Genomic DNA, 56,569 nt, shown 5'->3' with positions numbered 1-56,569 from the left:
TGCTGCCGCAGTTCGAGATCTGCCCGACCCTGGACCTGCGCATCGACTACATGCACCCGGCGCAGCCGCACAAGGACGTCTTCGGATTCGCCGAGTGCTATCGGGTCACCCCGAACATCATCTTCACCCGCGGCTACGCCTACCAGGACGACCCCTCGGAGCCCATCGCCCATGTGGTCGGCACCTTCATGCGCATGGGCAAGGCGGTTTCCGCCGGCGCCGTGAAGCGCGACGTCGAAGGGAGCCAAGGATGAGCACGGTGAATATCGAGGCCATGGTGCGCACGGCGCACGAGAGCAAGAACTACGATCCGCTGCTGGACATGATTCCCTACGCCCGCCTGCTCGGCATCCGCTGCCTGCGCCTGGGTGACGACGCGATCTTCCACCTGCCGGCCAACCCGGACAACATCGGCAACCCGACGCTGCCGGCCCTGCATGGCGGCGTGATCGCCGGCTTCATGGAGCAATCGGCCCTGCTGCACCTGCTGATGTTCATGGGCATCCCGCACATGCCCAAGATCATCGACTTTTCCATCGACTACCTGCGCGCCGGCCATTTCCGCGACACCTATGCGCAGTGCCAGGTGTGGCGACAGGGCCGGCGGGTTGCCAACGTCGCCATCACCGCCTGGCAGACCACGCGCACCGAGCCGATTGCCACCGCCCGCGCGCACTTCAAGGTCGACGGCGCCTGAATGGACACGCTGCTCATCCTGCTCGGCCTGCTGCTGATTCTCGCCGGGTACGTCTGGCTGATCGCCCGCGCGTTCGAGCGCAGCCTGTTCTGGGGGCTCGCCAGCCTGCTGCCGCCCCTGGCGCTGTTATTCATGCTGATTCACTGGCGCCACGCCCGCAGCGCCGTTGCCCTCGGTGGCCTGGGCTGCATTCCGCTGGTGGTCGGCCTCACCCTGCTGGCCAGCCAGGATAGCGCGCGCCTGCAGGCCATCCTCAGCCTGGAGTGGCTCAGATCCGAACCGGTCGTGCAGCCTGAACTGGCTATCGACCTGCGTGGCGAACTCAACGGCAAGCCCTTCGTACCCGAGCAGGCCGAATTCATCGATGGCGTGCTCAGTCTGCGCGAAGGGCAGGACTTCTATGCCCACCGCGAAATCCAGGTACGCCTGGCGGCGCCGGTCAGCGGGCCGATCCGGCTCGACGTGCTGCCTGACGACAACGGCCGCCTGCCGGAAATTGAACTCAGCTGGCTCGCGCCGGGCCAGGAGCTGCCCGAGGCGATACGCCTGCAGCGCGGCTACAGCCTGCATCTGGACCTGACGCCGAAGGCCCCCAATCGCATGGAGGGTGCCTTCCACCTGGTGCTGCCGGCGCAAATGCAGACCACGCTTTCGGGCCGTATCGAAGTCTTCACCGACCGCCTGCGCTACCACGACGGCGAGGTGGATACCCGCTTCGACTCCCGCGATACCCTGCGTTACGTGCTGCAGGACTATCTGCAGCGCCGCTTCGCCCGCCGCGATGTCGTCATCGGCAGGATGCCCGTGCTGGATATCCAGCGGGCCGCCCAGGAGGTGCCGTTGACGGTCGAGGTAGGGGGCCAGTCGCAAGCCCTTCAGGTCACGCTGGAGAAGACCCCGACGCGTGGCTGGGGCGTGCGTGGCGACCGCTATCCGCGCCTGAGGGCGGTGAGCGCCGCCGCGCCGCCGGCGCCGTCCACTGTCGCCGCGCAAGCGAGCGCTCCTGTGCCGCAGGCAGTGGAAAGCGGCCGCCTGTCCCTGGAGCGCCTGCTGTCCGCTCCGCAGCGCTACGTCAATCGCGGTATGCGCGTGACCACCGAGCGCGGGCGGATCGCCGAAGGAGTTTTCGTCGGCCTCGATGCCGACGGGCGCATCGTCATCCGCCAGGTCATCGACGGGCCGGGTGAGGCCAGCTACACGCTGCGCCCCAGCGAAATCACCGACATCGAGCTGTCGGCGCGCTGACCCTGCGCCGGCGGCCCTGGCCGAGGACGCGGCGAATTTTCGCCAACCCCTTGAATTGGTTCGGGAAGCCCCCATCTCGCTGACATCGGCCGCAAGACGCGGCATTTGTCACCTCGGAGCGAGAAACGATGAGCGCGGAGACTCAAAAAGAAACACTGGGCTTCCAGACTGAAGTGAAGCAACTGCTTCACCTGATGATTCACTCCCTGTATTCGAACAAGGAAATCTTCCTTCGCGAACTGATTTCCAATGCCTCCGACGCGGCCGACAAGCTGCGTTTCGAGGCGCTGGCCAAGCCTGAATTGCTCGAAGGCGGCGCCGAACTGAAGATCCGTGTGAGCTTCGACAAGGACGCCAAGACCGTCACTCTCGAAGACAACGGCATCGGCATGAGCCGCGAGGAAGTGATCGCGCACCTGGGCACCATCGCCAAGTCCGGCACCGCTGATTTCCTGAAGAATCTTTCGGGCGACCAGAAGAAGGACTCGCACCTGATCGGCCAGTTCGGCGTGGGCTTCTACAGCGCCTTCATCGTCGCCGACAAGGTGGACGTCTTCACCCGCCGTGCCGGCGCACCGGCCAGCGAAGGTGTGCATTGGTCCTCCAGGGGTGAAGGTGAGTTCGAAGTCGCGACCATCGACAAGGCCGAACGCGGCACCCGCATCGTCCTGCACCTGAAGGACGGCGAGGACGAGTTCGCCGACGGCTGGCGCCTGCGCAACATCGTCAAGAAATACTCCGACCACATCGCGCTGCCCATCGAGTTGCCGAAGGAGCACCACGGTGAGGACGCCGACAAGCCGGCGGAAACCGAGTGGGAAGTGGTCAACCGTGCCAGCGCCCTGTGGACCCGTCCGCGCACCGAGGTGAAGGACGAGGAATACCAGGAGTTCTACAAGCACATCGCCCACGACTTCGAGAACCCGCTGACCTGGAGCCACAACAAGGTCGAGGGCAAGCTCGAGTACACCTCGCTGCTGTACGTCCCGGCCCGCGCGCCGTTCGACCTTTACCACCGCGAGGCCCCGCGCGGCCTGAAGCTGTACGTGCAGCGCGTGTTCATCATGGACCAGGCCGACCAGTTCCTGCCGCTGTACCTGCGCTTCATCAAGGGCGTGGTGGACTCCAACGACCTGTCGCTGAACGTCTCCCGGGAGATCCTGCAGTCCGGCCCCATCGTCGATTCGATGAAATCGGCGCTGACCAAGCGCTCGCTGGACATGCTGGAGAAACTCGCGAGCAACGACGCCGAAGCCTACAAGGGCTTCTGGAAGAACTTCGGCCAGGTGCTGAAGGAAGGCCCGGCCGAGGACTTCGCCAACAAGGACAAGATCGCCGGCCTGCTGCGCTTCTCTTCCACCAGCGACGAGAGCGGAGAGCAGAGCGTTTCCCTGGCCGACTACATCGGTCGCCTGAAGGAAGGCCAGGACAAGATCTACTACCTCACCGGCGAGAGCTTCGCCCAGGTGAAGAACAGCCCGCACCTGGAAGTCTTCCGCAAGAAAGGCATCGAAGTGCTGCTGCTCACCGACCGTATCGACGAGTGGCTGATGAGCTACCTGCCCGAGTTCGACGGCAAGCAGTTCGTCGACGTCGCTCGTGGCGACCTGGACCTGGGCAAGCTGGATTCCGAAGAGGACAAGAAGGCCCAGGAAGAGATCGCCAAGGCGAAGGAAGGCCTGGCCGAGCGCCTGAAGGCCGCGCTGGGCGATGAAGTCGCCGAGGTGCGCGTGTCCCACCGCCTGACCGATTCGCCGGCGATCCTCGCCATCGGCGAGCAGGACCTGGGTCTGCAGATGCGTCAGATCCTCGAGGCCAGCGGGCAGAAGGTGCCGGAATCCAAGCCGATCTTCGAGTTCAACCCGGCCCACCCGCTGATCGAGAAGCTCGACGCGGAAGCCGACGAAGACCGCTTCGGCGAGCTGAGCCACATCCTCTTCGACCAGGCCGCGCTGGCCGCGGGGGACAGCCTGAAGGACCCGGCCGCCTACGTGCGCCGCCTGAACAAGCTGCTGGTGGAGCTTTCCGCCTGAGCGCTGTGAAGGCTTGAACAGACGCCACGATTTCAGTGCTGGGATCGTGGCGTTTTTCATTGAGCCTGGCTATGAACGATCCCGTGCAAGGAAGATCCACTGCTCGGAAAGCTGATTCTGTGCGGATGCAAGCATCTGCGCCGTAAAGGGAGAAGGGAATGACACAACCCGTCGGGAGAACCACCGGGGCCTTCGCAGGCTTCGATCTGGAAGGCTTCTGGGACGATGGCGACTACTCGGCCAGCCATTACACCGAGCCAGCCCCCAGCGATGAACTGATTGCGCAGATCGAGGCCGAGTGCGGCTACCGCTTGCCGGACGCCTACGTGGAGCTGGCACGTCTGCGCAATGGTGGCGCTGTCGAGCGCTGCTGCTACCCGATGGATGAGCCGACCGGCTGGGCCGAGGACCACATCGCCATCACCGGCCTCTACGCCATCGGGCGCACGGCAATCTATTCGCTGTGTGGCGACCTCGGGTCGGCCTTCATGTGTGCCGAATGGGGCTATCCGGACATCGGCATCGCCATTGCCAATACCCCCAGCGCCGGGCACGAAATGATCATGCTCGACTACCGCCAGTGCGGGCCGCAGGGGGAGCCACGGGTCGTGCATGTCGACCAGGAAGCCGACTTTGCGATTACCGAGGTCGCGCCGGACTTCGCGACCTTCATCCGCGGGTTGGTCAGCGAGGACGAGTTCAACGACGACGCGAAAACGCTCGAGGCCGACCTCGCCACGGTGCAGCGCGGCACGCTGTCGCCCATTCTGCGCCGCGCGCTGGATGCCGCGGCGGATGAGCTGCCCGATGGCGAGCGGTACATTCGCCGCCTGGCCGAGCGGATCGTACGCGCCAAGGGCTTTTTCGCCCTGCATGCCGACGCGGATTCGCAACTGATGTACGACGCCATGTTCTGGCTGTTCTCCCAGCTCAAGCTCGCCGAATCTTATGAAGACTTCCATGACTGCTCCCGGGAGCAGAGCGATTACCGGCGCCCCTGCTACACGCTGATGCTGACCACCCGCTATGTGGCCGACCCTTACGGGTTCTGCACGGGCGGCTATGCCCCCGGCTTCCTGAGTGACTGGTGGGAGGCGCGGCTCGCCGCCGGCAGCATCGTTCACAGCGAGGGCGGCTACCGTTTCGAGGCGGACTATGCGGCCCGGTTGGTTGGCACATTGCTGGCGATAGACGCGCCGTCCTGACAGCCGCCCGTGCAGGAATCACCTGCCGCTCCCTGGATTGTTGAATAAGGTCGATCCCGGTTCGCTATATTTCTCCGGCATTCACAAGAGGACTACCCCAATGAGTCAGATCAGCGTGCAACCGGTTGCCTACAGTCAGGACGGCGTGTCCTTCGAGGGCCAGCTGGTATTCGATGCTGCCAGCAAGGCGCCGCGCCCCGGCCTGCTGATGGCGCCCAACTGGATGGGCGTCAGCCAGGGCGCCGTGGATATCGCGCAGAAAGTCGCCGAGCGCGGCTACGTAGTGCTGGTGGCCGACCTCTATGGCAAGGACATCCGCCCCAATGGCACGGAGCAGGCGGCGGCCGCCATGATGCCACTGAAGAATGACCGCGCGTTGCTGCGCAAGCGTATGCAGCTTTCGCTCGCCACCCTGCTGGAGCAGGCCGGCAAGGCGCCGCTGGATACCAGCCGGCTGGCCACCTTCGGCTTCTGCTTCGGCGGTTGTTGCGCGCTGGAACTGGCTCGCGATGGCGCGCCGCTGGCGGCTGCCGTGTCCTTCCACGGTACCCTGGACACGCCGAACCCGGCCGACGCGAAGAACATCAAAGGCTCGGTGCTGGTCCTCGACGGCGCCATCGACCCCTTCGTGCCGCGTGAGCAACTGGCCGACTTCGCCAGGGAAATGATCGATGCCCAGGTCGACTGGGCCCTGACCAGCTACGGCGGTGCCGCGCATTCCTTCACCGATCCACATGCGCAGATCCCCGGCAAGATGCAGTACGACGCCAAGGTGGCACGCCGGGCCTTCGCCGCCATGTTCGACCTGCTGGACGAGCGCTTCGGCGCCTGACCCGATCGGGGAGGGCGTTGCGCCGCTCCCCGTGCCGGCCTCAACGCAGCCTGGCGGCCTTGAACTCGAGGTCCGGCCAGGCGGGCAGGCCGGCGAAATCCTCCCGCAGATAGCGTGCCAGCGCGATGAGCTGCTCGTTGTTCAGGCTGTTGCGGAACGCCGGCATGTACCCCAGCCCAGGGCGGGCGGGATCGCCAATGCCGTCCAGGATCACTTTCAGCAGGTTGTCCGGCGTGGCTGCGTACACCTTGCTGCTCACCGCCAGCGAGGGCCTGACGCCATTGAGCCGCGGGCTGTCGCCGTCGTGGTGGCAAGCCATGCAGGCACCGTTGAACAGACGTCCTCCGCTGCCACTGACGGGCTGCAGGGTGCCGTAGGTACGCTGCTCCAGTTCGATGGCCTGCTGCTCTGGCGAGAAGTTTCCCGCCTGCTCCGGCAGGAAGGTCGCCAGGTAGCGCGCCATTGCCTGCAGGTCGGCGTCCGGCTGCTGGGTGAGCCCGGCGGCCACCGGCGCCATGGGGCCGGCAGCGGCTCCGTGATAGCGCGAGAAGCCGTTGCGCAGGTAGTCGTACAGGGTGGCCTGGGTCCAGGCAATGGCAGGCTTGCTGGCGCCGTTCAGCGGCGGGGCCTGCCAGCCATCCACTGTCGCGCCGGCGAAGCGACTCTTGCCGGTGCGCTCGGCGCCCAGCGAGTTACGAGGCGAGTGGCAGGCGCTGCAATGGCCCATTCCTTCCACCAGGTAGGCGCCGCGATTCCAGGCTGCGTCGCGATGAGGTTGCGGCTGGAAGGGCCCCTTTTCGAAGAACAGGAGATTCCAGCCCGCCAGGATCCGACGCTGGCTGTAAGGGAAGGGCAGGCGATTATCCGGCGGTTCCGCTGACACCGCCGGGCGGCTCATCAGGTAGGCGTAGAGGTCGCGCAGGTCTTCGTCGCCGACGCGGGTGAAGGCGGTGTAGGGGAAGGCCGGGTAGAGGTAGTCTCCCTCGCGCGAGATGCCTTCGCGCATGGCCCGCTTGAAGGCGTCGAAGGACCAGACGCCGATGCCGGTGTTGCGATCCGGGGTGAGGTTGGAGGAATAGAGCGTGCCGAACGGCGTGGCCATGGCGCGGCCCCCCGCCAGCGGAGCGCCGCCGTCGCGGGTGTGACACACCGCGCAGTTGCCAAGCGCCGCCAGTTGCTGCCCTCGAGCGATGGCTTCAGCGCTGAAGCTGGCCGGCTCGGGTGGGGCGATGGGCGCGATGCTTGGCCGCCAACTGAGGAACAGGCCTGCCGCGACAAGGCCGACAAGCCCGCCGATGACGGCCAGTGTGGCGTTTTTCATGATGGTTGCTTCTCCTGCAGTGCGGCGCGAACCCGCTCAGGGGTGAACGGCGGGCGGGGGAAGCGCACGCCGGTGGCATCGTGCAGGGCATTGGCGATGGCGGCGGCGCTGGGCACGGAAGTGGATTCCCCGGCCCCCAGCGGCGGCGTGCCGGGGCGGTCGAGCAGCAGCGCGGTGATCCTCGGGACCTGGTGGAAGCCGAGGATCGGGTATCCACCCCATTCCAGGCTGGTGACACCGCGGCGGTCGAACGTGGCGTACTCCATCAACGCGCGGCTGGTGGCCTGGATCACGTTGCCATGGACCTGATGGCGCACTCCATCGGGATTGACCATCTGCCCGCAATCCTGGGCGACATGCACGTCCGTCACTCGGACGGCACCGGTGTGCGGCTCGACCTCGACGTCCACTATCCAGGCTGCCCAGGCCGAACCGACCCCCGGGAAGGCGCTGTGGAAGTAGCGTGCATAGGCGAAACCGCACCCGACCAGCAGGTTGCCCTGGCGCGCCTGCGGGTTGGGCGAAACACGCGGCTGCCAGTGGGCGGAGGTGGCCAGGGCGTTGATCAGCGCCACCGCGCGTTCGTCGTGCAGGTAGCGCAGGCGGAACTCGATGGGATCGGCGCCGGCCATCTGCGCCAGCTCGTCGATGTAGGATTCGTGGGCGAAAACGTTGGGTAGTGCGGAGACGCCGCGCATCCACGACGCGCGGACGATGGGCGCGGCGTCATTGCAGACCACCCGAAGGTGTGGGTAGGCGTATTGCGGGACGGCGGTGCGGTCGCCCATCTGCGTCACCTGGGGCTTCATGTCCACCCGCGAGGTGAGCAGCAGCGCCAGGTTGATGCCGTTGTTGGAGGGGTAGCAGGTGGCGAAGTCGTAGGCGGCCACGTTGCCATCCTTGTCCAGCCCCCCGCGTACTTCGATCAGTTGCGCCGACCCCTTGGGCTCCCAGCCATGTTCCTGTTCGCGCATCAGCTGCACGCGCACCGGCCGGCCTACCGCCATGGCGAGCAGGGCGGCGTCGGCGGCGACGTCATCGGCGCAGTTGCGCCCATAGCAGCCGGACGCCTCCATCCGTATGACTTCGACCTGCTCGGGCGGCATGCCCAACAGTGTCGCCAGGTCGGCTCGCAGGTCGTGGGGGTTCTGGCTGCCGGACCAGACCTTCATGACGCCGTCCTCGAAATTCGCCAGCGCACAGGACGGGCCGATGGAGGCGTGCTGGTGGTAGGGCCAGACGTAGGTGCGTTGCAGTGGGCGCTCGACCTGCCTGAGCACCGCTTCCATCTGCGCATCGTCCTGCAACAGGCGAGGCTGCCTGGGATGGGCGCGCAGGGTTGCTTCCAGGTCATCGAGGCCGAGCGGCGGCAGGTCGCTCCAGCTCTTCCAGCGCACCTTCAGCGCCCGCGCAATGCGGATCGCCTGTTCCTCGCGCTCGGCCACCACGCCGATGAAGTCGCCTACCACCACGAGGCGGACGAAACCCGGCAGGTGAGCCACGGATTGTTCGTCCACCTCCACCAGGCTCCTGCCCAGCGGTGCGTTGACGTCGGCGCCGGTATAGGGCGGGCGTACCACGCGGCCATGGAGCATCCCCGGCAGGCGCATGTCGTGCACGTAAGTCAGCTCGCCGGTGACCTTGGGCGGAATATCCAGGCGCGGCACCGAATGGCCGACCACCCGGTACTCGCTATAGGACTTGAGTGGCGCGCTGGCATCGATCTTCAGCTCGAATCGCTCGCCACGCAGCAGTTCGCCGTAACCGATACGCCGGGTCGGTTTGCGCTGGACGAAGATTTCCCCGTCCTCGCAGCCAAGCTGGCGGATGTCGGTCTTCAGGTACTGGGCCGCGCGTTGCATGAGGAATTCCCGCGCCTCGGCCGCCGCACGGCGCAGCGGAATGGCGCTGACCTGCAGGCTGGAACTGGCAATGGTCGGGCCCTGGTCGGGGGTATAGCGGGTGTCGCCCAGCAGCAGGCTCACCTGCCTGACGTCGACGTTCAGCTCTTCTGCAACTATCTGGCTCAATGCAGTGCGGATGCCGGTACCGAGGTCGACATGGCCGCAGGCGGCGGTAATGGTGCCGTTGCCGGCGATGGCGATGAAGCTGTCGACCTGGTCCAGCGGCAGGGAAAGTGCGCGGGTGGGCTGTGCCAGCAGCGGGCGCGGCAACTGCACGCTGACCAGCAACACGCCGCCCGCTTTGAGAAAACCGCGACGACTCAAGGGATTCATGCCGGATACTCCTGCCCGTCGTCGCCAGCGCGGCCGGCGGCACGCCGCACGGCGTTGAGGATTTCCACATGGGTACCGCAGCGGCACAGGTTGTAGGCCAGCTCCTGGCGAATCTGGTCGTCGCTCGGGTTGGGATTGCGGGCAAGCAGGGCGGCGCTGGTCATGATCATGCCGTTGGTGCAGTAGCCGCACTGCGCGGCCTGTTCGGCGATGAAGGCCTGCTGGACCCGGTGCGGGGCTTCGCGCGTGCCCAGGCCTTCCAGCGTGGTGACCTGCCGGCCCACGGCCGCACTGACCGGCGTGATGCAGGAGCGGGTGGCGACGCCGTCGAGGTGGACGGTGCAGGCGCCGCACTCGCCCAGGCCGCAGCCGAACTTGGGCCCGTTGAGCTGCAGGTCGTTGCGCAGCACGTACAGCAGGGGCGTGTCGGCCGCCACGGTAAGCTGCCGGGTCTGGCCGTTGACGACCAGCGAGAGGGGATCAGCCACGGGGTGGGTTCCTTCCTGAAAGAGTCTGACCGACACCGCGACCAAGGCCGATGGTGCAGGGAAAAGGAAGGAAGTCTTTGGGAGCGGCCTGACGTGAGCTAGGGCGTGCAGGCCGAAAGGACTGTAGGAATCAGGTGATAGGGGCGCAAGCGCTGCGCCCCGTCAAGCGTCTTCAGGCGTGGCCAGCGGGGGCCGCGGAAGGCAGGTCGGCGCGGTAACCGCGTGCTCCGAACCAGACGATGTACAGGTAGCAGACCAACGGGACGGCGAAGGAGGGCAACAGGCCGATACGGTCGGCGAAGAAGGCTTGCACCAGTGGCATCACGGCGCCGCCGACTATGGCCATGCAGAGCAGGCCCGAACCTTTGCTGGTGAGGTTGCCCAGGCCCTCCAGCGCCAGGGAGAAGATGGTCGGGAACATGATCGAGTTGAACAGGCCGATCAGGATCAGCGCCCACATCGCCAGATGCCCGCCCACGCTCAGCGCGATGCCGATCAGCACGGCGATGGCCACGGCATTGAATGCCAGCAGGCGGTTCGGCGCGATGCTGCGCATCAGCGCGCTGCCGATGAAGCGCCCGACCATGGCGCCGCCCCAGTAGAACGACAGGTATTTGCCGGCCTGCTCGGCGGGCAGCCCGGCGATGTCCGGCTGGCCCATCAGACTGACGAGGTAGCTGCCGATGGAAACCTCGGCGCCGACGTAGCAGAAGATCGCGATGACCCCGAACACCAGGTGCCGATGGGCGAAGATCGACTGGCGAGAGGCCACGCCGTCAGTGGGCTCGCCGTGATGGATCCGCGGCAGTCGGAACAGGGCGATCAGCACGGCAATGATAAACAGCAGGCCGGCCAGCACCAGGTAGGGCGTCTTCACCGAGTCCGCTTCGCTGGCGGCGGAGCTGCCGATCTGCGAGGCGGCTCCTGCACCGATGGCGAGGATGGTCAGCGAGCCGACCAGCGGGCCGACCGTGGTGCCCAGGGAGTTGAACGCCTGGGTGAGGTTCAGCCGGCTGGCTGCGGTGGATGCCGGGCCCAGCACGTTGACATAGGGGTTGGCGGCAACCTGCAGCAGGGTGATGCCCGAAGCGAGGATGAACAGCGCGGCGAGGAAGAATGGGTAGGACTGCGCGCTGGCCGCCGGGTAGAACAGCAGGCAGCCGACGCCAGCGGTGGCCAGGCCGACGATGATCCCGCGCTTGTAGCCGACCATTTCCACCAGCCGCCCGGAGGGGAAGGACATGACGAAATAGGCGCCGAAGAAGCAGAACTGGATCAGCGAAGCCTGAACATAGGACAGGGTAAAGACCGCCTTGAGGTGCGGCACGAGGATATCGTTCAGCGAAGTGATCAGGCCCCACATGAAGAACAGCAGGGTCAACACGGTGAGGGCGCTGGTGTGGCGGTTGGCGGTCGACTGGTCCATCACGGACTCCTTGGGCCAGATGTAGCGGGCTTGCCGTCGGCAAGGGTTCGGGGCGCGATGCTGCGGCAAGCCACTGCGCGAGTCCTCAAGCATTCGCCGCTTTCGATGGCAAGGCGGCGATTTCTGATCGATTTCTCTGTATGGCTAGCGCGGCAATTCGATGCGTTCCGACTCGCCCGGCACCCTCGGCCAGTCGTGGGCAGCCCAGCGGGCGCGGGCGCTGTCGATCCGCTCGGGATCGCTGGCGACGAAGTTCCAGTTCATCCGCCTCGGCCCGTCCAACGGGTCGCCGCCGATGATCACCGCGTGGCAGTCGCCACAGGCACAGAGGGTGAAGGTCTCGCCCTCGGGCAGCACCACCAGTTCGTGCAGCGGCAGCGGGTCATCGTCAAGCAGCGCTTCGCCTTCGATCAGGTATAGCGCGCGCTCGGGATGTTCGTCGGGGATCGCCAGGGTCGCCCCGGCGCTGAGCTGCAGCTCGGCATAGAGCGTCTTGGAGCGTACCGGCACCGGCGACTCCAGGCAGAAGCCTGTGCCTGCGATCATGCGGATGCGCACGCCCAGGCTGTCGCTCTCCGGCAGGCTGGCGCTGGCGTGGTGGCTGTAGCTGGGCTCACAGTCCTCCAGCTCGCGTGGCAGGGCCAGCCAGACCTGCAGGCCGTGCAGGCGCGAGCCACGGTGCAGCAGGTCGGCCGGGGTCCGCTCGATGTGGGCGACACCGCGCCCGGCGGTCATCCAGCTGACGTCGCCGGGCAGCACCAGCTGGTCCGAGCCGAGGCTGTCCTTGTGCTGCACCTGGCCCTCGAACAGGTAGGTGAGGGTGGACAGGCCGATATGCGGATGCTGGCGGATGTCCATGCCGTGTTCGGGCTCGAAGCGGCTCTCTAGCATATGGTCGAAGAACACGAAGGGGCCGACATTGCGGCGCTGGGCCGAGGGCAGGGGGCGCAGGATGGGCATGCCTTCGACGTCTTCGGCGCGGGGGCGGATGGTTAGCAGATTGTCGCTCATGATGCTGTCCAGTGGTCCGATTCACGCATGATAGCCGCTTGGCACGGCGCCGAGCGGCCTCGCTTCAAGCTGTCATCAACCTGTCACGCCCATGTCATAGCCTCGCGCGGACCCCAACAAGGAGCGCGACATGTCCATTTCCCGCCTGCCAGCAGTCCTGGCTCTCTCCCTGGCTTGTACCTTTGCCTCCTCGGCTTTCGCCGAAGTGCGCGTCAACGGCCCGGTGGAGTACGGCGTCTTCGTCAGCCAGTACAAGGATTACCAGCCGGGCGAGCGTGTGCTCAGCCGCAGCGAGCAGGAGATCGAAGCCACTACCCGCGTGCCCGCCAAGCTGGGCACCAAGTTCGGCATGCGCTACCAGCTCAGCGGCAAGCAGGAAGGCGATACCCCGCTCACCCTGCTGTACTTCACCCCCGGCGTGGTGACTCCGGACGGCCAGCGTCACGACAAGCTCGAAGTCGTACAGAAGCTGGTGGTGGGCGCGCCCACCGACGTGATGGCCTACCAGTTCACTGAGAATCATGAAGTCGTGCAGGGCCAGTGGCGCTTCATGGTCTTCCAGGGCGACCGGCTGCTGGCGGAAAAGACCTTCACCGTGGAGTAAGTCTCGAAGTACGGTCGCTCGGTCGTAACTTCTGTGTGAAAAAAGCCCGGCTATTTGCCGGGCTTTTCTTTGCTTACTGAATGACGCGGATGACATCTGCGGATTGGCAGCAGGGAAACAGTTTGTTACTTTGCCTGCACGATAGTCCCAAATCCCGCGTGCGAGTCAGAAGAGGAGAGGGGGCCAAAGCGTCCGCGAGCGCTCTGGCAGGAGTGTTACTGCACGATGGCCCGGCTTGTCCGGAGCCGTCGGCAGCCGAGAAACGAATAAGAACAGCGCCGGCCGCAATGACCGGGGCGATAAATCTTGGCCATGGAGGTAATGCTGTCTATGAACAGTCGATTGGGTGCGCGCTCGTCCATTTTCTGGGCGCCGCGCAAAGCGGGGGCGGTGATGGGACTCTTGCCGCTGCTGGTGGCGGGGTCGGCCCAGGCCCTGGAGTTCAAGCTGGCCGAGAACGAGATCACCGGCTCGCTGGACAGCACGCTGTCCTACGGCGCGATGTGGCGCGTGCAGGGCCGCGAGAAGAGCAACATCACCGATATCAATGCCGACGACGGCAACCGCAACTTCGATACCGGGCTGGTTTCCCAGGTCTTCAAGCTCACCTCCGACCTCTCGGCCAAGTACCAGAACTACGGCCTGTTCATGCGCGGCACTGCCTACTACGACACGCAGATCATGGACAAGCGCAACGACTACTACGACACCACCAATGGCGTGGAACGTCCCAGCCAGTCGTTCCCGCAGGACGATCACTTCACCGATGACACCCGCCACATCGCCGGGCGCAAGGCCGAGCTGCTGGATGCCTACCTGTCCGGCAGCTGGGACGTCGCCGAGCATCCGCTGACCGGCCGCGTCGGCCGCCAGGTGCTGAACTGGGGCGAGGGCGTGTTCTACCGGGGCGGCATCAACACCATCAACCCGGTGGACGCCGCGCGCTTCCACCTGCCGGGCTCCGAGCTCAAGGAAGTGCTGGTGCCGACCGAGGCGCTGAGCCTCAACTTCGGCCTGACCGACGACCTGTCCATGGAGACCTTCTACCAGTGGAAGTGGAAGGAAACCCGCCTGGACTCGGTGGGTACCTACTTCTCCGACACCGACCTGTTCAGCGACGGCGGCAACACCGCCTACACCACGGAAGACAACCCGCTGATCAAGGAACTGCTGGCCGGTTATCCCACGGTTGCCTCCCTCGGGCTGCTGGGCAACGGGCCGCACGGGCCGAACGCCTACCTGAACCCCAATACCGGGACCTTCAAGGTGGCCAATGTCGGCAAGGACATCGAGGCCCGTGACAACGGCCAGTTCGGCGTCGCCTTCCGCTACATCGCCGAGGAACTCAACTCCACCGAGTTCGGCTTCTACTTCGTCAATTACCACGCCAAGGAGCCGCAGATCGCGGTGGACCTGCGCGGCTACCAGGGCGTCGACGTCGACGCGCTGAACTCGCTGCTCGGCTCGCTCGGCCTCGGCGAGGCCGTGCCGGGCCTGGCGACGCTGGACATGGCGAGCAACGCCGAGGCCCGTCGCGACTACGTCGAAGACATCCGCATGTACGGCTTCAGCTTCAACACCACCCTGGGCGATGCCTCGGTGTCCGGCGAGATCGCCTACCGGCCGAACATGCCGATCAGCATCTCCGCCACCGACGACCTGCTGGGCGACCTGCTGACCCAGGGCGTACTCGGCCAGACCAACCTGTTCGATGCCAACACGCCGGCCGGCCAGGCCTGCGCACCGGTGGCCGGCAAGCAGCTGTGCCGTGGCGAGCTGTTCGAGAACTACGAGCGCGCCGAGACCTACAACATCTCGCTGTCGACCATCTACAACTTCGGCCCGCACCTGAGCTTCGATTCCATGACCGGCGTCGCCGAACTGGCCTCGGAACACATTCGAGGCAGCAGCCTGAAATACACCGCCTGGGATGGCAGCGAGCGCAAGTTCGTCGGCGCCCAGGACAAGGCCTACGTCGGTGGCAATGGCGACGACGTGCAGATCAGCCGCGACAGCTACGGCTACACCCTGTTGCTCACCGGCAGCTGGAACGACGTCTACGCTGGCGTGAAGCTGTCGCCCTACGCCGTCTACCAGGAGGACTTCAGCGGCAACTCCGACCGCACCGGCAACTTCATTGAGGGTCGCAAGGCCTACACCCTCGGTATCGACGCCAGCTACCTGAACACCTTCGAGGTCGGCACCCAGTACACCAACTACTACGGCGCCGGCTCCAGCAACTCCATGCGCGACCGCGACAACGTCTCGATCACCGCGAAATACTCGTTCTGATCCGGAGAGAACCATGTACAAGAAGAGTTCCCTGATCGTCCTTGCCGCGCTGACTGCCCTGGCCGTCACTGATGCGCGTGCCGCCGTCCCGGCCGACCAGGCCGCCCAGTTGAAAAGCAGCCTGACCCCCATGGGCGCGGAGAAGGCCGGCAACGCCGCCGGCAGCATTCCCGCCTGGAGCGGTGGCCTGACTTCGGCGCCCGCCGGCTACAAGGGACCCGGGGCGCACCATGTCGACCCGTTCGCTGGCGAGAAGCCCAAGTTCGTCATCACCAAGGCCAACCTCGACCAGTACAAGGCGAACCTGACGCCGGGTCAGATCGCGCTGTTCAACGCCTACCCGGACACCTACCAGATGCCGGTCTACCAGACCCACCGCACCGGCTCGGCGCCGCAGTGGATCTACGACAACATCTACAAGAACGCCACCAGCGCCAAGCTGGTCGAAGGCGGCAACGGCTTCTCCGATGCCTACGGTGGCGTGCCGTTCCCGATCCCGCAGAGCGGCGTGGAAGCGGTGTGGAACCACATTGCCCGCTATCGCGGCACCTACATCGTGCGCCGTTCCTCCCAGGCCGGCGTGCAGCGCAACGGCGCCTATGCGCTGGTGACCTCGCAGGACGAAGCACTGTTCCGCTTCTACGACCCCAAGGGCAGCTTCGAGAAGCTCGGCAACACCCTGTTCTACTACATGACCTTCACCACCGCCCCGGCCCGCCTGGCCGGTAATGGCGCGCTGGTGCAGGAGACCCTCGACCAGGTCAAGGAGCCGCGCCAGGCCTGGGGTTACAACCCTGGCCAGCGCCGCGTGCGCCGCGCCCCGACGCTGGCCTACGACACCCCCATCGAAGATTCCGATGGCCTGCGCACCGCCGACGACACCGACATGTACAACGGCGCGCCGGACCGCTACGACTGGACCCTGGTAGGCAAGAAGGAAATCTACATCCCCTACAACAACTACCAGATCACCAGCCCGGAGGTTAAGTACAAGGACCTGCTCACCCCCGGCCACGTCAATCCCAAGTACACCCGCTACGAGTTGCACCGCGTGTGGGTGGTGGACGGCAAGCTGAAGCCCGGTGCGCGGCACATCTACTCGCGCCGTACCCTGTACCTCGACGAGGACAGCTGGGGCGCCGCCGTGGTCGACCAGTATGACGGCCGCGGCGAGCTGTGGCGTGTGTCGCTGGCCTACCTGAAGAGTTTCTACGAGCAGCCGATGGTGTGGACCGCACTGGACACCTTCCATGACCTCCAGGCGCACCGCTACAGCATCCAGTGGCTGGACAACGAGGAGCCCGGCACCGCCGATTTCAGCCAGCCGGCGCCGGACGATTCGAACTTCAGTCCTTCGGCGCTGCGCCGCAAGGCATCGCGCTAAGCACCTGAACGACAAAGGCCCCGCAAGGGGCCTTTCTCTTCTGTCGTGGATTCGCTAGATCAAGAGCCCCTCTCTCTAACCCTCTCCCTTCAGGGAGAGGGCGGGAGGAGAGGGAAAAGGTGCCCGCACGGACTCTCAGGAAAAAGCCACTCCGAAGCCGCGCGAAAACACCTCGTCTAACAACGATGCTCACGCCATCGGCGGCAAGCGCCGCTTCACCGGGCTCTTCTTGACGATGGCCGTGTTGGTCTCGGCAAACCCGTTGAGGTGATCCAGGATCTCGTCCAGTTGCTCCATGGAGCGCACGCACATCCGCGCGTAGAAGCAATCCTCACCGGTGACCTTGTCGCACTCGGTGAACTCGGGAATCGCCAGGATCTGTTTCTCTACTTCCTGCAGTTTTCCCGGCAGCGGGCGCACCCGGACGATGGCTTGCAGGTGGTAGCCGAAGGCGCGTGGATCGACGTTCACCGTGTAGCCGGTGATCACCTGGCGCTCCTCCAGCTTGCGCAGGCGCTCGGCAACGCTGGGGGAACTCAGGCCACTGACCTGGGCCAGGGCCTTGAGGGATAGGCGCGAGTCTTCCATCAGCGCGGCGATCAACAACTGGTCGATGTCGTCGGTCATCTTGGTCTCGAAAGGTGAAGTTGGCTACTTGCCTTGATAGTAAAGGTAAACATCAGGATTTGCCTGCATCAGGCGATGGAGTGCACGAATCCACCCGTTCATACTGGTCACCAACAAGCGGAGGTGAACCATGAACGAAGGAATCAGGCGCGGCACCCTGGAAATGATCAGCGCCATGCTGATCTGCGGCACCATCGGCTGGCTGGTGGTGATTTCCGGCCAACCGGTGCTGGATGTGGTGTTCTGGCGCTGCGTGTTCGGCGCCGCGACGCTCCTGGTGATCTGTGCGGCCATGGGCTTCCTGCGGCCCGGCGTCCTCACCCGCGTCACTTTCGGCCTGGCGCTGCTCAGCGGCGCGGCGATCGTCGGCAACTGGGTGCTGCTGTTCGGCTCCTACTCGCGGGCATCGATCGCCATCGGCACGGCGGTCTATAACGTGCAGCCATTCCTGCTGGTGTTGCTCGGCGCGCTGTTCCTCGGCGAGAAGGTGACCGCGCAAAAGCTCGCCTGGCTTGGCCTTTCCTTCGTCGGCATGCTCGCCATCGTCAGCGCGCACGGCGAAGCGGGGCAGGTGGGTAGCGACTATCTGGGCGGCATCGCCCTGGCCCTCGGTGCGGCGGCCCTGTATGCAGTGGCGGCGTTGATCATCAAGCGCTTGACCGGCGTACCGCCGCACCTGATCGCGCTGATCCAGGCGGTGACCGGCGTCCTGCTGCTGGCGCCCTGGGCGAACCTCTCCCCACTGCCGCAGGCCACCACAGCCTGGGCCAGCCTGGCGACCCTGGGCATCGTGCACACCGGCATCATGTACGTGCTGCTCTATGGCGCGATCCAGAAACTGCCCACGGCGCTGACCGGCGCACTCTCGTTCATTTACCCGATCGCCGCGATCTTCGTCGACTGGTTCGCCTTCGGCCACCGCCTGACTCCGTTGCAATGGCTGGGCGTGGTCGCCATCCTGTTGGCTGCGGCCGGCATGCAACGCGGCTGGAGCCTGAACCTGCGACGCCTGGCCTGGCGCTGAAATCCATGCTTGCCTGACAATGCCGGGGAACCTGTGCCGACGGGCGCAGGTCCTGTAGGCGGCGGAAATCAAGCAAGGAACGGACTATGACTGCGGCTGCCCTGACGGCAGATTCATCCAGCCTGAAAAGGCCTTCACCACGATTCATGCACCTGTTGGGCCTGGCCGCGCTGCTGGCGCTGGCCGGCTGCGGCACTCGCGCACCCAGCGTGCCGGAGCCCACCCCGGAAGAGGTACGCGGCACATTGGCGAGGCTGATTCCGGCTGGCGCGTCCGACCGCCAGGGCTGGGCGAAGGACATCCAGGTCGCGTTCACCACCCAGCGCATTCCGGCAACCACCGAAAACCTTTGCTCGGTGGTCGCGATCACCGAGCAGGAGTCCAATTTCAAGGCCGACCCGCCGGTACCGGGCCTGGGCAAGATCGCCCGCGCCGAGATCGACCGGCGTGCGAGCAAGGTGCATGTGCCGGGTTTTCTCATCGATACCGCTCTGGCGCTGAAATCGCCGAATGGCCGCACCTACAGCCAGCGCCTGGCGAGCGCGAAAACCGAGCGGGAGCTGAGCGCGATCTTCGATGACTTCATCGGCGGCGTACCCCTGGGCCAGCAACTGTTCGGCCGCTTCAACCCGGTGCATACCGGCGGACCGATGCAGGTCAGCATCGAGTTCGCCCAGGCCCACGCCGACGGCTATCCGTACCCGGTGGACGGCAGTATCCGCCGCGAGGTGTTCACTCGTCGCGGCGGCATGTACTTCGGAGTCGCCCACCTGCTCGGTTACCCGGTGAACTACCCGCGCCAGCTGTACCGATTCGCCGACTTCAACGCCGGCTGGTACGCCAGCCGCAACGCCGCGTTCCAGCGTGTGGTGTCAGACCTGACCGGCATCAGCCTGGCACTGGATGGCGACCTGATCCTCTACGGCAGCTATGACGCCGGTAGCACCGAGAAGGCGGTGCGCACCCTGACGCCGAAACTGGGCATGAGCGAGCGGGAAATCCGCCGCGACCTGGAGCTGGGCGACAAGCCGGAGTTTACGAAATCGGAGCTCTACACCAAGGTCTTCGCGCTGGCCGAACGCTCCGCTGGCAAGCCGATGCCGCGGGCGATGCTGCCGGGCATCACGCTGCACAGCCCGAAGATCACCCGCCAGCTCACCACTGCCTGGTTCGCCCAGCGCGTGGACGAGCGCTACCAGCGTTGCCTGGGGCGCGCGCCGAAGAACTGAATCAGTCGCCCTCGGCAGGCTGACAGATACCGTTGGCGCCCTTCTTGCCGGTGTAGGAAACCGAGGCTGTGCCATCGGGGTTGATGCTGATGGATATCGTCACCCCCGAGCCCTTGGCTTCGTAGTAGTTGTCGTTGACCACCTTGAGCCTGGCTTCCTGGCCATTGATGTAGACCGGTCCTCCCTCGTCGGAGTGGACCTGGATGTTCATCGGGCAGTCGTAATTGAGCATGGGGATGGCGGCAAAGACGGGCTGCACGACGATCAGCGACAGCGTGGCGATCAGTAGCGATTTCATGGCGTCTCCCGGATGAATGCATGCATGGCGCGGGGCCCTGCGGACATTCTCAGCTTAGTGCAGGCGTCGCCCGGCGCTACAACGCCAGCCGGTCTCGCTGGCGCTTGGCCATTTATCTGCCATTGGATTGAACCTGCCCCAGGGTGGATATGTCAGAGCCAGTCTGAAACCTGGGAAGGGGCTGAAATGCTGTTCGTAGTCATGCTGGGGGGACGCCATCCGCGCGCGCGGATCGAAGTCCATGACGTGGCCTTCGTCATTGGCGACAACCTGAAATCCACCTATCCGCAATTGCGCGAGGCCTGGTTCGGCAGCCCGGATGGCCTGCATATCGACTCCTGGCTGGAGGTGGACGGCGTCGAGGCGTACCGCGTCGAGTTCAGCGCGGCGATGCCGGCGCCGGGCGAACTGCGATTGTTCTTCGTAAACCTGGGTGGCTACGAACTGGGGAGTTTCGGCGAGGCGCACCAGTACGTGCTGGTGGCTGCGCGCGACGCGGCTGACGCCAAGGTGCGCGCCAAGCGGCGCATGCCGCGCAGCTGGGACAAGGCGCATACCGACGCGGTGATCGACGTCGACGACTGCATCGCCATCGACCAGGTCGGCGGGCGCTACGTACACCTCGTGGAGGGCGAGAGCCGCGGCATCGTGCAGCGCAGCGACTACATCGTGTTGTGAGCCTTCATGGTGCTGACACGGCCCTGTCATAAAACCTGACGTATAAGGGGCGCATAGCCGACCCCGTGCCGAGGTAACAATGACCGAGAAACGCCGAGTCCTGTTCGTCTGCGTCGCCAACGATGCCCGCTCGCCGATGGCCGAGGCGCTGTTGCGGCATACCGATGGCGAGCACTTCGAAGCCTTCAGCGCGGGCATCCACCAGACCGCCATCGACCCGCGTGCGCGCAATGTGCTGGAGCACGCAGGTATCTCCGCCGAAGGCCTGCGCAGCAAGTCGATAGATGAATTCCGTGGCCAGCACTTCGATTACCTGATCGACTTGTGCGACAAGTCCACCGACGAGGGCGACGAGCTGCCAAGTTCCAGCAAGGTGATCGTGTGGAACTTCAGCGACCCGGCCCATAGCGAACAGCACGACCCGTTCCGCCACACCCTGCAGGAAATCAGTGATCGCCTGAAGCTCTTCGAAATGGTGAAGAACCGCGACTGAAGCCTCCGGCGATGACAAAGCAAAAAGCCCGGGCGGATGCGGGCTTTTTGCTTCGTAGGCCACAGGATCTCGCCGTTGCCCGGGGAGGATGATCGGCGGATTCCCGTAGAGATGGGGCGCTGGTCCTTCAGCGCAAGTGCATTCTGGCTGCCCGGCATGACAGGGTGGTGACCATCCCGTGAACGCTCCATGGCAATGCGCTGTCACTGCTGTATCACTCGCCGGCATGAGCACTATCAATCCCGACAAGTGGCCAGGCGCCGGGTGCGTCGATAGAGTCACGGTCAAAGTCATGTCCGCGGCGTTGCTCGCAGGCGTCCGCGTGACCCGAATCGGAGTGTTTATGAAGTCCCTGTCAGATATTGCCTTCTCCATGCTCGACCTGGTGCCCGTGCGTGACCAGGGCACCGCTGCCGAGGCGCTGCACAATGCCGTCGAGGTTGCCCGTCACGTCGAGCGCCTGGGCTTTACCCGCTACTGGCTGGCGGAGCACCACAACATGGACGGCATCGCCAGTTCGGCCACTGCGGTGCTGATTGGCCACATTGCCGGCAAGACCGAGCGCATCCGCGTCGGCTCAGGCGGGGTGATGCTGCCCAACCACCCGCCGCTGGTGGTGGCGGAGAATTTCGGCACCCTGGAGACCCTCTATCCCGGTCGTATCGACCTGGGGCTGGGCCGAGCGCCCGGTGCCGACCAGGCGACCATGCGCGCGCTGCGCCGCGATCGCCTGGGCGATGGCGCGGACTTCCCCGAGCAGGTTGCCGAACTGGAAATGCTCCTCGGCCCGCGCCGCTCCCAGCAGTCACTGCTGGCGATTCCGGGGGAGGGCACCCACGTGCCGATCTGGCTGCTGGGCTCCAGCCTGTTCAGCGCCCATCTGGCCGCGCAGAAAGGCCTGCCCTATGCCTTCGCTTCGCACTTCGCGCCGCGCTACCTGCATGACGCGCTGCGCATTTACCGCGAGAACTTCCAGCCCTCGGCGGTGCTCGACAAGCCCTATGCCATGATCGGCGTACCGCTGGTGGCCGCGCCGACCGACGAGGAAGCCGAATACCTGGCGACCACGGCCTTCCAGCGGGTACTGGCGCTGATCCGTGGCGACAGCCTGAAGCAGAAGCCGCCGGTGAAAAGCATGGCCGGCCTGTGGCTGCCCCACGAGCAGGACGCGGTGGGCAATTTCTTCGGCCTGGCGGTGATCGGCGGGCCGGAGAAGGTGCGTAGCCGCCTGGAGATTCTGCTGGAGCAGACCGGCGTGGACGAAATCATCTTCACCAGCGACATCTACGACCACGAACTGCGCCTGCGCTCGCTGGAGATCGTTGCCGGCCTCAAGTAGTGGAAGCTGTTGCGGGAGCGAGGGTGCTTGCGAATGGCCTCCCGACGGTGCTGGGTTCGCGAGCAAGTTCGCTCCTACAGGAGGGTGCCGAGCCTCGACTGTAGGAGCGGACCTTGTCCGCGAATCCTGACCTGGCACGCCGGATGTTCCGGCAGTAAGCGAAGCTCTTCGCGGATAAGATCCGCTCCTACGGGGCTGGGCGGTTTTCTCAGGACTCGCCGTCGTCCTTCTTCTTCAGCAGGTCCGCCAGCCCGGCCAGCCCCTTGTGGGTGACCTTCGGCCCCTTGGCGCCGGCGTCGTTGCTGTTCTGGTAGTGCAGGTCCACCTGCCGCTGGTGCTCGTTGTCGTGGCAATAGAGGCACAGCAGCTCCCAATTGGAGCCATCCTCGGGGTTGTTGTCGTGGTTGTGGTCGCGGTGATGCACGGTCAGTTCGCGCAGGCGCACGCCGCTGAATTCACGGCCGCAGCGACCGCAGATCCAGGGGTACATCTTCAGGGCTTTTTCGCGGTAGCTGCTTTCGCGGCGGCGCTGGGCTTCGGCGAGGACGGCGTCGACTTTGCTGGTGGGCTGGTTCATGGCTCGTGGCGGCTGTACGGATCGGACCTCCAGCATAAATCCGGCCTGGCGCCCTGACTACGCCCTGGGCGTGTCGGGGCGCGACCAGATCCACAGATTGCCAACCGCCATGCCGAGGATCACCGCGTACAGCCAGAGACCGTGGGGCAGGGTGATCAGCATGAGCGCAAGCGCCGCGAGCATCGCCAGGCTGGCGCTGATCTTGGCGCGGCGGGCGACGGCGCGGCCGTTGCGCCAGTTGTGCAGGATCGGGCCGAACAGCCGGTGGTTCTCCAGCCAGGCGGACAGCCGCGGCGAACTCTTCGACGCGGCCCAGGCGGCAAGCAGGACGAACTCGGTGGTCGGCAAGCCTGGCACCACCAATCCCAGCATGCCCACGCCGAGGCTGGTGTACGCCAGCAACGCAAATGCCAGTCGAGCCAGCCGTGAGCGGGCCGGACCGAAGGCATTGGCGCGCGCCGCATCAGCCGGCGCGCGCTCCAGGGCGTCAGACGGTGGCGGGAGCACTGTCGTAGCTGTGTTGCAGCAGTTGGGAGAAGCGCTCGAAGGCGGCCACGGCACCGGCTTCAGCTTCGCGCTCTTCGGCCTCGCTCAGCTCCAGGCCATCGAGGGTGCGGGTGAAGCGCTTCCAGCCTTCGGCACGGCCGCCTTCGGGCTCGCCCAGGTGGCGCGCGCCGGTGTTCTCGTCCAGGCCCAGCGCGGCGACGCGCTTGATCAGGAAGGCCGCGCCGAGCTTGGAGCCTTCGGAGACGAACAACCAGCCCAGGGCGTGGGCCCGGGTCGGGTTGCTGATGGCGCCGACGACCGGGCCGGGGACTTCGGTATCGAGGTCGGCCAGGTCCAGGCGGGCCTGTTCGGCGCGGCAGCGTTGTGGCAGGTCGGGGAAGACCTTGCCCAGCTCAGCATCCTGGTACAGGGCCTGCAGCTCGGACTGGAACAGGTACTGGGCGACCACGAAGCGGGCGAAACGCTCGCGGCTGGAGAAGGGCTCGCGGGCTTTGACGGCGCGGTCGAGCCGCTCGTGGGGAGCATGGGTCAGCGCGTTCAGGCGCTGCGAGCGCAGGGCGGGAAGTTCCACGGTGGTCATGTCCAATTCCTTGAAATTACACGGCTTTGTAGACGAGACGAATCAGCGTTGGGAAAGCGTAAAGATTGTCGGTTTGTTCACTGTGTGGGGCAGCTTTTGTAGGGCGCATAACGCGTCAGCGTTATCCGCCCCACGCTCAACCTGGGCGCTGGTGCATCAGATGTCCCACACCAGATTGATCGCGAAGTTGCGGCCCGGCTGGGTCAGGCGGTCGAGGTTGGCCGGGGCCAGTACCGAGGCTTCGCCGACGCCGTCGTAGCCGCGCACGTCATCCCACAGCCAGTACTTCTTGTCGGTGAGGTTGTACAGGCCGGCGTTGAGGGTCAGTTCGTCGGTCAGCTTGTAGTAGCCGGTCAGGTCGAGGATGCCGAAGCCCGGGGTCTTGAACTGGCTGCTGGTGCCGTCCGGGGCGTTGAACTGGCTGTCATCCACGCGATCCTTGCGCTTGACCAGGGTCCAGTCGAGCAGGGCGCCGTAGCGGCCAGCCTGTTCGTCGTAGCCCAGGCCGAACACCCCGGTGAGCGGGTTGACGCTGTTGATCGGCTCGCTGGTGTCCTTGTTGCGGCCGTAGGCGTAGGCCACCGATCCCTTGGTGTAGAGGCCCTGCGGTGCGCCGAACGCGCCCAGTTCCAGACGGCCCTTCATTTCCACGCCCTTGATGATCGCGTGCTTGATGTTGTTGCTGGTGAAGGTCGGTTCGTCGTAGCCGGGGGTAATGGCGTCTTCGTTGATGAAGTCGCGGTACTTGTTGTAGAAGACCGCCACGTCGAACGAGCCTTCCTCGAAGTTGCCGCGCAGGCCGGTCTCGTAGCTCTGGCTGCGTTCCGGGTCCAGGTCCGGGTTGGGCTCCACGCGGTAGCCGCTGGTGGGGTTGTCGAAGCGGCCGTACAGCGCCTTGGCGGTCGGGGTACGGAAGCCCTGGGCGTACTGGCCGTACCACAGGTAGTTGTCGTTGAACGCGTAGGTTACGCCTAGCTTGGGCGAGAGCTGGTGCCAGCTCTTGCTCTCGCTGCTGACGTCGCCTTCGCCGCTCTGGTCGACCGTGCGCAGGAACTCCTCGGTGATGTGCGGTTTCAGGCGGGTGTGGTCGTAACGCAGGCCGGGCAGGAAGGTCCAGTCGTTCCAGCGGATTTCGTCCTGGGCGAAGAGGGCATAGGTGTCGATGGTCGGATCGGGGAAATCGCTGCTGCGGGCCAGTCGGTCGGAAGCGACCGAACTCGGGCCGCCGATGGTGGTGCAGGTACGGCTGACAGCCAGGCAGGTGGCATCGCCTTCGCGGTAGCCGGTGACCTTCTGGCGCTTGAGGGTGGTGCCGTAGGTCAACAGGTGGTCGGTGTCGCCCAGGGCGAAGGCCTTGTCCATCTGCAGGTCCAGCACCCACTGGCGCTCCTTGTACTGGGTCTCGCGGGTACGCAGCACCTGGCGGGTGATGGGGTAGTAGAACTCGTCGGTGCTCTGGTCGGTCTTGGCGATCTGGTAGTTGAAGGTCCACTTCAGGTGATCGGCCACCGCGCTGTCCAGCAGCATCTGGTGTTCCAGGCCGTAGCGCTCGCGGGTGATGGTGTCGTTGCCGGTGCGCCACTGGTACATACCGCCGGGCAGAACGGAGTGCGGGATGGTCGGCGCACCGTTGAAGTACGGGCCGCCGTAGGCGCTCTTCTGGTCGGTGTCGACGTCGTCCTTGTACTTCTCGTAGACCAGGCCGAAGCGGCTGCCTTCGGCGTAGTTCCAGCCGAGCTTCGCCAGCACGTTGGTGGTGCGCACGTCTTCCGGGTTGGCTTCGGTGCGCGACAGGCCGGTGCCGCCGGTGCTGCCGTAGGACTCGGTCTCGTGGCCGTTGCGTTGGCTCAGGTGCAGCAGGCCGTCGAAGGTGTCGAGGCGGCCGGCGACGGTGGCGGAGGTCAGCCAGCTGTCATCGGCGGAGCTGTAGCCGGTCTTCAGGCGCGCGCCGATGTCCTTGCCTTCCTTGATGATGTCGTCCGGGTCGAGGGTGAAGTAGCTCACCGCGCCACCGATGGCGTTGCTGCCGTACAGGGCCGAGGCCGGGCCACGGAGGATTTCCACACGCTTGACGATCTCCGGGTCGACGTAGTTGCGCTCGGTCTGCGCATAGGGGCCGTTGAAGAAGCTGTTGGGGATTTCGACGCCATCGACCTGCGTCAGCACGCGGTCGCCGTCGATGCCACGGATGTTGTAGCCGGTGATGCCGGCGCGGTTGCCGGTGCCGCCGACGGAGACGCCGGGCATGTCGCGCACCAGCTCCTTGATGCTGTTGACGTTCTTGCGGTCCAGCTCCTCACGGCCGACGACATTCACCGTGGAGGGCACCGAGGTGACGCTCTGCGCCTGGCGGGTGGCGGTGACGGTGAGCGGCTGCATCTCGGCGATGGAGGACAGGTTTCGCTCCAGCACCACGTTGCGCGGGCCGAGCTGGCGTACGGTGAGGCCGGTGCCGCCGAGCAGAGACTTCAGCGCGCGCTCCGCCGGCAGGCGGCCGCTGACGCCCGGGGATACCACGCCATCGGCCAGGTCGCCGGCAACGCCCACCTGCCAGCCGGTCACCGCGCTGAACTGGTTCAGTGCCTGGGGCAGCGGCTGACGGGCGATGTCGAAGCTGTAGCCGGCCTGCGTCTGGCTGGCTTCGGCTGCCAGGGCGGAAGTGGCCGGCAGGCTGGCGAGTCCGATGGACAGGGCGAGCAGCGAGATGCTGGCCGGGGCGGAAAGCCGGCGCAGAGGGGCACGCGAAGAAGCAATGGTCATCGAAGGGCTCTCTTAGTCAGTCTTTGTTCGCATTCGTAAATGCGAATCTATTGCATTGGCTTCTGACTAAACGAACGAGCCTTTCGGATCGCGTAAAAATACTTTTATCGGGTGCGGGCTATCAGTTGAGGATCAGCAGTTTCGGGTATTCGTGCAGCTCGGCGGAGGTGATCTGCGCCAGCGAGCGGGCCACGCCCAGCGGGTCGTCCAGGCGCCAGTTGCCAGTGACGCTGAGGTTCTCCAGGCGCTCGTTGGTAGTGACGATCCAGCCGGGGTAATAACGGCGCAGCTCGGCCAGCACCTGGCTGAGCGGGCAGTTCTCGAACACCATGCGGCCCTTCACCCAGGCCAGCTGGGATTGGGCCTCGGTGCCGTGCTGGCGTTCGCCGAAGCCCTGCGGGCCGACGCGGATACTGTCGCCAGCGCCGAGGCTGACGCGGGCGTCGTCCTGGCGTGTGCGCAGGTCCACTTCGCCGCGCTGCACGCTGACTTCCGCCTCGTTGCCCAGGTAGCGCACGGCGAATGCGGTGCCACGCACGGTGACCTGCACCGGCCCGGCTTCCACCTCGAAGGGGCGACTGCGGTCATGGGCGATGTCGAAGAAGGCTTCGCCGCGGTAAAGGCGGGCGATGCGCTGCTGGTCATCGACCTTGCTGGAGAGCGCGGTATCGGTGTTGAGCAGCACATTGGAGCCGTCGGCCAGCTGGACTTTCTGGCGTTCGCCGACCGCGGTGAGGTGGTCCGCGCGCAGGCGTGTCAGCAGATCGCCCTGGACCACGACGCCGATGGCGAGCATCACTGCGGCTGCCGTGACGAGGGGTTTCCAGAAACGGCGCGGGCGATGGACCGGTCGCGACTTTTCCTGCACCAGCCTGCGCTCCAGGCGCGCGGCGACGACCGGCAGCAACGGCGACTGCCACGCATCGCGCACGCGCTGGTATGCGCGCGCGTTGTCTTCGCTGGCGGCGAGCCAGGCATCGAAGCGCGCGCGGCTGGCGGTGTCCATGTCGTCCTGGAGGACAAGCCAGTCGAGGGCTTCGGCCACCGCCTGCTCGTCTGGCTGTGGGAAGTCGGGCAAGGAGCGATCCTCGGGGCAGTGCCGGGGTGGTGAGCCGCGCATTGTTGTCGAATCGAGCGGCGAACGGTAGTCCGTCATACCGTTTCCTCGAGGCGGCTGACCAGTCCGACGCAGATCGCCATGATCAGTTTGAGCTCCTTCTGCACCGTGCTGGGCGAGATGTCGAGCTGCTCGGCGATCTCCGCGTAGCCGCAGCCGTGCAGGCGGCTGAGGATGAAGATGCGCTGCTGGCGCCCGCTGAGTTGCTCGAGTGTGGCGCCCAGTCGTTCCAGCAGCTTCTGCGCGTGCAATTGATCCTCGGCGCTGGAACCGGGCGCTGGCACGGCCTGCAACACGTCGAAAGGCACGTCCTCGAGCAGGGTCCGCGACTGCATGCGCCGGTGGCGCAGGTGGTCCAGGGCAAGGTTACGGCCAGTCTGGAAAAGGAAGGGTTCCAGGTGATCGATGCGGCGTTCGAGCAGGGTGCGGGCGACGCGCAGGTAGGTTTCCTGCACCAGGTCTTCGGCGATGCTCGGGTTCTTCACCATCCGTACGAGCGTGCGCAGCAAGGGCAGGCGCTGGGCCAGGAAGACCGCGTCGAGGTTGGAAGTGCTCACAAGGGCGTCCAGCAGGAATAATTATCAAATGATAATTAATACTATTGAGCTGTGGCGGATGGCACAAGCCCGCGCCCGGTTCCGGAGGTGTGCGGCCCAACGAAAAAAGGGCGAGGCGCGCGGGGCGCCTCGCCCATCCCTCAGCCGGCCGGTGAGGGGGAAGCGGGACTCAGGAACGCACCGGGCGTGCGTTCAGACGGGAGTTGTCGCTGGCGGGCCGCACCGGGACGGCCGCTTCCGGACGGCTGTTCCAGTGCGGGATCAGGATGCCGGCGGCGATCAGCGCGGTGACGGTGAAGCCGATAAACACGGTGTAGGTGTCGAAGTAGCCGGGCAGCAGGCCGCCGAGAATCGCGCCGATGGAGCCGCAGCCGTTGACGAAGCCCGCCGCAGTGCCGGCCGCTTCGCCGGTGCCGAAGTCCACCGCGGCTGCGCCGCTGATCATCGAGTCCGGCCCGTACAGGGTCAGGCCCATCATGAACAGCAGGGCCAGCACGACCAGACTGCTGCCGGTCTGCATGGCGGGGACGAACAGGGCGAGGCAAGCGGTGAGGGCGAGCAGGCTTATCACGCAGGCTGGCATGCGCCGTGCGCCGAATATGCGGTCGGAGGCGTAGCCGATCAGGATCGGTCCGAGCAGCCCGGCGACCTCGAAGGCCGACGGCAGGATCGCCGCGCCCACCTTGCCCAGCCCCGGCATGCGCTCGTAGACGATCACCGGGCCCCACAGCAGGATTGCGTAGCGCGCCGGCTTGAGCAGGAAATAGGCCAGGCCCAGGGTCAGCACGGTGCGATTGCGCAGCACCTTGCCAAGGATGCGCAGGGATTTGCCGTTCTCGCCCTCGTGCTTGAAGCCGGCGTAGTTCACCGCCTCGGGCTGCTGCACGTCGGCTTCCACCGGCGGCAGGCCGACATCCTGCGGGCGATTGCGTTGCAGCAGGAGGAACAGGATGGCCACTGCTCCGACCACGGCGGCGGTGGAGTAGAAGGCCGCGTGCCAGGTGCCGAATACTTCATAGGCCCACCAGCCTGCGAAAGGCGAGGCGACCAGCCCGCCGAAGGCATAGCAGGTGCTCCACAGCCCGAGCACGCGCCCGCGCTCATGGGTGGCGAAGAAACTGCCGATGTTCTTGCAAAGTCCTGACCAGCCGGTGGATTGCGCCAGCCCTTGCACCACCATGCAGGTGGCGAAGACCGGCAGCGTGGCGAAGCTGCCCATCACCAGCGCGGCGGAGGCGGAGATCAGCAGGCCGCCGAACACCACGACGCGCGGGCCATAGCGGTCGGCGAAAACGCCCCAGGTGAACTGGCCCACCGCGTAGGCGGTGAGGTAGATGGCGTCGAGGTTGGCCATCGCGATCTTGTCGAGATGGAAGCTGGGGTCTTCGGCGATGCCGAGCTTGGCCACCGAGAAGGCTTTACGGGTGAAATAGAAGGCTGCATAGGCCAGCCAGGTGATGGCGAAGATCTGCCATTTCCAGCGCGCCAGGGAAGCGCGCGGCGAAGCGGTGCCGTGAGGGTTGAGCATGATCTGACCTCTTTGTTGTTGTGCTGTGCCGGCAGTCAGTGGGTAACGCCTTTTTTATTTTTGTTTTCGAAGCACGTCGCACCGTCTTCGCGGTGCGGGTCAGAAGCGCTGCAGCTGTTCTGTACCGCTTGCTGAACCCATCAGGTTCGGCGGCGGTGGAGGGATGGAAACAATTTCGAATAAATAACTGAAATCGATTTATCAGATTTCAAAAATAAGCCGAGCTTGTATGACAGTGCGCCATGACGCTAGTGTTCTGCGCGAATGACCTCGTAGTCGCTTTCCGTCTGCCGCTGGAAAGACGGTCAGAACCTCCCTGCAGAGACCCGCCCATGTCCGTTTCCCACGCTCAGCTCAAGGCCTTCCATGCCGTTGCCGTGCACGGCAGCTTTACCCGCGCTGCCGAACGACTGTTCCTCACCCAGCCGGCGATTTCCGACCAGGTGCGCAAGCTGGAAGAGCGCTACGGCGTGCTGCTGTTCCACCGCAACAAGCGTTCGGTGCGTCTGACCGAACTGGGTGAGCGCCTGTTGGCGGTGACCCAGCGCTTGTTCGTGATCGAGGCCGAAGCGCAGGAGCTGCTGCAGGAGTCCAGCGCGCTGCAGACCGGCAGCCTGACCCTGGCGGTGGATGCGCCGGTGCATGTGCTGCCGCAGATCGCGCGCTTCTGCCAGCGCCATCCGGGCATCCGGGTGAAGCTGGAGACGGGCAACACCGATGAGTCGCTGCAGCGGCTGTTCGATTACCAGGCGGACCTGGCGCTGCTGGGGCGCGAGGTGCAGGACGAGCGCTTGCTGACCTTCACCCTGCGCAGTGACCCCATAGTCGCTTTCGTGGGCCGCAGCCATCCCTGGGCCGGGCGCGAGTCCATCGAACTGGCTGACCTCGACGACACGCCGCTGGTCGTGCGCGAGCAGGGCTCGGTGACCCGGCAGATGCTGGAAGTGGAAATGGCCCGCGCCGGCCTGCGCATCCGCCCGGCGATCGAAGTGGAAGGTCGCGAGGCCTCGCTGGAAGCGGTGGCGGTGGGGATTGGCGTCGGCGTGGTGTCCGCCGCCGAACTGGGCGCGGATGCCCGCGTGCATGCGCTGCCGATCCTCGATTGCCAGTGGCGGATGAGCGAGACCCTGGTGTGCCTGCGCGAGCAGAGCACCCGGCGGATCGTGGCGACCTTTCTTGATCTGGTGAAGGAAGATTTGCCTGTCTGAGGGGAAGGTATGCTCAACGACCTATTCGCGGCATCAAGCTGCACGGATACCCCCTCTCCCTTCAGGGAGAGGGCTGAGGAGAGGGGCCGATGCTTCCCCGCAGCTCCTCTAGAGTGCTTGACTCCTTTCCCCCTCCCTAACCCTCCCCCGCAAGCGGGAGAGGGGACCGTTCGGCAGGCGCGGCTGCGCTGGCGTTAGCCGGAAGAGGTGTTGGCTTACCAGGTTCAACCCTCCGCCAACTCCAGAAACGCGCTCACCACCCGCAGTCCCCGGCGCCGTTCCAGACAGCCGATGGCATGGCGGTTGAGCAGGCCGTCCCCACCCAGCGGGATCGCCTTCACGCGCGGGTCCGGGCTGATCTCCAGCGACGACACGATGCCGATCCCCAGTTCCGCCGCCACCGCCTCGGTCACCGCCTCGCGGCTGTCAAGCTCCAGCAGCACGCGTGGCTCCACCGACGCCGCCGAGCAGGCCGCATCGAAGGTGCGCCGGGTGATGGAGTCGGGCTCGCGCAGCACCATGATCTGCTGGTCCAGCTCACCCAGCGGCAGCTCGCCGTCGCGCTCGCTCCAGGCATGACTGGCAGGGACCAGGGCGCAGATGCGCGATTCCACCAGTTCACGCAGGAACAGCCCGGGACGCGGTTCGATTTCCGTCAGTACGGCGATATCGACATGTTCGTCCATCAGCGCCGCGAGAGTTTCCTGCGCGTTGCCCAGGCGCAGGTTGACGGTGATGCCGGGGTAGCTTGCGCGCAGCCGGGCGAGCATCGGCATCACCAGGTGCGGCCCGTCGGCAGCGACCTCGATGCGTCCGGTCACCAGTTCGCGGCTGGCGTCGAGCATGGCCTCGGCTTCCTCTTCCAGGGCGAACAGCGTGCGACTGATCGCCGACAGCCGTACGCCATCTTCTGTCAGCTCAACACCCCGCGCGGTGCGGCGGAACAGATTGACCTGGTAGTGCTCCTCCAGCGCCTTGACGTGCCCTGTCACTGCCGGCTGGCTGATGAACAGGCGCTCGGCGGCGCGGGTGAAGCTGCGTTCGCGGGCGACGGCGTCGAAGGCGCGGAGCTGGAAGAGATTCATGAGGTATATGTCCGGCTTATGTGGTGCATCGTGATAAACAATTTGAACGATATCTACCCGGCCGGCAAGTTATGCCCAGGCCGCCGCGAACCCGCCCGGCCCAACCGAATTCAGCCCTGACGACGTTCCCAACACAGAGGAATCGAGCATGAGCACTGCCGAGCGAGCCCCCATCCTGCTGACTCCCGGTCCGCTGACCACGTCCCCCCGCACCCGCCGCGCCATGATGGTCGACTGGGGATCGTGGGACCGCGACTTCAACGACCTGACGGCAGATGTCTGCAAGCGCCTGCTGGCGATCATCCACGGCGAGGCGACCCACACCTGCGTGCCCCTGCAGGGCAGCGGCACCTTCTCCGTGGAGGCCGCCGTTGGGACCCTGGTGCCGCGCGACGGCAAGGTGCTGGTGCTGATCAACGGCGCCTACGGCAAGCGCCTGGCGAAGATCTGCCAGGTGATCGGCCGCGAGTTCAGCACCTTCGAAACCGAAGAAGACGTGCCGACCACTGCCGCCGACGTCGACCGTCTGCTCAGCGCGGACCCCAGCGTCACCCACGTCGCACTGATCCACTGCGAGACCAGCACCGGCATCCTCAACCCGTTGCAGGACATCGCCAAGGTCATCGAGTCCCACGGCAAGCGGCTGATCATCGATGCCATGAGCTCCTTCGGCGCGCTGGACATCGACGCCCGGCAGATTCCCTTCGATGCGCTGATCGCCGCGTCCGGCAAATGCCTGGAAGGTGTGCCGGGCATGGGCTTCGTCTTCGCCCGCAGCACCGCCCTGAATGCCAGTGCCGGCAACTGCCACTCGCTGTCCATGGACCTGCAGGACCAGCACGCCTACATGGCCAAGACCGGCCAGTGGCGCTTCACCCCGCCAACCCACGTGGTGGCCGCGCTGCACGAAGCGCTGAGCCAGTACGAGGAGGAGGGCGGTCTCGCCGCCCGTCATCAGCGTTACGCAAACAATTGCCAGACTCTGCTGGCGGAGATGGCCGAGCTCGGGTTCCGCAGCTTCCTGCCGGCCGAGATCCAGGCGCCGATCATCGTCACCTTCCATGCCCCGCGCGACGCCCGTTACAGCTTTTCCGAGTTCTACAACCGGGTGCGCGAGAAGGGCTTCATCCTCTACCCGGGCAAGCTGACCCAGGTGGAAACCTTCCGCGTCGGTTGCATCGGCCAGGTCGACGCCAGCGGCATGCGCGCCGCCGTAGCGGCCATCGCCGAGACGCTGAAGGAAATGGAAGTCTTCGAAATCTGACGCCCGCCCGAATTCTCACAGGATTGAACGCCATGAATTACCAGCAACCCCAGCAACTGCAAGCCGTCATCCTCGACTGGGCCGGCACCGTGGTCGACTTCGGCTCCTTCGCGCCGACCCAGATCTTCGTCGAAGCCTTCGCCGAGTTCGGCGTGCAGGTCAGCCTGGAAGAAGCCCGTGGCCCGATGGGCATGGGCAAGTGGGACCACATCCGCACCCTGTGCGATATCCCGGCCATCGCCGAGCGCTACAAGGCCAGGTTCGGCCGCGTGCCGAGCGACGATGACGTCACCGCCATCTACGAGCGCTTCATGCCGCTGCAGATCGAGAAGATCGCCGAGCATTCGGCGCTGATTCCCGGCGCGCTGGACGCCATCGCTGCCGTGCGCCAAGGCGGGCTGAAGGTCGGTTCCTGCTCCGGTTATCCGGCTGTGGTGATGGAAAAGGTCGTCGCCCTGGCGAAGACCAACGGCTACGTCGCTGACCACGTGGTCGCCACCGATGAAGTGCCCAACGGCCGCCCGCACCCGGCGCAGGCGCTGGCCAACGTGATTGCCCTGGGCATCAACGACGTAGCGGCCTGCGTGAAGGTCGACGACACCTGGCCGGGCATACTTGAGGGCCGCAGCGCCGGCATGTGGACCGTGGCGCTGACCTGCTCGGGCAACGCGCTGGGCCTGACCTACGAGCAGTACAAGGCGCTGCCGGCGGACAAGCTGGAGCAGGAGCGCCGCCGCATCGGGCAGATGTTCGAGGGCTCGCGGCCGCATTACCTGATCGACACCATTGTCGATCTGCCGGCTGTGATCGCCGATATCAATGCGCGCCTGGCGCGGGGGGAGATGCCGCAAAGCAGCTGACGCTCGATATGAATGAAAAGGCCCGCTTAGTGCGGGCCTTTCTTGTGTTGGGGTCGGGTGTTTCTGCGTCGCTTTGGAGCGGGCTGATGTCTTCGGTTTCGCCCCCTCGGGCGAGTTACTTTGGCAAACGCCCCAAAGTAACCAAAGGTCTTGCCTCGGACATCCGGTTTTTCGCTTGGGCGAAAAATTCCCTCGTTGAAGCGGAGTTTCAGGGGCACGCGGCGAAGGGCCATCCCTGGCCCATCGCCGCTGTCGCGACATCCCTGTCGCTCAACCCCTGAAACTGCGCTTCAACGAGGCCTCCTGAACGGGGCATTCGGCGCGCGGACATTGCTCTGGAAGTCTTCAAAGCCAAAGCCAAAGCTAAAGCGAGCACGAATAGCTCCCTCTCCCTTCAGGGAGAGGGCGGGGGAGAGGGTTGGAGAGAGGGTGGTTCAGCATTCTTCCAGATCGTTCGCGAGCACGCGCACTCCTGCAGATCAACGCCGCTGCTTCCCCTGACCCAGGAGCGGGCTTCGTTCGCGATTGGCTCGCCGTTCTGCGGGGGCGGCCTGTCAGCGAAATTCAATTCACCACGTTCCGCACAAACCGCAGCAACACATCCCCATGGTTCTGATAGGAAAACGGCTGGTTGCTCTTGAACACATGGAATCCCCCGGCCTCGACTTGCACCGTCTCTTCGGCCAATACGATGGTCAGCCGTCCTTCGATGACATAGGCCATGTCGTACCATCCCTCGGCATCCGGTTCTGCGTTGTAGGTGTCGCCGGGGGCCAGGGTCCAGTGCCAGAGTTCGGCCTGGCGCGAAGCAGGGGTGCTGGCGAGGAGGGTGCCCCGGCTGTCGGGCTGCTTGCCGCCCCAGGCGACGGCGTCGACGCGGGTCAGGCCGCCGGTGGATGGCGGCCGCACCAGGTCGGCAAAGGTGACTTTCAAGGCCGCGGCGATACGGTCAAGGGTGGCGAGGCTGACGTTGGTGTCGCCGCCTTCGATGCCAACCAGCATCCGCCGGCTGACGCCCGAGGCCTTCGCCAGGGCATCCTGGCTGAGGCCGGCGTCGCGGCGGTGGGTCTTCACGTTATCGGCAACGTGCACCAGCACGCTGGGGCGGTCGGAAGATGTGGGCAGTATATTGCTCATTCTGGCCTTTTTGCGCATTATGTTGCGCATAACAGTCAATCAAGATTTCCCCATCGTTGCAACGCCTGATCAGGTCCGCATCATGCCTCGCTCCCGCCTTCTTTCTACTGTCTTCCCCATCGCCATCCTGATCGTCTCGATGGCTTCGATCCAGACCGGCGCCTCCGTGGCCAAAAGCCTGTTCCCGGTCCTCGGCGCGGAGGGGGTCACCTCCATGCGACTTATCTTCGCCGCGATCATCCTGTTGGCGATCCTGCGTCCGTGGCGCACTTCGTTGCGCGGCAAACCGCTCAAGCCGCTGTTCATCTACGGCCTCAACCTGGGCCTGATGAACCTGATGTTCTATATGGCGCTGCAGAGCATTCCGCTGGGCGTCGCCGTAGCGCTGGAGTTCACCGGGCCGCTGGCGGTGGCGCTGTTCTACTCGCGCAAGCCGCTGGACTTCCTCTGGATCGCCCTGGCCGTGGTGGGCCTGGGGCTGTTGCTGCCGATTGCCGACTTCGGTGCCGGTATCGATCCCAAGGGTGCCGCGCTGGCGCTGGGGGCGGGCGTGTGCTGGGGGCTGTACATCATCTTCGGCCAGCGCGCCGGCAGTGACCTGGGCGCGCAGGGCGCGGCGCTGGGCATCACCATCGCCGCCGTCTGCATGGCGCCCATCGGCTTCGCCCACAGCGGCACGGCGCTGCTGGATCTCAGCCTGTTCCCCGCGCTCCTGGGGGTGGCGGTCCTCTCCAGCGCTTTGCCCTATACCCTGGAGATGATTGCGCTGACCCGCCTCCCTGCGCGTACGTTTGGCACGCTGATGAGCATCGAGCCGGCGTTCGGGGCGTTATCCGGGTTGTTCTTCCTGGGCGAACAACTGACCTCGCACCAGTGGATCGCCATCGGCGCCATCATCGTCGCCTCGGTGGGCACGACGCTGAGCAGCCGGCCGAGACCTGCGCTGGTGGCTGACTGAGTGTCGCGATAGCAGATGAAAAGGCCGCCTTCGGGCGGCTTTTCGCGTGATGGGTGTTCAACCGGCAGTTCGCCGCTCGTTGAGCACGATCTGCCGCCTGGCGCTGCGTGACAGGCGGATGCACAGCATCACCGCCGCGCAGGTCAGGCCGACGATCAGGCCCTCCCACAGGCCGCGCGGGCCGGTGGGTTCCTGCAGCCAGTGGGCGAGGCCCAGGCTGTAGCCCACCGGCAGGCCGATGCCCCAGTAGGCGAACAGGGTCATGATCATGGTCGCGCGGGTGTCCTGGTAGCCGCGCAGTGCACCGGCGGCGGTGACCTGCACGGCGTCGGAGAACTGGAACAGCGCCGAGAACACCAGCAGAGTGGCGGCCAGCGCCAGGACCTCAGGGTCCTGGGTGTAGAGCCCCGCGATGTGCTCACGCATCAGCAGCATACCGCTGGCGGAAACGCAGGCGTACGCCAGCGCCGCTCCCATGCCCACACCCGCAGCGAAGCGTGCATCGCGCGGTGCGCCGGCGCCCAGGGACTGCCCCACGCGTACGGTCACGGCCATGGCCAGCGAGTAGGGAATCATGAACACCAGCGCACTGAAGTTCAGTGCCACCTGGTGGCCCGCCACGACCTTTTCGCCGAGTTCGCCGATCAGCAGGGCGATCACCGAGAAGATGCTGGACTCGGCGAACACCGCGATGCCGATCGGCAGGCCGACCGCCACCAGGCTGCCGATTACCTTGGGCCGCGGCAGTTCCCAATGGCTGAACAGTTGGCTCGGCTTGTATACCTTGGCCCCGTTCACCCACACCAGCATGCCCAGCAGCATGAACCACATCACCGAGCCGGTGGCCCAGCCGCAGCCGGGGCCGCCCAGGGCCGGGAAGCCAAGATGGCCGTAGATCAGTACGTAGTTGATCGGGATGTTCAGCATCAGCCCGCAGATGCCCAGCACCATGCTCGGCCGGGTGCGCCCCAGGCCGTCGCTGAAGCAGCGCAGCACGTGGTACAGCGCCACCGCCGGCAGGCCGCAGGCGATGCCGCGCAGGTAGAAGCAGCTCGGCTCGATCAGCGCTTGCTCGACCTTCATCGCCCGCAGGACCGGTTCGGACAGCAACCACAGCGTCGCCCCTGCCAGCGGGCCGACCAGCAGTGCCAGCCACAGCGCCTGGCGCACCAGCGGGCCGGTGCCGGCCTGGTCGCCCGCGCCGTAGCGCTGGGCCACCTTGGCGGTGGTGGCGAGCAGGGTGCCGGTCATCAGCAGGAAGACCGGAATCCAGATCGAATTGCCCAGCGCCACCGCGGCCAGGTCGCGCGGCCCCACGCTGCCAGCCATCACCGCGTCGACGAAGCCCATGGCGGTGGTCGCCAGCTGGGCGATCATGATGGGCGCTGCGAGGGTCAGCAGTTCCTTGAGTTCGGTGGCGGTGCGCCGTCCGCGGGAGACGGGCTGGGTGAGGCTGGTCACGGCTTTCCTTGGCAGAGAAATGGACAGGAAGCCGGCCAGTTTACGGGTTGTCCGGGTGGTCAGCAAAGCGTGGCATTGACCCTTCGTGCTTCGCGCTTACCGTTGTCGGTACAGCCGAAAGTTCTTCTGCGGGGCCGTGCCGGTGCATGCCCCCACCCCAATCCTTTCCCGGAGGGAGAGGGGGAAGATAGTGCCGACTGACGCCATGGCTTCATCCTGCGCCGTTCGTCCCCTCTCCCTCTGGGAGAGCGCTAGGGTGATGGTTGCCCGAAGCGCAGCAGCTCAATTGCAGGTTCAGGCCGCGCTCGCGATCGCACCCACAGGCCGTACCTATAGATGGGTGCGAGTGCCTCCGTCGCCCGTCTCACTGGTAAAGTACCCGGTGCCGATTTCTGGAGTCAGCCCATGCGTATCCTTGCCGATGAAAATATTCCCCTGGTCGAAGCCTTCTTCGGGGCCCATGGCGACATCCGTCGCCTGCCCGGGCGCGGCATCGATCGTGCCGCCCTGGGCGACGCCGAAGTCCTGCTGGTTCGCTCGGTGACCGATGTCAGCCGCGAGCTGCTCGAGGGTAGCCAGGTGAAGTTCGTCGGCACCTGCACCATCGGCACTGATCACCTGGACCTCGATTACTTCGCCGAGGCCGGCATCGCCTGGTCCAGCGCGCCGGGCTGCAATGCCCGCGGCGTGGTGGACTGGGTGCTGGGCAGCCTGCTGGCCCTGGCCGAAGTGCATGGCGCCAGGCTTGCCGAACGCCGCTATGGCGTGATCGGCGCGGGGCAGGTGGGGGGGCGCCTGGTGGATGTGCTGCGCGGGCTGGGCTGGGATGTGCGTGTCTGCGACCCGCCGCGCGCCGCCGCCGAAGGTGGCGACTTCCACAGTCTGGAGGAGGTGCTGCGCGAGTGCGACGTGATCAGCCTGCACACGCCGCTGACCCGCGACGGGGAAAACCCGACGCGCCACCTGATCGACGCCGCTCGCCTAACGACGCTGCGCCCCGGCACCTGGCTGATCAACGCCAGCCGGGGTGGGGTGATCGACAATACGGCGCTGCGCATTCACCTGGAGTCCGGCGCCGATATCGACGTGGCGCTGGACGTCTGGGAGGGCGAGCCGGAAGTGAACGTGCAGCTGGCCCAACACTGCCGCATCGCCACTCCGCACATCGCCGGCTACAGCCTGGACGGCAAGCTGCGCGGCACCGCGCAGATCTACGAGGCATTCTGCGCCTGGCAGCGCTGCGAGCCGGCCGTCGTCCTCGACGACCTGTTGCCCGCGCAATGGCTGGCCGAACTGAGCCTGAAGGAAGAATGCGACCCGGACTGGGCGCTGGCGATGCTCTGCCGCGCGGTGTACGACCCGCGCAGCGATGACGCCAATTTCCGCCGCAGCCTGCAGGGGGACACCCAGACTCGGCGGGCGGCCTTCGACGCGCTGCGCAAGCACTACCCGCCGCGCCGGGAGATCACCGGGTTGTGGGTGGACATCCAGGGCGATTCGCCGCGCCTGGAAAGCCTGCTGACCGCGCTGGGCGCCAACCGGGTCGGGGAATAGGGCAGACGCGCCTGGTCAGCGGCGCGGTGGCTCGCAGGTCTTGTCCAGCTCCTGGCAGGCGCGCTGGATCATGTCTTCGGTGATGGGCACTTCGCGGCCCTGGGCATCAATGATCGAACCGCCAACCGGCTGCTGCGGATGACGCGGGGTGGGACGGGGAGTGGTTTCACGTTGGGTTTGCAGGCTCATGGCCAATCTCCTCTACATCAGGTGCATTGCAGTCTAGGCAGATCAGATGAAAGCCCGGTGACAGAGGCTGCCCAGGGCAGCGCCGGAGAATCGTCACCGAAGACAGACGACGGGTTGCCTCGCAGATTGCGTGCCAATCACGAGGTCCCCGGTCACCTGCTTGTCGTTATAGTTCGTGGAGTTGCCGTTTCCCTGGTCCGACCCGGCCTTGCGCCGGTAGTTCGAAGAAGTTTCCCTCGAGGTTGAGTATGGACAGGATTCGCATAGGGCTGATCATCAATCCGCTGGCCGGTATCGGCGGCCCGACCGCGCTCAAGGGCAGTGACGGCGTCGTCGAGCTGGCTCTGGCGCGAGGCGCCGAACGAAGGGCGGCAGAGCGCACGCGTGTAGCCCTGGAGCACCTGCTGCCGGTGCGCGAGCGCCTGCAGTTCCTCACCTTCCCCGGCCCGATGGGCGCCGACCTGCTGGCGGACATGGGCTTTGCCCATCGCCTGGTGGGGGCCCTGGAGCAGGCGCAGAGCAGCGCGGCTGATACCCGTCACGCCGTGCAGGCGCTGCAGGAGGCCGGTGTGGCGCTGATCCTCTTCGCCGGCGGCGACGGCACCGCACGCGACGTGGCCGAGGTCGCCCGCGAAGGCCAGCCGGTGCTGGGCATTCCCGCCGGGGTGAAGATCCATTCCGGGGTCTACGCCATCAGCCCGCGCGCCGCCGGGGAACTGGCGCGGCGCCTCGTGGATGGCGGGCTGGTGCGCCTGACCCAGGGCGAAGTGCGCGACCTCGACGAGGCCGCGCTGCGCGAGGGGCGCGTCGCCGCGCGCTGGTATGCCGAGCTGACGGTGCCCGAGGAAGGCCACTTCATGCAGCACGTGAAGCAGGCCGGCATGGAGACCGAGGAGCTGGTGCTGGCCGACCTCGCCGCCTGGCTGGAGGACAGCTGGGAGGACGACGTGCGCTACGTCTTCGGTCCCGGCTCGACGCTGCACGGGCTGGCCACCGACCTGCACCTGGAGACCACGCTGCTGGGCGTCGACGTGATCGAGAACGGTCAGGTAATCGCCCGCGATGTGACCGAGGCGCAGCTGTTCGAACTGGTGGACGGCCACCCGGCCTTTGTGCTGGTGACGGCCATCGGTGGGCAGGGGCACATCCTGGGGCGCGGCAACCAGCAGATCAGCCCGCGGGTGCTGCGCGCCGTCGGTATCGAGCGGCTGCGGGTGATCGCCACCAAGCGCAAGCTTGCCACCCTCGAAGGCCGGCCGCTGCTGGTGGACAGCGGTGACGCCGAGCTGGACGCGAGCCTCCCCGCCGCGGTGCGGGTGTGGGCCGGCTACAAGGAAGAACTGCTCTATCCGCTGGGGTGGGAAAGTGAAGCCTGACGAGAGGGTTGTGCCCTACGGGGCTGGCACGCTCGGCTCACTCTGCCGTTGGGACAGGGCTGGGGGAGGGAGAGTGTGGAACGGATTTCCCCAGGGAAAAGACAGTGGCTCCTGCGCACGGTGGTGCATGCCGGCGAGGCTGATCTAGACTTCCTCGCTTCGTGAATATGGGCGGGAGAGCGAGTCATGCATAGGGGCGGTTGTCTGTGCGGTGCGGTGCGCTACGAAATCAGCGGCGAGCTGGCACCCATCCAGGTCTGCCATTGCAGCCAGTGCCGCAAGGCGCAGGGCGGGCCATTCGCCACCAACCTCCCGGTGGACCGCGCGGCGTTCCGCCTGCTCAGCGGCGAGTCGGAACTGGCCGGGTATCGTGCGACGCCGGAAAAACTACGGGTGTTCTGCCGCCTCTGTGGCTCGCCAATCTACAGCGCCCGCGATGCGCTGCCGAAAACTTTGCGGGTGCGTGCGGGAACCCTCGACGAGCCGGTGCGGACAAAGCTCGAAGCACATTACTACGTCGACTCCCGCGCCAGTTGGTGGCCGCTGGAGGACAATCTGCCCCGCCACGGCGGTGCAAAGCCGGGTTGAAGGAGCTGGCGCCGCCAGCAGTCAGGGAGTAACAGGTTCAGTGGGAATGGAACGGACATTTCGCGTGCTGGTGTTGGGCGGTTACGGCAACTTCGGCAGCCTGATCGTGCGCCGCCTGAGCGGCATCGGAGGCATCCGCGTGCTGGTGGGGGGGCGCGACCAGCGCCGCGCCACTGAACTGGCGGTGCAGGTAGGCGGCGAGGCGGTGTGCCTGGACATGAACCAGCCGACGCTGGCCGGTCGCCTCAACGAACTGAAGGTCGACCTGGTGATTTCCACTGCCGGACCGTTCCAGGGCCAGGACTACCGCGTCGCCCGCGCCGCCATCGGCGCCCGCGCGCATTACGTCGACCTGGCCGATGCCCGCCAGTTCGTCTGCGGCATCCACGAACTCGACCGTGCCGCGCGCAGCGCCGGGGTGCTGGTGTGCAGTGGCGCCAGTTCGGTGCCCGCCCTGGCCGCCTCGGTGATCGACGACCTGCTGCCACGTTTCCAGCGCCTGGACAGCATCCACCATGGCATCAGCTCGTCGGCCAAGATTCCCGGGCAGGCCACGGTATCCGCGGTGCTGGGCTACTGCGGCAAGCCGCTGCGGCAATGGCGCCAGGGCCGCTGGCAGGACGTCCACGGTTGGCAGGGGCTCAATCGCCATTGTTTTCCCGCGCCGCTGGGCGCGCGCTGGCTGGCCCACTGCGACGTGCCGGACCTCGACCTCTTCCCACAGCGTTATCCCGGCGTGCAGGACGTGCGCTTCTCCGCGGGCCTTGGCCTGAGCCTCACCCAGTTCGGCACCTGGGGCCTTTCCTGGCTGGTGCGCGCCGGCCTGGTGAAGAATGCGGCACGCCTGGGCGCCGGCCTGCACCGCCTGGCCGTGGCGATGGAGCCCTTGGGCGACGGGCTCAGCGGCATGTTCGTCCACCTGCAGGGCGTCGATGGCGACGGCAAGCCGCTGGGATTGTGCTGGGAGATGCTGGCGCAGCAAGACCACGGCCCGAACATTCCCTGCATGGCGGCGGTGGCGCTGGCGCGCAAGCTCGCCGCCGGGCAACTGCGTCAGCGCGGAGCGACGCCCTGTGTCGGCCTGCTCACCACGGACGAATACGTGGCCGAGCTCGAAGGGTTGGATATCTCCCACGGCTTGCGCGAGTTGGTCGTGCACTGATGGCGAAGTGTTTCCCAGGCAACAGTCGATCAGCAGCGCTGTTGCCTGGGTGACACGGAACATCCGCCAGAACGGGCTGAAGTGCCCGAAAATCATACATTTCCCTGTTGGTACGGCCCTTGCTCAAGGCTTCTGTACCTAGCGCAACAGTCAACAGGGAAAACCCATGACCAGCCCCATCAAAGTGGTCGCCGTCTCCGGCGGCACCTATCGTCCCTCGCGCACCCTGGTGCTCACCCAGGCCGTGCTGGACGCCCTCGGCGAACGCTTGCCGGTAGACACCCGGCTCATCGAACTGGCCGACATCGCCCGCCCGCTGGGTGCCGCATTGTCCCGCCAGGAGCTCTCCGCCGAGCTGGAAGCCACGCTACGCGAGATCGAGACCGCCGATCTGCTGGTAGTCGCCTCTCCGGTCTACCGTGGCTCCTATCCGGGCCTGCTCAAGCACCTGTTCGACCTGGTGGACATGAACGCCCTGATCGACACCCCGGTGCTGCTCGCCGCCACCGGCGGCAGCGAGCGTCACGCCCTTGTCCTCGACCACCAGCTGCGCCCGCTGTTCAGCTTCTTCCAGTCGATCACGCTACCCATCGGCGTGTACGCCAGCGAAGGGGACTTCGCCAACTACCAGATCATCAGCGACACCCTGCGCGCGCGCATCCAGCTGGCCGCCGAGCGCGCCGCGCCGCTGTTCGCCCGCCCGCAACTGCGCAAGACTGCCTGAGGAGCCCGCGATGAACGTGTTCTGGTTCCTGCCCACCCACGGCGACGGCCACTTCCTCGGCACCAGCGAGGGTGCGCGCCCGGTGTCGCTGCCGTATCTCAAACAGATCGCCCAGGCCGCCGATTCCCTCGGCTATTACGGCGTGCTGATTCCCACCGGCCGCTCCTGCGAGGATTCCTGGGTGGTCGCCTCGGCCCTGGCGCCGCTCACCGAGCGCCTGCGTTACCTGGTGGCGATCCGTCCGGGGATCATCTCGCCCACCGTGTCCGCGCGCATGGCCGCGACCCTGGACCGGCTGTCCGGCGGCCGCCTGCTGATCAACGTGGTCACCGGCGGCGACCCGGATGAAAACCGTGGCGACGGCATCCACCTCAGCCACGCCGAGCGCTATGAAGTCACCGATGAATTCCTGCGTATCTGGCGCCGCGTGCTGCAGGGCGAATCCGTGGACTTCAAGGGCAAGCACCTGCAGGTGGAGAACGCCAAGGCGCTCTATCCGCCGATCCAGAAGCCGTATCCGCCGCTGTACTTCGGCGGCTCCTCCGCCGAGGCCCACGACCTGGCCGCCGAGCAGGTGGACGTCTACCTGACCTGGGGCGAGCCGCCGCAAGCGGTCGCGCAGAAGCTTGCCGATGTGCGCGAGAAAGCCGCGAAGCAGGGGCGCACCGTCAAGTTCGGCATTCGCCTGCACGTGATCGTCCGCGAGACCGCCGAGGAGGCCTGGCAGGCCGCCGACAAGCTGATCGGCAACATCTCCGACGAGACCATCGCCAACGCGCAGAAATCCTTCGCCCGCTTCGACTCCGAAGGCCAGCGGCGCATGGCCGCGCTGCACGGCGGCCGCCGTGACCAGCTGGAGATCTACCCCAACCTCTGGGCCGGCGTCGGCCTGGTGCGTGGCGGCGCCGGTACCGCGCTGGTGGGCGACCCGCAGCAGGTCGCCGAGCGCATCAAGGAGTATGCGGACCTAGGGATCGACAGCTTCATCTTCTCCGGCTACCCGCACCTGGAAGAGGCCTACCGTTTCGCCGAACTGGTCTTCCCGCTGCTGCCCGAGCCCTATGCGAGCCTCGCCGGCCGCGGCGTGACCAACCTCACCGGGCCCTTCGGCGAGATGATCGCCAACGATGTGCTGCCTGGGCGCAAGGCCGGCTGAGTTCTCCTGGTGTGCCGGGCAGGGGCCTGGCACATCCCGAATCGATAGAAGAGGAAGCGAGCGTGAACGCCAATACGCGGCTCGACGTACAGACACCCGGGCAAATAGCCCAACGCCTGGCCGCCGGTTTCGCCGAAACCGCCGCCGAGCGCGACATCCGTGGCGGCACGCCGAAGGCCGAGCGCGATGCGCTGCGCCAGAGCGGCCTGCTGTCGCTGATCATCCCCACCGAGTACGGTGGCCTGGGCGCCGACTGGAGCACAACGCTGGACGTCGTGCGCCAGTTTGCCGTGGTCGATAGCTCCATCGCCCACGTGTTCGGCTTCCAGCACCTGATGCTGGCCACCGTGCGGCTGTTCTCCCGCCCCGAGCAGTGGCAGCCGTGGTACGAACTGACCGCGCGCAACCAATGGTTCTGGGGCAACGCCCTGAACCCGCTGGACACCCGCACCGTGTCGCGTAACTTCGCCGGCTGGCGGGAATTCTCCGGGCGCAAGAGCTTCTGCTCCGGCGCGCTGGATTCGCAGATGCTCATTGCCTCGGCGCTGGACGGCGAGGGCGGCAAGCTGCTGATCGCCGCCATTCCCACCGCCCGCAGCGGCATCAGCCTCGCCCACGACTGGGACAACATGGGCCAGCGCCAGACCGACAGCGGCAGCGCCACCTTTGAGCGGGTGCGGGTGGAGGAGAGCGAGCTGCTGCTCGATCCGGGCCCGCTGAGCACGCCGTTCGCCTGCCTGCGCCCGCTGATTGCCCAACTGATCTTTACCCATGTATTCCTCGGCATTGCCGAGGGCGCGTTCGAAGAGGCGCGGCAGTACACGCTCAAGGAGGCCCGTCCGTGGTTCCGTTCCAACGCCGCCACAGTGGGTGAGGACCCTTACGTGCTTGGGCATTACGGCGAGTTCTGGGTCGGCCTGGAAAGCACCCGCCTGCTGGTGCGCCGCGCCGCCCAATTGCTCGACGAAGCCTGGAGCAGAGGCGCCGCCCTGGACGCCGAGGAGCGCGGCCGGCTGGCCGTGGCCATCGCCACCGCCAAGGTCGCGGCGACCCGCAACGGCCTGGACATCTGCAACCGCCTGTTCGAAGTCACCGGTGCGCGCTCCACCCACGCCGCGCTGCGCATCGACCGCTACTGGCGCAATCTGCGCACCCAGACCCTGCACGACCCGGTGGACTACAAGGTTCGCGAACTGGGCGACTGGGCGCTGAACCAGCAACTGCCGCAACCGACTTTCTACTCATGAACGCGACCACACCCGAAGGGCTGCTGACGCTGCCCAAGTCTCCCGCGCTGGCCACCTCCATCCGCGCCACCGCCCAGGTCTTCGAAGACCCGAAATCCCAGGCGCTGCTCGATCACCTGCAGCAGGTCGCGCCCAGCGAGGCCAGCGTGCTGATCATCGGCGAGACCGGCACGGGCAAGGAACTGGTGGCGCGGCACATCCACAACCTCAGCGCGCGCCGAGGCGGGCCCTTCGTGGCGGTGAACTGCGGGGCCTTCTCCGAATCCCTGGTGGAAGCCGAGCTGTTCGGTCACGAGAAGGGCGCCTTCACCGGCGCGCTGGCGGCCAAGGCCGGCTGGTTCGAGGAAGCCAATGGCGGCACGCTGTTCCTCGACGAGATCGGCGACCTGCCGATGCCCATCCAGGTCAAGCTGCTGCGCGTATTGCAGGAGCGCGAGGTGGTGCGCCTGGGCTCGCGCAAGAGCATCCCGATCAACGTACGGGTGCTGGCGGCCACCAACGTGCAACTGGAGAAAGCGATCAACGCCGGGCATTTCCGCGAGGACCTGTACTACCGCCTCAACGTGGTCAGTCTGGAACTGTCGCCGCTGCGCGAGCGGCCCGGTGACATCCTCCCGCTGACCCGCCACTTCATTGCCGAGTACAGCCGGCGCCTGGGCTACGGGCAGAGCCAGCTGAGCGCCGAGGCCGCGCAGAAGCTGCGCAGCTATTCGTGGCCGGGGAACATTCGCGAGCTGGAAAATGTCATCCACCACACCCTGCTGATCTGCCGCGACGGCGTGGTGCGTGCAGAGGACCTGCACCTGTCCAACCTGCGCATCGAGCGCAGCGAGGAGCCAAGGCTGGAATCCCTGGGCGCCGAGCAGATTCTCCAGCAGGCCTTCCAGCGGCTGTTCGAGGAGCAGGGCGGCAACCTGCATGCGCGGGTGGAAGATGCGTTGCTGCGCGCGGCCTATCGCTTCTGCCATTGCAACCAGGTGCATACCGCCAACCTGCTCGGTCTGAGCCGCAACGTCACGCGCACGCGGCTGATCGAGATTGGCGAGCTGGTGGTGAACAAGCGCCGGGGCGCGACGGTGATCGACCCGCAGAGGGGCGTGCGGCTGTCCATCTAGCTCGCTCGGGTCGGGCCCGTCTATTTGGAGGTATTCGCCGTGGGCCACTGATCCACGGCAACGAAACGGGCCAGTGGCCAGCCTAGACTCCGGGACCGCCCATCCCTCGCCAAAGGAGTCACCCATGCACGTGGACATCGCCATCGTCGGCGCCGGCCCCGCCGGGCTTTGCCTGGCCCGCTCGCTGTCGGGCAACGGCCTGTCGATCCTGCTGATCGACCGTCAGCCGCTGGCCGCGGTGTCCGACCCCGCCGAGGACGGCCGCGAGATCGCGCTGACCCACGCCTCCCGCGCCGAACTGCAGCGGCTGGGCATGTGGTCGCGGATCGACCCCGAGGACGTCTCGCCGCTGCGCGATGCCCAGGTGCTCAATGGCCCTTCGCTGTTCACCCTGCGCATCGAGGCCGAGCAGGCTGGTGCGGAACAGCTGGGGTATTTCGTCTCCAACCAGATGATCCGCCGCGCTGCCTTCGACGCGGTGCACGAGTGTGCCGACGTCTCGCTGGTCTGCGGCCGCGCCTTGCGTTCGCTGCAGGTCCGGCAGGACGGCGTGGCGCTGACCCTGGACGACGACAGCCGCGTCCATGCGCGCCTGCTGGTCGCTGCCGACAGCCGCTTCTCCGAGACCCGCCGCATGCTGGGTATCGGCGCGAGCATGGAGGACTTCGGCAAGACCATGATGGTCTGCCGCATGGCCCATGAGAAACCGCACCACAACGTGGCCTGGGAATGGTTCGGCTACGGGCAGACCCTGGCGTTGCTGCCGATCAATGGCGACCGCTCTTCCGTCGTGCTGACCTTGCCGCAGCGCGAGATGGCGCCGCTGCTGGAGCTGGACGAGCAGGCCTTCGCCCGCGAGGTGGAGCGCCGTTTCGACCGTCGTCTGGGCGGCATGGAGTTGCTCGGCGCGCGTCACAGCTATCCGCTGGTGGGGGTGTACTCGGACCGTTTCGTCGGCCCGCGCAGCGCGCTGATCGGCGATGCCGCCGTCGGCATGCACCCGGTCACCGCCCACGGCTTCAACTTCGGCCTGCAGAGCCAGCGCCGGCTGGCCAATGAAATCCTCGCGACCCATCGCCGGGGCGGCGATATCGGCGGCACCTGGCCGCTGCGCCGCTACGCCATGGCTCACCGCCTGGCGACCTGGCCGCTGTACCAGGCCACGCGGCTGATCGTCGGCATGTACACCGACCCGCGCCCGCCAGTTCGTCTGCTGCGCAACGCCGGCCTGCGCCTGGCGCAGAACCTGCCGCCGCTGCGCACGGCGATTGCAAAACACCTGACGCAGGGCGCCTGAGGGCGTTCGCGAGCAAGCTCGCTCCTACAACAGCACGCCGGTGCTTCCGGTGACTAGGAGCGAGCTTGCTCGCGAACCCAGGCCTGCCCGTGATGCGGCCTGGAAACGATCGCGGACGGAGTCCGCTCCTACGTCATCGGTGAGCCCGGCGTAGGAGCGGACTGTGTCCGCGATGGCTATCCGCGCACGCGGACGGTCGGTGATCAAGCCGCCTCGGTCCGTCGCGCCTTCTTCTGCTCCAGTTCGCGCACCCGCGGCAGTACCTTTTCACCGAAGTAGCGCACCTCTTCCTGGAAATGCAGGAAGCCCGCCAGCACCAGGTCCACACCCACTGCCTTGAGCGCGACGATGCGCTCGGCGATCTGCTGGGGCGTGCCGATCAGGTTAGTCTTGAAGCCGTCGTTGTACTGCACCAGGTCCTCGAAGGTGGATTTCGCCCAGTTTCCTTCGCCCTCCGGTGACGCTGCACCGGCTTGTTTCGCCGCGTGGCCGAAGGCGTTCACCGCTTCCGGGTCGGCCTTGTCGATGATCTCGGCGAGCACCGCGCGGGCCTCTTGCTCGGTGTCGCGGGCGATGACGAAAGCGTTCACGCCGATCTTCACCGAATGTCCGTTGGCTGCGGCTTTTTCGCGGATGTCGTCCACCTGGGCCTTGATGCCTTCCACGCTGTTGCCGTTGGTGAAGTACCAGTCGGAAACGCGCGAAGCCATGTCCCGCGCGGCTCGCGAGCTGCCGCCCTGGAAGATCTCCGGGTGCGGACGCTGGATGGGTTTGGGCTTGAGGTTGTAATCGTGGAAGCGGTAGAAGTCGCCCGTGAAAGTGAAGTTGTCCTGGGTCCAGATGCCCTTCAGGGCGCGGATGAATTCCTCCGAGCGACGGTAGCGTTCGTCGTGTTCCAGCCAGGGCTCGCCGATGGCCTGGAATTCACCCTTGAACCAGCCGCTGACGATGTTTACCGCAATACGCCCGGCAGTGAGCTGGTCGATGGTGGCCAGTTGCTTGGCGGCCAGCGCGGGCGTCCAGGGGCCGGGGAGGATGGCGGCGATCACCTTGAGTTTCTCGGTGGCGCCCAGCAGGGCATGGCTGAATGCCACCGACTCGTGCTGGTTCTCGGCGCCGTAGCCGGCGGTGAAGCGGATCTGCGTCAGCGCGTAGTCGAATCCGGCGTTCTCGGCAATGCGCGCGAGCTCGCGGTTGTAGTCGATGTCCCAGTGGGTGCGCTGCTCAATCTTGCTGACCACCAGGCCGCCACTGACGTTGGGAACCCAGTAGGCAAAACGGATCGCTTGTTGGCTCACGGCTCGGCTCCTCGATGCTGCACTGCGGCGAAGGTGCCGCAGGATGTACAGAGCGAAAGCCGTGCCACGGGAGGAATTCCCGGCGGATCAGACACTTGGTCATTAGCCGGGACAACGGCTGCTGTTCCGTCTGGCCCAACGTTGCTGGCAAACTGTTGCTCAGGCAACAGCGCCGGGTGCGACAACCCGCCCCTGAGCAGGCGCCGGCAAGGCTGTCAAAATCCGACGTTCACCCGCTCACAGAAGCGGGAACCTCCTGCGTGCGAATCCATAACAGGAAAAATCCAGGGGGCACTACCATGGCCATCACTTCCAGCGATATCTGCAATGCCGCCGACGGGCTGTCCGGGTTCGTCGGCTTCAACCTCAAGACTGGCAAGTACATCGTGCGCTTCAGCGAGGATTCTTTCGGCATGGACGTGGCCGAGGACAGCATTCGCCCGGCCTGCGAATTCGTCTGGGCGCAGAAGCACGGCGCGGTGATGACCCTGAGCCGCGAGTGCCTGCAGATCCTCGCCGAACAGAACATCCATGATCGCCTGAACCTCAACGAGGCCTTGCTCACCTACCTGCGCCGCACCGACCTGCCGGAGATCGCCGCCGAGCGCCGCCTGAAGTAATCGCCACGCCCGGCGTCGGGCGTTGCAGGGGCGGGGACGCCGACAATCGCGAAGCCGGGGAGGGATTCGCGGGCCCGCTCCTGCGGGGCACGGAGGTACAGGATCGATACGGGCGGGCTCCGTCCGCGATGGTCACCGGTGCGATGCGGGCCAATCGCGGTCGGAGTCCGCCGGTACGCTCGGGTTATGCCGTCCTGCGGCTCAGAGGAACATCCCGCCCGAAGCCTCCACGCGCTGGCCATTGATCCAGCGGCCGCCCTCGGAGAGCAGGGTGGTGATGGCGCCGCCTATGTCGTCCGGCAGGCCGACACGGCCCAGAGCGGTGTTGGCGGCGATCTGCTGGTTCAACTGGGCGTTGTCGCGCACCTGGCCGCCGCCGAAATCGGTCTCGATGGCGCCGGGGGCCAGGATGTTCACGGCGATGCCGCGCGCGCCCAGTTCTTTCGCCTGGTACTTGGTCAAGGTTTCCATGGCGCCCTTCATGGTCGCGTAGGCCGCGTAGCCAGGCAGCGAGAAGCGTGTCAGGCCGCTGGATACGTTGAGGATGCGTCCACCGTCGGCGATCAGCGGCAGCAGCTTCTGGGTCAGGAAGAACGGGCCCTTGAGCTGGATGTTCATCAACTGGTCAAACATCTCCTCGCTGGTCTCGGCGAAGCTGGCGTTAAGGCCGATGCCGGCGTTGTTCACCAGGAAGTCGAAGCTGTCGCGACCGAAAGTCTCGCCCAGCGCGGCGCGCACCTGCTCGGCGAAGGCGGCGAATGCGCTGCTGTCGCCCACGTCCAGTTGCAGCATCAGCGCGCGGCCGCCGTGCTGCTGGATTTCTGCGGCGACGGCCTGGGCTTCGTCGGCCTGGCTGCGGTAGGTGCCGATGATGTCGATGCCGGCGGCGGCGAGGTGCAGGGCGGCGTTGCGGCCAAGGCCACGGCTGGCGCCGGTGATGAGTGCGATCTTGCGGGTCATGGCGAAGCTCCTTTCCTGAGAGGGAGGGCGGGTGGGGTTGAAAAGAAGCTTATTGTTCGGTCGGGTTGTGATAAATAGCGTGAAAACGGAAATAATGGTCGGATATTCCGAACAATTGCCCCGTCGGCCCCTCCCGTGAGGACCACCCATGATCCGACCTGACCTCCTGCGTACTTTCGTGCGCGTCACTGAGCTGGCCAGTTTCACCCAGGCTGGCGAGCAGCTCGGCCTGCCGCGTTCCACGGTTTCGGAGCACATCCAGGCGTTGGAGGAGCTGCTCGGCACGCGGCTGCTGCAACGCACCACGCGCCGCGTCACCGCGACCCAGGACGGCCTGGTGCTCTATGAGCGCAGCAAGGACATGCTCGCCCAGCTCGACGAACTCCAGAGCCTGTTCCAGCAGAACGATGAATCCCTGGGAGGGCGCCTGCGCGTGGACATGCCGACGGTGATGGCGCGCAAGCTGGTGATGCCGCGCCTGGGCGAATTCCTCGCGCGGCACCCGGCGCTGGAGCTGGAAGTGAGCTGCACGGACCGACGCGTCGACCTGGTGCGCGAGGGCTTCGATTGTGTGGTGCGGGTTGGCGCGGTGAACGACCCGTCGGTGGTGGCGCGCACCCTCGGACAGTTTCCGCAGGTGAGCTGCGCCAGCCCGTCATATCTCGCCGAGCACGGTACGCCGCAATCGCTGGAAGACCTCGCCGAACACCAACTGATCCACTACGTGACGGTGCTGGGCGCGCGGCCGCCGGGCTTCGAGTATTTGCACAACAACGAGGTACGTTACCTGCCGATGGGCGGAGCGTTGTCGGTGAACAATGCCGAGGCCTACGAAAGCGCGGCAATGGGCGGGCTGGGGATCATCCAGGTGCCGATCCATGGTGTGCTCGATGACCTGGAGGCGGGGCGGCTGGTGCAGATACTGAGGGACGTGCCGCTGCCTCCCATGGAAATCTCCCTGCTTTATGCCCACCGCCGCCTGCCGCAGCGGGTGCGGGTGTTCATGCAATGGCTGGCACGGCTGCTGGGCGAGCCGGGTGTATTGGGCGCGCCCGTGAACGCCCGGTCCTAGCTCGCCCAGTCGGAATTCAGGATCACCTCGCAGACGTCGACGCGCACGAGGTCCGCATCGTTCATCGCAGCACGTCGGTCTTGACATTGAAGGTCCGGCTTCATGTGCTGCGGGACACCGGCCATGGTGTACAGCGCGATGGTGGTCGACATCGCTCTCGGCGATGCCGTAGCTGCGCAGGAGCTGTGCCGCGTAATCGGCGCCGTCCACTTCGACGCGCTCGCACTGGCTGCAGCGCGGCTTCAGGCTTATGTCGTGGGACATCGCGCCGGCGTAGAGCAACTCGGCATCCAGCTTCAGTGGCCTAGGGTCCTGAATGGGGTGCCGGGCGGTTCGCGAGCAAGCGCGTTCCTGCAGGAACTCCGGACCCGGGACTAGACGAACTGCGCCGCCGCGTAGCCCGAGGCCCAGGCCCACTGGAAGTTGAAGCCGCCCAGGTGGCCGGTGACGTCGAGCACTTCGCCGACGAAGTACAGGCCAGGGGATTTCAGCGACTCCAGGGTCTTGGACGACACCTCGCGGGTATCCACGCCCCCCAGGGTGACTTCCGCCGTGCGATAGCCCTCGGTGCCGGCGGGCACCAGTTGCCAGTCGCCCAGGCGCTCGGCGATGGCCTTCAGCTCGCCCGGCGTGTACTGCTTCATCGGCTTGGAGACGAACCACTGCTCGGCCAGCAGGCCGGCCATCTTCTTGGTGAACAGCTCGCCCAGCAGCGTCTTCAGCTCGCTGTTGGGTCGCTCGCGCTGCTGCTGGGCCAGCCAGACGGGCAGGTCGATACGGGGCAGCAGGTCGATGCTGAGGGTGTCGCCAGGCTGCCAGTACGAGGAGATCTGCAGGATCGCCGGGCCACTGAGGCCACGGTGGGTGAACAGGATGTTCTCGACGAAGCTCTGGCCGTTGCAGCTGACCCGGCAGTCCTCCACCGAGGTGCCGGACAGCTCGGTGCACAGCGCCTTGAGCTGCGGATCGGTGATGGTGAAGGGCACCAGGCCTGCGCGGGTCGACAACACGTTGTGGCCGAACTGGCGGGCGACCTGGTAGCCGAAGCCGGTGGCGCCCAGGGTCGGGATGGACAAGCCGCCGGTGGCGATCACCAGGGATTCGCAGCGGGCGGCTCCGAGGCTGGTCTGCAGCTGGTAGCCGCCTTCGTCGAGGCGGGCGATCTCGCTCACCGAGGTATCCAGGCGCAGGTCGACGCCGACCTGTTCGCACTCGTCCAGTAGTAGCCCGAGGATGTCGCTGGACTTGTTATCGCAGAACAGCTGGCCGAGCTTCTTCTCGTGGTAGGGCACGCCGTGCTTGGCCACCAGGGCGATGAAGTCCCACTGGGTGAAGCGCGCCAGGGCGGACTTGCAGAAGTGCGGGTTCTGCGACAGGAAGTTGCCCGGCTCGCAGTACATATTGGTGAAGTTGCAACGGCCGCCGCCGGACATGAGGATCTTCTTGCCGGCCTTGTTGGCGTGATCGATCAAGAGGACCTGCCGGCCGCGCGCGGCGGCGCTCATGGCGCACATCAGTCCCGCGGCGCCGGCGCCGATGATGATGACCTGGGGTCTGAGCACGGTGGATTCCTCGTGGACGAGCGCCTGGGCGGCGCAAAGCCGCGCATCTTACCCCAAGGGCGGCGGCGCGGGCTGCCCGTGTCCGACCGTGTGTCGATTGCCATCCAGCGCATGCGCAGGCTTCCCGACCGGTGCCGGGCAGGTCGGGATATCCCCGGGGCGTGTTTGTCCGGATAATGCCGGCCCGTTCGCTTTCTACTTTTTCGTGGTAATGCCCGCATGGAAATCAAGGTCAATTTTCTCGACAACCTCCGACTCGAAGCCAAGTTCGACGACTTCACGGTGATTGCCGACCAGCCCATCCGCTACAAGGGCGACGGTTCGGCGCCGGGACCGTTCGACTATTTCCTGGCGTCCTCGGCGCTGTGCGCGGCTTACTTCGTCAAGCTCTACTGCCAGACCCGGGACATCCCCACGGAGAATATCCGCCTGTCGCAGAACAACATCGTCGACCCGGAGAATCGCTACAAGCAGATCTTCAAGATCCAGGTGGAACTGCCGGCGGACATCTCCGAGAAGGACCGCCAGGGCATCCTGCGCTCCATCGACCGCTGCACGGTGAAGAAGGTGGTGCAGACCGGCCCGGACTTCGTCATCGAGGAAGTGGAAAACCTCGATGCCGACGCCCAGGCGCTGCTGATGCCCAGCACCGGCGAGGGTGCCAGCACCTATATCCAGGGCAAGGACCTGCCGCTGGAGCAGACCATCGCCAACATGTCGGAAATCCTCGCCGGCCTGGGAATGAAGATCGAGATCGCCTCCTGGCGTAACATCGTGCCCAACGTCTGGTCGCTGCATATCCGCGACGCGCAGTCGCCGATGTGCTTCACCAACGGCAAGGGCGCCACCAAGGAAAGCGCGCTGGCTTCGGCGCTGGGCGAGTTCATCGAACGGCTGAACTGCAATTTCTTCTACAACGACCAGTTCTGGGGCGAGGAGATCGCCAACGCGCCGTTCGTGCATTACCCCGACGAGCGCTGGTTCAAGCCCGGTGCCAAGGATGCACTGCCGGAGGAAATCCTCGACCAGTACTGCCTGGCGATCTACAACCCCGACGGCGAACTGCGCGGCTCGCACCTCTATGACACCAACTCGGGCAACACCGAGCGCGGCATCTGCTCGCTGCCGTTCGTGCGCCAGTCCGATGGCGAGACGGTGTACTTCCCGTCCAACCTGATCGAGAACCTCTACCTCTCCAACGGCATGAGCGCCGGCAACACCCTGGCCGAGGCGCAGGTGCAGTGCCTGTCGGAAATCTTCGAGCGCGCGGTGAAGCGTGAAATCCTCGAAGGCGAACTGGCGCTGCCGGACGTGCCGCAGGACGTGCTGGCCAAATACCCGGGCATCGTCGCCGGCATCAAGGGTCTGGAGGAGCAGGGCTTCCCGGTGCTGGTCAAGGATGCATCGCTGGGCGGCGAGTTCCCGGTGATGTGCGTGACCCTGATGAACCCGCGCACCGGCGGCGTGTTCGCCTCCTTCGGCGCCCACCCAAGCTTTGAAGTGGCGCTGGAGCGCAGCCTGACCGAGCTGCTCCAGGGCCGCAGCTTCGAGGGCCTGAACGACCTGCCGCGGCCGACCTTCGAAAGCCAGGCGGTGACCGAGCCGAACAACTTCGTCGAGCACTTCATCGACTCCAGCGGTGTGGTGTCGTGGCGCTTCTTCAGTGCCAAGGCCGACTTCGAATTCGTCGAGTGGGACTTCTCCGGACACGGCGACGACTCCAACGTGCAGGAAGCGCAGACCCTGTTCGGCATCCTCGAAGAGCAGGGCAGGGAGGTCTACATGGCCGTGTACGAGCACCTGGGCGCCACGGCGTGCCGCATCCTGGTGCCGGGCTACTCGGAGATATACCCGGTGGAAGACCTGATCTGGGACAACACCAACAAGGCGCTGGCGTTCCGCGCGGACATCCTCAACCTGCACAGCCTCAACATCGTTCGTCTCAAGTCGCTGCTCAAGCGCCTGGAGAGCTGCGAGGTGGACGAGTACACCGACATCACCACGTTGATCGGTATCGAGTTCGACGACAACACGGTCTGGGGCCAGTTGACCATCCTCGAGCTCAAGCTGCTGATCAACCTGGCCGTGAAGCGTTTCGAGAATGCCAAGGAACTGGTGGAAATGTTCCTCCAGTACAACGACAACACCGTCGAGCGCGGGCTGTTCTACCAGGCGCTCAATGCGGCGCTGGAAGTGCACCTGGACGAGGAGCTGGAGATGGCCGACTTCGAAACCAATTTCCGTCGCATGTTCGGCAACGAGCGCATGGACGCGGTGCTCGGCTCGCTGGACGGCAGCGTGCGCTTCTACGGCCTGACGCCCACCAGTCTGAAGCTGGAAGGTCTCGACAAGCACCTGCGCCTGATCGAGAGCTACAAGAAGCTGCACCAGGCACGGGCCAGGGCGGTGGCGGGGCGCTGATCCGGCGGGGTATTCAGCGGGCTCGCTGCCGGAGGGAAGATCGAGCGGTACCTGCAGGATGATGTGGAGCGCAGCGATAGCTATCCACTCCGGAGCACGTACAACGCACGATGTTCTCTTCTGAATGTCGTGCACGGGATTCCCCTCTCCCTAACCCTCTCCCTGA

The 56,569-nt window shown here is 65.9% G+C and carries 52 protein-coding genes (1 of these 52 cut by a window edge); 30 read left to right on the top strand and 22 right to left on the bottom strand.

The genetic code is table 11. The features are described from left to right. From C167_RS0112785 to C167_RS0112760, 6 genes are all read left to right on the top strand, one after another. A protein-coding gene (locus C167_RS0112785; protein ID WP_017518677.1) for a PaaI family thioesterase crosses the window boundary here: on the top strand, nucleotides 1-254 show its 3' portion. The gene continues 220 nt to the left of window position 1, outside the view; only the last 254 of its 474 coding nucleotides appear in the window; the start codon falls outside the window, past its left edge; the stop codon is at nucleotides 252-254. Further along, nucleotides 251-697, top strand: coding sequence for a PaaI family thioesterase (locus tag C167_RS0112780; RefSeq protein ID WP_017518676.1), 447 nt, complete (start codon nucleotides 251-253; stop codon nucleotides 695-697). Before C167_RS0112785 ends, C167_RS0112780 begins: the two co-directional genes overlap by 4 nt. Further along, nucleotides 698-1,942 (top strand): hypothetical protein, encoded by a 1,245-nt coding sequence (locus C167_RS0112775; protein ID WP_017518675.1) that lies wholly within the window; start codon nucleotides 698-700, stop codon nucleotides 1,940-1,942. A gap of 128 nt (nucleotides 1,943-2,070) precedes the next feature. After that, nucleotides 2,071-3,975: a molecular chaperone HtpG gene (gene htpG / locus C167_RS0112770; RefSeq protein WP_017518674.1), complete on the top strand. Its 1,905-nt coding sequence runs from the start codon at nucleotides 2,071-2,073 to the stop codon at nucleotides 3,973-3,975. A gap of 158 nt (nucleotides 3,976-4,133) precedes the next feature. Next, on the top strand, nucleotides 4,134-5,180 hold the full coding sequence (locus C167_RS0112765; protein WP_017518673.1) for an SMI1/KNR4 family protein: 1,047 nt from the start codon (nucleotides 4,134-4,136) through the stop codon (nucleotides 5,178-5,180). Between the two features lie 100 nt (nucleotides 5,181-5,280). Beyond that, nucleotides 5,281-6,012 (top strand): dienelactone hydrolase family protein, encoded by a 732-nt coding sequence (locus tag C167_RS0112760; protein WP_017518672.1) that lies wholly within the window; start codon nucleotides 5,281-5,283, stop codon nucleotides 6,010-6,012. Nucleotides 6,013-6,052: 40 nt separating this feature from the next. Here the strand turns inward: C167_RS0112760 and C167_RS0112755 are convergent, their stop codons facing one another. From C167_RS0112755 to C167_RS0112735, 5 genes are all read right to left on the bottom strand, one after another. Then, entirely contained in the window at nucleotides 6,053-7,333 is a 1,281-nt protein-coding gene (locus C167_RS0112755) for a cytochrome c (protein ID WP_017518671.1), read from the bottom strand. Continuing rightward, complete coding sequence (locus C167_RS0112750) at nucleotides 7,330-9,570, bottom strand: xanthine dehydrogenase family protein molybdopterin-binding subunit (RefSeq protein WP_017518670.1); 2,241 nt, start codon at nucleotides 9,568-9,570, stop codon at nucleotides 7,330-7,332. Before C167_RS0112750 ends, C167_RS0112755 begins: the two co-directional genes overlap by 4 nt. Beyond that, nucleotides 9,567-10,058, bottom strand: a complete 492-nt coding sequence (locus C167_RS0112745) for a (2Fe-2S)-binding protein (protein ID WP_017518669.1) — start codon at nucleotides 10,056-10,058, stop codon at nucleotides 9,567-9,569. The genes C167_RS0112750 and C167_RS0112745 overlap by 4 nt, the downstream gene beginning before the upstream one ends. A gap of 172 nt (nucleotides 10,059-10,230) precedes the next feature. Further along, nucleotides 10,231-11,484: a sugar MFS transporter gene (locus C167_RS0112740; protein ID WP_017518668.1), complete on the bottom strand. Its 1,254-nt coding sequence runs from the start codon at nucleotides 11,482-11,484 to the stop codon at nucleotides 10,231-10,233. A gap of 144 nt (nucleotides 11,485-11,628) precedes the next feature. After that, on the bottom strand, nucleotides 11,629-12,495 hold the full coding sequence (locus C167_RS0112735; protein WP_017518667.1) for a pirin family protein: 867 nt from the start codon (nucleotides 12,493-12,495) through the stop codon (nucleotides 11,629-11,631). A 130-nt stretch (nucleotides 12,496-12,625) separates the two neighbouring features. Between C167_RS0112735 and C167_RS0112730 the strand changes: the two genes are divergently transcribed. The 3 genes from C167_RS0112730 to C167_RS0112720 all read left to right on the top strand — a co-directional run bounded on the left by C167_RS0112730 (nucleotide 12,626) and on the right by C167_RS0112720 (nucleotide 16,775). Then, nucleotides 12,626-13,099, top strand: coding sequence for a DUF3859 domain-containing protein (locus C167_RS0112730; RefSeq protein WP_017518666.1), 474 nt, complete (start codon nucleotides 12,626-12,628; stop codon nucleotides 13,097-13,099). Between the two features lie 330 nt (nucleotides 13,100-13,429). Then, nucleotides 13,430-15,391, top strand: coding sequence for a DUF1302 domain-containing protein (locus tag C167_RS0112725; RefSeq protein ID WP_017518665.1), 1,962 nt, complete (start codon nucleotides 13,430-13,432; stop codon nucleotides 15,389-15,391). A gap of 13 nt (nucleotides 15,392-15,404) precedes the next feature. Next, complete coding sequence (locus tag C167_RS0112720) at nucleotides 15,405-16,775, top strand: DUF1329 domain-containing protein (RefSeq protein ID WP_017518664.1); 1,371 nt, start codon at nucleotides 15,405-15,407, stop codon at nucleotides 16,773-16,775. A gap of 189 nt (nucleotides 16,776-16,964) precedes the next feature. Here the strand turns inward: C167_RS0112720 and C167_RS0112715 are convergent, their stop codons facing one another. Continuing rightward, nucleotides 16,965-17,402, bottom strand: coding sequence for an Lrp/AsnC family transcriptional regulator (locus C167_RS0112715; RefSeq protein WP_017518663.1), 438 nt, complete (start codon nucleotides 17,400-17,402; stop codon nucleotides 16,965-16,967). A gap of 130 nt (nucleotides 17,403-17,532) precedes the next feature. On the opposite strand from C167_RS0112715, the gene C167_RS0112710 reads away from it, so the two are divergent. After that, entirely contained in the window at nucleotides 17,533-18,426 is an 894-nt protein-coding gene (locus C167_RS0112710; RefSeq protein WP_017518662.1) for a DMT family transporter, read from the top strand. 146 nt (nucleotides 18,427-18,572) lie between these two features. Then, entirely contained in the window at nucleotides 18,573-19,655 is a 1,083-nt protein-coding gene (locus C167_RS0112705) for a DUF1615 domain-containing protein (protein ID WP_017518661.1), read from the top strand. Nucleotide 19,656: 1 nt separating this feature from the next. Here C167_RS0112705 and C167_RS0112700 read toward each other — a convergent pair whose 3' ends face one another. Continuing rightward, nucleotides 19,657-19,953, bottom strand: coding sequence for a hypothetical protein (locus C167_RS0112700; protein WP_017518660.1), 297 nt, complete (start codon nucleotides 19,951-19,953; stop codon nucleotides 19,657-19,659). Nucleotides 19,954-20,139: 186 nt separating this feature from the next. On the opposite strand from C167_RS0112700, the gene C167_RS0112695 reads away from it, so the two are divergent. The 3 genes from C167_RS0112695 to C167_RS0112685 all read left to right on the top strand — a co-directional run bounded on the left by C167_RS0112695 (nucleotide 20,140) and on the right by C167_RS0112685 (nucleotide 22,463). Further along, nucleotides 20,140-20,631, top strand: a complete 492-nt coding sequence (locus C167_RS0112695; RefSeq protein ID WP_017518659.1) for a DUF1543 domain-containing protein — start codon at nucleotides 20,140-20,142, stop codon at nucleotides 20,629-20,631. 79 nt (nucleotides 20,632-20,710) lie between these two features. Then, nucleotides 20,711-21,124, top strand: coding sequence for an arsenate reductase ArsC (locus tag C167_RS0112690; protein WP_017518658.1), 414 nt, complete (start codon nucleotides 20,711-20,713; stop codon nucleotides 21,122-21,124). A 343-nt stretch (nucleotides 21,125-21,467) separates the two neighbouring features. Beyond that, nucleotides 21,468-22,463, top strand: a complete 996-nt coding sequence (locus C167_RS0112685) for an LLM class flavin-dependent oxidoreductase (protein ID WP_017518657.1) — start codon at nucleotides 21,468-21,470, stop codon at nucleotides 22,461-22,463. A gap of 208 nt (nucleotides 22,464-22,671) precedes the next feature. On the opposite strand, the gene C167_RS0112680 is transcribed toward C167_RS0112685, so the two are convergent. The 7 genes from C167_RS0112680 to C167_RS0112650 all read right to left on the bottom strand — a co-directional run bounded on the left by C167_RS0112680 (nucleotide 22,672) and on the right by C167_RS0112650 (nucleotide 30,089). Then, on the bottom strand, nucleotides 22,672-23,040 hold the full coding sequence (locus C167_RS0112680; RefSeq protein ID WP_017518656.1) for a YajD family HNH nuclease: 369 nt from the start codon (nucleotides 23,038-23,040) through the stop codon (nucleotides 22,672-22,674). A gap of 57 nt (nucleotides 23,041-23,097) precedes the next feature. After that, nucleotides 23,098-23,523 (bottom strand): YbaN family protein, encoded by a 426-nt coding sequence (locus C167_RS0112675; RefSeq protein WP_051167966.1) that lies wholly within the window; start codon nucleotides 23,521-23,523, stop codon nucleotides 23,098-23,100. A 4-nt stretch (nucleotides 23,524-23,527) separates the two neighbouring features. Further along, nucleotides 23,528-24,127 carry a biliverdin-producing heme oxygenase gene (locus tag C167_RS0112670; protein WP_017518654.1) on the bottom strand — a complete coding sequence of 200 codons (600 nt, stop codon included), beginning with the start codon at nucleotides 24,125-24,127 and terminating at the stop codon, nucleotides 23,528-23,530. 156 nt (nucleotides 24,128-24,283) lie between these two features. Beyond that, on the bottom strand, nucleotides 24,284-26,887 hold the full coding sequence (locus C167_RS0112665; protein ID WP_017518653.1) for a TonB-dependent receptor: 2,604 nt from the start codon (nucleotides 26,885-26,887) through the stop codon (nucleotides 24,284-24,286). Between the two features lie 121 nt (nucleotides 26,888-27,008). Beyond that, nucleotides 27,009-27,965 (bottom strand): FecR family protein, encoded by a 957-nt coding sequence (locus C167_RS0112660; protein ID WP_017518652.1) that lies wholly within the window; start codon nucleotides 27,963-27,965, stop codon nucleotides 27,009-27,011. A 74-nt stretch (nucleotides 27,966-28,039) separates the two neighbouring features. Continuing rightward, the gene (locus tag C167_RS0112655) at nucleotides 28,040-28,561 is read right to left on the bottom strand and encodes an RNA polymerase sigma factor (protein ID WP_017518651.1); all 522 of its coding nucleotides are present in this window, start codon (nucleotides 28,559-28,561) and stop codon (nucleotides 28,040-28,042) included. Nucleotides 28,562-28,730: 169 nt separating this feature from the next. Then, complete coding sequence (locus C167_RS0112650; protein ID WP_017518650.1) at nucleotides 28,731-30,089, bottom strand: MFS transporter; 1,359 nt, start codon at nucleotides 30,087-30,089, stop codon at nucleotides 28,731-28,733. Nucleotides 30,090-30,421: 332 nt separating this feature from the next. Between C167_RS0112650 and C167_RS0112645 the strand changes: the two genes are divergently transcribed. Beyond that, entirely contained in the window at nucleotides 30,422-31,297 is an 876-nt protein-coding gene (locus C167_RS0112645; protein ID WP_017518649.1) for a LysR substrate-binding domain-containing protein, read from the top strand. Between the two features lie 224 nt (nucleotides 31,298-31,521). On the opposite strand, the gene C167_RS0112640 is transcribed toward C167_RS0112645, so the two are convergent. Then, nucleotides 31,522-32,382: a LysR substrate-binding domain-containing protein gene (locus C167_RS0112640; protein ID WP_017518648.1), complete on the bottom strand. Its 861-nt coding sequence runs from the start codon at nucleotides 32,380-32,382 to the stop codon at nucleotides 31,522-31,524. 148 nt (nucleotides 32,383-32,530) lie between these two features. On the opposite strand from C167_RS0112640, the gene C167_RS0112635 reads away from it, so the two are divergent. Further along, on the top strand, nucleotides 32,531-33,646 hold the full coding sequence (locus C167_RS0112635; RefSeq protein ID WP_017518647.1) for a 2-aminoethylphosphonate--pyruvate transaminase: 1,116 nt from the start codon (nucleotides 32,531-32,533) through the stop codon (nucleotides 33,644-33,646). Nucleotides 33,647-33,678: 32 nt separating this feature from the next. Further along, nucleotides 33,679-34,506, top strand: a complete 828-nt coding sequence (gene phnX / locus C167_RS0112630; RefSeq protein ID WP_017518646.1) for a phosphonoacetaldehyde hydrolase — start codon at nucleotides 33,679-33,681, stop codon at nucleotides 34,504-34,506. A gap of 564 nt (nucleotides 34,507-35,070) precedes the next feature. Here phnX and C167_RS0112625 read toward each other — a convergent pair. Further along, a complete protein-coding gene (locus C167_RS0112625) occupies nucleotides 35,071-35,643 on the bottom strand; it encodes a helix-turn-helix domain-containing protein (RefSeq protein WP_017518645.1) in 573 nt (190 codons plus the stop codon). Nucleotides 35,644-35,725: 82 nt separating this feature from the next. On the opposite strand from C167_RS0112625, the gene rhtA reads away from it, so the two are divergent. After that, entirely contained in the window at nucleotides 35,726-36,601 is an 876-nt protein-coding gene (gene rhtA / locus C167_RS0112620; protein WP_026078991.1) for a threonine/homoserine exporter RhtA, read from the top strand. Between the two features lie 57 nt (nucleotides 36,602-36,658). Here rhtA and C167_RS0112615 read toward each other — a convergent pair whose 3' ends face one another. Further along, nucleotides 36,659-38,062: an MATE family efflux transporter gene (locus C167_RS0112615; RefSeq protein WP_017518643.1), complete on the bottom strand. Its 1,404-nt coding sequence runs from the start codon at nucleotides 38,060-38,062 to the stop codon at nucleotides 36,659-36,661. Nucleotides 38,063-38,467: 405 nt separating this feature from the next. Here C167_RS0112615 and pdxB point away from each other — a divergent pair, with 405 nt between their 5' ends. Next, entirely contained in the window at nucleotides 38,468-39,616 is a 1,149-nt protein-coding gene (gene pdxB, locus C167_RS0112605; RefSeq protein ID WP_017518641.1) for a 4-phosphoerythronate dehydrogenase PdxB, read from the top strand. Between the two features lie 15 nt (nucleotides 39,617-39,631). Here the strand turns inward: pdxB and C167_RS34850 are convergent, their stop codons facing one another. Further along, nucleotides 39,632-39,805 (bottom strand): PA1571 family protein, encoded by a 174-nt coding sequence (locus C167_RS34850; protein WP_017518640.1) that lies wholly within the window; start codon nucleotides 39,803-39,805, stop codon nucleotides 39,632-39,634. A 248-nt stretch (nucleotides 39,806-40,053) separates the two neighbouring features. Here C167_RS34850 and C167_RS0112595 point away from each other — a divergent pair, with 248 nt between their 5' ends. From C167_RS0112595 to ubiM, 8 genes are all read left to right on the top strand, one after another. After that, nucleotides 40,054-41,181: an ATP-NAD kinase family protein gene (locus tag C167_RS0112595; RefSeq protein ID WP_017518639.1), complete on the top strand. Its 1,128-nt coding sequence runs from the start codon at nucleotides 40,054-40,056 to the stop codon at nucleotides 41,179-41,181. A 186-nt stretch (nucleotides 41,182-41,367) separates the two neighbouring features. After that, a complete protein-coding gene (locus C167_RS0112590) occupies nucleotides 41,368-41,769 on the top strand; it encodes a GFA family protein (RefSeq protein ID WP_017518638.1) in 402 nt (133 codons plus the stop codon). Between the two features lie 46 nt (nucleotides 41,770-41,815). Then, nucleotides 41,816-42,931: a saccharopine dehydrogenase family protein gene (locus tag C167_RS0112585; protein WP_037006133.1), complete on the top strand. Its 1,116-nt coding sequence runs from the start codon at nucleotides 41,816-41,818 to the stop codon at nucleotides 42,929-42,931. Between the two features lie 166 nt (nucleotides 42,932-43,097). Then, nucleotides 43,098-43,655 carry an FMN reductase gene (msuE, locus tag C167_RS0112580; RefSeq protein WP_017518636.1) on the top strand — a complete coding sequence of 186 codons (558 nt, stop codon included), beginning with the start codon at nucleotides 43,098-43,100 and terminating at the stop codon, nucleotides 43,653-43,655. Between the two features lie 10 nt (nucleotides 43,656-43,665). Next, nucleotides 43,666-44,811, top strand: coding sequence for an FMNH2-dependent alkanesulfonate monooxygenase (gene ssuD / locus C167_RS0112575; protein ID WP_017518635.1), 1,146 nt, complete (start codon nucleotides 43,666-43,668; stop codon nucleotides 44,809-44,811). Nucleotides 44,812-44,873: 62 nt separating this feature from the next. After that, on the top strand, nucleotides 44,874-46,058 hold the full coding sequence (locus C167_RS0112570) for an acyl-CoA dehydrogenase family protein (protein WP_017518634.1): 1,185 nt from the start codon (nucleotides 44,874-44,876) through the stop codon (nucleotides 46,056-46,058). Then, on the top strand, nucleotides 46,055-47,173 hold the full coding sequence (locus C167_RS0112565; protein WP_017518633.1) for a sigma-54 interaction domain-containing protein: 1,119 nt from the start codon (nucleotides 46,055-46,057) through the stop codon (nucleotides 47,171-47,173). The genes C167_RS0112570 and C167_RS0112565 overlap by 4 nt, the downstream gene beginning before the upstream one ends. Nucleotides 47,174-47,297: 124 nt before the next feature. After that, entirely contained in the window at nucleotides 47,298-48,470 is a 1,173-nt protein-coding gene (gene ubiM, locus C167_RS0112560; protein ID WP_017518632.1) for a 5-demethoxyubiquinol-8 5-hydroxylase UbiM, read from the top strand. 203 nt (nucleotides 48,471-48,673) lie between these two features. Here ubiM and sfnG read toward each other — a convergent pair whose 3' ends face one another. Continuing rightward, nucleotides 48,674-49,768: a dimethylsulfone monooxygenase SfnG gene (gene sfnG / locus C167_RS0112555; protein ID WP_017518631.1), complete on the bottom strand. Its 1,095-nt coding sequence runs from the start codon at nucleotides 49,766-49,768 to the stop codon at nucleotides 48,674-48,676. 299 nt (nucleotides 49,769-50,067) lie between these two features. Between sfnG and C167_RS0112550 the strand changes: the two genes are divergently transcribed. Next, the gene (locus tag C167_RS0112550) at nucleotides 50,068-50,388 is read left to right on the top strand and encodes a DUF2025 family protein (RefSeq protein WP_017518630.1); all 321 of its coding nucleotides are present in this window, start codon (nucleotides 50,068-50,070) and stop codon (nucleotides 50,386-50,388) included. 201 nt (nucleotides 50,389-50,589) lie between these two features. Here C167_RS0112550 and C167_RS0112545 read toward each other — a convergent pair whose 3' ends face one another. Next, a complete protein-coding gene (locus tag C167_RS0112545) occupies nucleotides 50,590-51,348 on the bottom strand; it encodes an SDR family NAD(P)-dependent oxidoreductase (protein ID WP_017518629.1) in 759 nt (252 codons plus the stop codon). A gap of 148 nt (nucleotides 51,349-51,496) precedes the next feature. On the opposite strand from C167_RS0112545, the gene C167_RS0112540 reads away from it, so the two are divergent. Next, entirely contained in the window at nucleotides 51,497-52,420 is a 924-nt protein-coding gene (locus C167_RS0112540) for a LysR family transcriptional regulator (RefSeq protein WP_017518628.1), read from the top strand. Here the strand turns inward: C167_RS0112540 and C167_RS34470 are convergent. Continuing rightward, the gene (locus C167_RS34470; RefSeq protein ID WP_157791834.1) at nucleotides 52,417-52,572 is read right to left on the bottom strand and encodes a hypothetical protein; all 156 of its coding nucleotides are present in this window, start codon (nucleotides 52,570-52,572) and stop codon (nucleotides 52,417-52,419) included. The genes C167_RS0112540 and C167_RS34470 overlap by 4 nt on opposite strands. A gap of 222 nt (nucleotides 52,573-52,794) precedes the next feature. After that, nucleotides 52,795-53,982 carry an NAD(P)/FAD-dependent oxidoreductase gene (locus C167_RS0112525; RefSeq protein WP_017518625.1) on the bottom strand — a complete coding sequence of 396 codons (1,188 nt, stop codon included), beginning with the start codon at nucleotides 53,980-53,982 and terminating at the stop codon, nucleotides 52,795-52,797. Between the two features lie 219 nt (nucleotides 53,983-54,201). Between C167_RS0112525 and C167_RS0112520 the strand changes: the two genes are divergently transcribed. Next, nucleotides 54,202-56,403 (top strand): OsmC domain/YcaO domain-containing protein, encoded by a 2,202-nt coding sequence (locus tag C167_RS0112520; protein WP_017518624.1) that lies wholly within the window; start codon nucleotides 54,202-54,204, stop codon nucleotides 56,401-56,403. Nucleotides 56,404-56,569 lie beyond the last annotated feature (166 nt).

It is taken from the genome of Pseudomonas nitroreducens TX1, assembly GCF_000313755.1.
Taxonomy (GTDB): Bacteria; Pseudomonadota; Gammaproteobacteria; order Pseudomonadales; family Pseudomonadaceae; genus Pseudomonas; species Pseudomonas nitroreducens_A.
Note: the sequence above shows the minus strand (reverse complement) of the source record. Positions and strands in the feature narration are given on the sequence as shown.

Coding starts and splice junctions, on each gene's coding strand:
- C167_RS0112780 (WP_017518676.1), top strand. CDS start 251: ATGAGCACGGTGAATATCGAGGCCATGGTGCGCACGGCGCACGAGAGC.
- C167_RS0112775 (WP_017518675.1), top strand. CDS start 698: ATGGACACGCTGCTCATCCTGCTCGGCCTGCTGCTGATTCTCGCCGGG.
- htpG (WP_017518674.1), top strand. CDS start 2,071: ATGAGCGCGGAGACTCAAAAAGAAACACTGGGCTTCCAGACTGAAGTG.
- C167_RS0112765 (WP_017518673.1), top strand. CDS start 4,134: ATGACACAACCCGTCGGGAGAACCACCGGGGCCTTCGCAGGCTTCGAT.
- C167_RS0112760 (WP_017518672.1), top strand. CDS start 5,281: ATGAGTCAGATCAGCGTGCAACCGGTTGCCTACAGTCAGGACGGCGTG.
- C167_RS0112755 (WP_017518671.1), bottom strand. CDS start 7,333: ATGAAAAACGCCACACTGGCCGTCATCGGCGGGCTTGTCGGCCTTGTC.
- C167_RS0112750 (WP_017518670.1), bottom strand. CDS start 9,570: ATGAATCCCTTGAGTCGTCGCGGTTTTCTCAAAGCGGGCGGCGTGTTG.
- C167_RS0112740 (WP_017518668.1), bottom strand. CDS start 11,484: ATGGACCAGTCGACCGCCAACCGCCACACCAGCGCCCTCACCGTGTTG.
- C167_RS0112735 (WP_017518667.1), bottom strand. CDS start 12,495: ATGAGCGACAATCTGCTAACCATCCGCCCCCGCGCCGAAGACGTCGAA.
- C167_RS0112730 (WP_017518666.1), top strand. CDS start 12,626: ATGTCCATTTCCCGCCTGCCAGCAGTCCTGGCTCTCTCCCTGGCTTGT.
- C167_RS0112725 (WP_017518665.1), top strand. CDS start 13,430: ATGAACAGTCGATTGGGTGCGCGCTCGTCCATTTTCTGGGCGCCGCGC.
- C167_RS0112720 (WP_017518664.1), top strand. CDS start 15,405: ATGTACAAGAAGAGTTCCCTGATCGTCCTTGCCGCGCTGACTGCCCTG.
- C167_RS0112715 (WP_017518663.1), bottom strand. CDS start 17,402: ATGACCGACGACATCGACCAGTTGTTGATCGCCGCGCTGATGGAAGAC.
- C167_RS0112710 (WP_017518662.1), top strand. CDS start 17,533: ATGAACGAAGGAATCAGGCGCGGCACCCTGGAAATGATCAGCGCCATG.
- C167_RS0112705 (WP_017518661.1), top strand. CDS start 18,573: ATGCACCTGTTGGGCCTGGCCGCGCTGCTGGCGCTGGCCGGCTGCGGC.
- C167_RS0112700 (WP_017518660.1), bottom strand. CDS start 19,953: ATGAAATCGCTACTGATCGCCACGCTGTCGCTGATCGTCGTGCAGCCC.
- C167_RS0112695 (WP_017518659.1), top strand. CDS start 20,140: ATGCTGTTCGTAGTCATGCTGGGGGGACGCCATCCGCGCGCGCGGATC.
- C167_RS0112690 (WP_017518658.1), top strand. CDS start 20,711: ATGACCGAGAAACGCCGAGTCCTGTTCGTCTGCGTCGCCAACGATGCC.
- C167_RS0112685 (WP_017518657.1), top strand. CDS start 21,468: ATGAAGTCCCTGTCAGATATTGCCTTCTCCATGCTCGACCTGGTGCCC.
- C167_RS0112680 (WP_017518656.1), bottom strand. CDS start 23,040: ATGAACCAGCCCACCAGCAAAGTCGACGCCGTCCTCGCCGAAGCCCAG.
- C167_RS0112670 (WP_017518654.1), bottom strand. CDS start 24,127: ATGACCACCGTGGAACTTCCCGCCCTGCGCTCGCAGCGCCTGAACGCG.
- C167_RS0112665 (WP_017518653.1), bottom strand. CDS start 26,887: ATGACCATTGCTTCTTCGCGTGCCCCTCTGCGCCGGCTTTCCGCCCCG.
- C167_RS0112650 (WP_017518650.1), bottom strand. CDS start 30,089: ATGCTCAACCCTCACGGCACCGCTTCGCCGCGCGCTTCCCTGGCGCGC.
- C167_RS0112645 (WP_017518649.1), top strand. CDS start 30,422: ATGTCCGTTTCCCACGCTCAGCTCAAGGCCTTCCATGCCGTTGCCGTG.
- C167_RS0112640 (WP_017518648.1), bottom strand. CDS start 32,382: ATGAATCTCTTCCAGCTCCGCGCCTTCGACGCCGTCGCCCGCGAACGC.
- C167_RS0112635 (WP_017518647.1), top strand. CDS start 32,531: ATGAGCACTGCCGAGCGAGCCCCCATCCTGCTGACTCCCGGTCCGCTG.
- phnX (WP_017518646.1), top strand. CDS start 33,679: ATGAATTACCAGCAACCCCAGCAACTGCAAGCCGTCATCCTCGACTGG.
- C167_RS0112625 (WP_017518645.1), bottom strand. CDS start 35,643: ATGAGCAATATACTGCCCACATCTTCCGACCGCCCCAGCGTGCTGGTG.
- rhtA (WP_026078991.1), top strand. CDS start 35,726: ATGCCTCGCTCCCGCCTTCTTTCTACTGTCTTCCCCATCGCCATCCTG.
- pdxB (WP_017518641.1), top strand. CDS start 38,468: ATGCGTATCCTTGCCGATGAAAATATTCCCCTGGTCGAAGCCTTCTTC.
- C167_RS34850 (WP_017518640.1), bottom strand. CDS start 39,805: ATGAGCCTGCAAACCCAACGTGAAACCACTCCCCGTCCCACCCCGCGT.
- C167_RS0112595 (WP_017518639.1), top strand. CDS start 40,054: ATGGACAGGATTCGCATAGGGCTGATCATCAATCCGCTGGCCGGTATC.
- C167_RS0112590 (WP_017518638.1), top strand. CDS start 41,368: ATGCATAGGGGCGGTTGTCTGTGCGGTGCGGTGCGCTACGAAATCAGC.
- C167_RS0112585 (WP_037006133.1), top strand. CDS start 41,816: ATGGAACGGACATTTCGCGTGCTGGTGTTGGGCGGTTACGGCAACTTC.
- msuE (WP_017518636.1), top strand. CDS start 43,098: ATGACCAGCCCCATCAAAGTGGTCGCCGTCTCCGGCGGCACCTATCGT.
- ssuD (WP_017518635.1), top strand. CDS start 43,666: ATGAACGTGTTCTGGTTCCTGCCCACCCACGGCGACGGCCACTTCCTC.
- C167_RS0112565 (WP_017518633.1), top strand. CDS start 46,055: ATGAACGCGACCACACCCGAAGGGCTGCTGACGCTGCCCAAGTCTCCC.
- ubiM (WP_017518632.1), top strand. CDS start 47,298: ATGCACGTGGACATCGCCATCGTCGGCGCCGGCCCCGCCGGGCTTTGC.
- C167_RS0112550 (WP_017518630.1), top strand. CDS start 50,068: ATGGCCATCACTTCCAGCGATATCTGCAATGCCGCCGACGGGCTGTCC.
- C167_RS0112545 (WP_017518629.1), bottom strand. CDS start 51,348: ATGACCCGCAAGATCGCACTCATCACCGGCGCCAGCCGTGGCCTTGGC.
- C167_RS0112540 (WP_017518628.1), top strand. CDS start 51,497: ATGATCCGACCTGACCTCCTGCGTACTTTCGTGCGCGTCACTGAGCTG.
- C167_RS34470 (WP_157791834.1), bottom strand. CDS start 52,572: ATGTCGACCACCATCGCGCTGTACACCATGGCCGGTGTCCCGCAGCAC.
- C167_RS0112520 (WP_017518624.1), top strand. CDS start 54,202: ATGGAAATCAAGGTCAATTTTCTCGACAACCTCCGACTCGAAGCCAAG.